24 protein-coding genes, 1 tRNA gene and 1 rRNA gene (1 of these 26 cut by a window edge) are annotated in these 57,173 nt (G+C 73.2%); 21 read left to right on the top strand and 5 right to left on the bottom strand.

Annotation, left to right across the window (positions count from 1 at the left end; genetic code table 11):
- The 8 genes from rrf to ACF1BH_RS13710 all read left to right on the top strand — a co-directional run.
- A 5S ribosomal RNA gene (rrf, locus tag ACF1BH_RS13745) occupies positions 1 to 95 on the top strand; the annotation flags it as partial.
- Between the two features lie 912 nt (positions 96 to 1,007).
- The gene (locus ACF1BH_RS13740) at positions 1,008 to 2,777 is read left to right on the top strand and encodes an ATP-binding protein (RefSeq protein WP_391642651.1); all 1,770 of its coding nucleotides are present in this window, start codon (positions 1,008 to 1,010) and stop codon (positions 2,775 to 2,777) included.
- Positions 2,767 to 3,240, top strand: a complete 474-nt coding sequence (locus tag ACF1BH_RS13735; RefSeq protein ID WP_391642650.1) for a roadblock/LC7 domain-containing protein — start codon at positions 2,767 to 2,769, stop codon at positions 3,238 to 3,240. The genes ACF1BH_RS13740 and ACF1BH_RS13735 overlap by 11 nt, the downstream gene beginning before the upstream one ends.
- A 2-nt stretch (positions 3,241 to 3,242) precedes the next feature.
- Positions 3,243 to 3,638: a DUF742 domain-containing protein gene (locus ACF1BH_RS13730; protein ID WP_391642649.1), complete on the top strand. Its 396-nt coding sequence runs from the start codon at positions 3,243 to 3,245 to the stop codon at positions 3,636 to 3,638.
- Positions 3,616 to 4,233 (top strand): ATP/GTP-binding protein, encoded by a 618-nt coding sequence (locus ACF1BH_RS13725; protein ID WP_391642648.1) that lies wholly within the window; start codon positions 3,616 to 3,618, stop codon positions 4,231 to 4,233. The genes ACF1BH_RS13730 and ACF1BH_RS13725 overlap by 23 nt, the downstream gene beginning before the upstream one ends.
- Complete coding sequence (locus ACF1BH_RS13720) at positions 4,230 to 4,811, top strand: GAF domain-containing protein (RefSeq protein ID WP_391642647.1); 582 nt, start codon at positions 4,230 to 4,232, stop codon at positions 4,809 to 4,811. The genes ACF1BH_RS13725 and ACF1BH_RS13720 overlap by 4 nt, the downstream gene beginning before the upstream one ends.
- Positions 4,812 to 4,983: 172 nt before the next feature.
- Positions 4,984 to 5,907, top strand: coding sequence for an alpha/beta fold hydrolase (locus ACF1BH_RS13715; RefSeq protein ID WP_391642646.1), 924 nt, complete (start codon positions 4,984 to 4,986; stop codon positions 5,905 to 5,907).
- Positions 5,908 to 6,027: 120 nt separating this feature from the next.
- Positions 6,028 to 6,101: transfer RNA gene (locus tag ACF1BH_RS13710), tRNA-Pro, on the top strand.
- A gap of 398 nt (positions 6,102 to 6,499) precedes the next feature.
- On the opposite strand, the gene ACF1BH_RS13705 is transcribed toward ACF1BH_RS13710, so the two are convergent.
- The 4 genes from ACF1BH_RS13705 to ACF1BH_RS13690 form a co-directional block, all read right to left on the bottom strand.
- Positions 6,500 to 9,457, bottom strand: coding sequence for an AAA family ATPase (locus ACF1BH_RS13705; RefSeq protein ID WP_391642645.1), 2,958 nt, complete (start codon positions 9,455 to 9,457; stop codon positions 6,500 to 6,502).
- Positions 9,458 to 9,551: 94 nt separating this feature from the next.
- Positions 9,552 to 10,430: a LuxR C-terminal-related transcriptional regulator gene (locus tag ACF1BH_RS13700; RefSeq protein WP_391642644.1), complete on the bottom strand. Its 879-nt coding sequence runs from the start codon at positions 10,428 to 10,430 to the stop codon at positions 9,552 to 9,554.
- The gene (cofD, locus tag ACF1BH_RS13695; protein WP_391642643.1) at positions 10,427 to 11,446 is read right to left on the bottom strand and encodes a 2-phospho-L-lactate transferase; all 1,020 of its coding nucleotides are present in this window, start codon (positions 11,444 to 11,446) and stop codon (positions 10,427 to 10,429) included. The genes ACF1BH_RS13700 and cofD overlap by 4 nt, the downstream gene beginning before the upstream one ends.
- A gap of 1 nt (position 11,447) precedes the next feature.
- Positions 11,448 to 12,692 (bottom strand): AMP-binding protein, encoded by a 1,245-nt coding sequence (locus ACF1BH_RS13690; protein ID WP_391642642.1) that lies wholly within the window; start codon positions 12,690 to 12,692, stop codon positions 11,448 to 11,450.
- 158 nt (positions 12,693 to 12,850) lie between these two features.
- On the opposite strand from ACF1BH_RS13690, the gene ACF1BH_RS13685 reads away from it, so the two are divergent.
- The 4 genes from ACF1BH_RS13685 to ACF1BH_RS13670 all read left to right on the top strand — a co-directional run bounded on the left by ACF1BH_RS13685 (position 12,851) and on the right by ACF1BH_RS13670 (position 20,566).
- Positions 12,851 to 13,582 carry a response regulator transcription factor gene (locus ACF1BH_RS13685; protein WP_391642641.1) on the top strand — a complete coding sequence of 244 codons (732 nt, stop codon included), beginning with the start codon at positions 12,851 to 12,853 and terminating at the stop codon, positions 13,580 to 13,582.
- Positions 13,583 to 13,599: 17 nt separating this feature from the next.
- The gene (locus ACF1BH_RS13680; protein WP_391642640.1) at positions 13,600 to 15,324 is read left to right on the top strand and encodes an ATP-binding protein; all 1,725 of its coding nucleotides are present in this window, start codon (positions 13,600 to 13,602) and stop codon (positions 15,322 to 15,324) included.
- A 387-nt stretch (positions 15,325 to 15,711) separates the two neighbouring features.
- Entirely contained in the window at positions 15,712 to 19,002 is a 3,291-nt protein-coding gene (locus tag ACF1BH_RS13675) for a right-handed parallel beta-helix repeat-containing protein (RefSeq protein ID WP_391642639.1), read from the top strand.
- Between the two features lie 214 nt (positions 19,003 to 19,216).
- Positions 19,217 to 20,566, top strand: coding sequence for a S8 family serine peptidase (locus ACF1BH_RS13670; protein WP_391642638.1), 1,350 nt, complete (start codon positions 19,217 to 19,219; stop codon positions 20,564 to 20,566).
- Between the two features lie 516 nt (positions 20,567 to 21,082).
- Here ACF1BH_RS13670 and eccCa read toward each other — a convergent pair.
- A complete protein-coding gene (eccCa, locus tag ACF1BH_RS13665; protein ID WP_391642637.1) occupies positions 21,083 to 25,051 on the bottom strand; it encodes a type VII secretion protein EccCa in 3,969 nt (1,322 codons plus the stop codon).
- Between the two features lie 274 nt (positions 25,052 to 25,325).
- On the opposite strand from eccCa, the gene eccD reads away from it, so the two are divergent.
- From eccD to ACF1BH_RS13620, 9 genes are all read left to right on the top strand, one after another.
- Positions 25,326 to 26,714 (top strand): type VII secretion integral membrane protein EccD, encoded by a 1,389-nt coding sequence (gene eccD, locus ACF1BH_RS13660; protein WP_391642636.1) that lies wholly within the window; start codon positions 25,326 to 25,328, stop codon positions 26,712 to 26,714.
- Positions 26,715 to 26,765: 51 nt separating this feature from the next.
- Entirely contained in the window at positions 26,766 to 28,238 is a 1,473-nt protein-coding gene (gene eccB / locus ACF1BH_RS13655; RefSeq protein ID WP_391642635.1) for a type VII secretion protein EccB, read from the top strand.
- Between the two features lie 334 nt (positions 28,239 to 28,572).
- On the top strand, positions 28,573 to 28,965 hold the full coding sequence (locus ACF1BH_RS13650; RefSeq protein WP_391642634.1) for a WXG100 family type VII secretion target: 393 nt from the start codon (positions 28,573 to 28,575) through the stop codon (positions 28,963 to 28,965).
- Between the two features lie 111 nt (positions 28,966 to 29,076).
- On the top strand, positions 29,077 to 29,355 hold the full coding sequence (locus ACF1BH_RS13645) for a hypothetical protein (RefSeq protein ID WP_391642633.1): 279 nt from the start codon (positions 29,077 to 29,079) through the stop codon (positions 29,353 to 29,355).
- Positions 29,345 to 29,794, top strand: a complete 450-nt coding sequence (locus ACF1BH_RS13640; RefSeq protein WP_391642632.1) for a hypothetical protein — start codon at positions 29,345 to 29,347, stop codon at positions 29,792 to 29,794. The genes ACF1BH_RS13645 and ACF1BH_RS13640 overlap by 11 nt, the downstream gene beginning before the upstream one ends.
- Before the next feature lie 173 nt (positions 29,795 to 29,967).
- Positions 29,968 to 32,055 (top strand): hypothetical protein, encoded by a 2,088-nt coding sequence (locus ACF1BH_RS13635; protein ID WP_391642631.1) that lies wholly within the window; start codon positions 29,968 to 29,970, stop codon positions 32,053 to 32,055.
- 37 nt (positions 32,056 to 32,092) lie between these two features.
- Positions 32,093 to 32,536 carry a YbaB/EbfC family nucleoid-associated protein gene (locus tag ACF1BH_RS13630; RefSeq protein ID WP_391642630.1) on the top strand — a complete coding sequence of 148 codons (444 nt, stop codon included), beginning with the start codon at positions 32,093 to 32,095 and terminating at the stop codon, positions 32,534 to 32,536.
- Positions 32,529 to 32,885, top strand: a complete 357-nt coding sequence (locus ACF1BH_RS13625; RefSeq protein ID WP_391642629.1) for a hypothetical protein — start codon at positions 32,529 to 32,531, stop codon at positions 32,883 to 32,885. Before ACF1BH_RS13630 ends, ACF1BH_RS13625 begins: the two co-directional genes overlap by 8 nt.
- A gap of 181 nt (positions 32,886 to 33,066) precedes the next feature.
- Positions 33,067 to 57,173: the 5' portion of a protein-glutamine glutaminase family protein gene (locus ACF1BH_RS13620; protein ID WP_391642667.1), read on the top strand. It continues 14,515 nt past the right edge of the window; 24,107 of the gene's 38,622 nt are visible here — the first part of the coding sequence; the start codon lies at positions 33,067 to 33,069; its stop codon lies beyond the right edge, outside the window.

Raw genomic sequence — 57,173 nt, 5'->3', positions numbered from 1 at the left:
AAACGCCCGGTTACATTCCGAACCCGGAAGCTAAGCCTTTCAGCGCCGATGGTACTGCAGAGGGGACTCTGTGGGAGAGTAGGACGCCGCCGAACGATTTTTCAGCTCCGGTCTCCGGGAACCAGTGAATGGTTTCCGGGGACCGGAGCTTTTTTTGCGTTTCGGGGTCCGGTTTTCGCTGGTCTGCGGGGCCTGGCACCGCGATGTGGCCGTCAGGCACCGACGGGTGCGCTGCCCGCAGCCGCCCCCCCCGCAGGCGAAGGCGCACCAGGCCGTGAGGAGGCCGTGGAGGCCCTCTGAGAGGCCTCGAACGACCTGAGGCCGGCTCGCCCGGCCAAGTCGCGTCCTCGCGTCCGCTTTGCGCCCCCGACATACCCCGTGGCTTTTCCCGTCGCCGGCGTCGGGGTGCTCGGGTCCGCGGGAGCGGGGTGAGTGCTGTATCAGGGCCCCGTTCGACGGGGGTTCGATCGGATGACGGCACTCGTAACTAAGCGTCACTTCACTCTTCCGGGTGGCATTTCGGGCCGCAGCCCGGTGGAGAAGTGACCATCCCGGGCCGTTGCCGCCCGTGGTCACGCTCTGCGTGCGGAGGGCTGATGTAAGCCCCGCAAGGGCTGTGAGCACCTTTTCGGGGCGGTCACCGTAAGGAATGTTTCCACTGCCCTTATGGGAACGGCGGTTCGTTCGGATTCGAGTGGACGTGCGGGGGACGCCCTCGTAAGGAGGTGGCGGGGGGTGGCGAAAGGGGCAAGGTGGTCCGGACCCCACCCGGAGAACAACTACCGTGCGTGCTTTGCGAACTGCTGACGGTCAATCCGGAGGGCACGATGCCTACCGCACTTCCCCAGGGGCACCCGACGTCCCAGGAAACGGGGTCCCAGGGACCCGAGCCTTCCCCGGGGACCGCCGCCGTACCCACCGGGGCGCGACGGCGGGACCGCGAGGGGGGCCGACACGGGCGGGCCGCCTTCCGGGGCTCGGCCGCCGATGCGGTGATACGGGCCAAGTTGGTCCGCATCGCCGTGGTGCCCTGCGCCGTTGCCACCGCGGTCTGCGCCGCGGCCGTCGTCTGCCTCGTCCAGACCGGCGGTGCCACGCTCTCCGGGCGCGCCTGGCCGGTGCTGGTCGCCGGTCTGGCGTTGATCTGCGGGGTCGCCGTCGCCGCTGGCGCCGCGGCCAGCGGCGAGGCGCGCGCCATCGCGGGCCGCTGCGCCGCGCTGCGCCGCCTCAGCGTCCGCGACCAGGCTGAGCTGCAGGCGCTCGTCGAGCGGGTGCGCCAGGGCGAACGCCTCGAACACCCGGGGCCCGAGCCGGAGTCCGCGGCGGACGGGGACGCCCTCGACCTGCTCGGCCACGAGATGGCGAGGGCCGGGCACGCCGCCGCGGTCGCCGTCGCCGAGGCCGTCGACCTCACCCGGAGCGCCGCTGCGGGCGAGCAGAAGGTCGAGGTCTTCGTGAACCTCGCCCGGCGCCTGCAGTCCCTGGTGCACCGCGAGATCGAGCTGCTGGACGACCTGGAGAACCACGTCGAGGACCCGGACCTGCTCAAGGGCCTCTTCCACGTCGACCACCTCGCCACCCGCACCCGGCGGCACGCGGAGAACCTCGCCGTGCTCGGCGGCGCGATCTCCCGCCGCCAGTGGAGCCGTCCGGTCGCCATGACGGAGGTGCTGCGGTCGGCCATCGCGGAGGTCGAGCAGTACCCGCGGATCAAGCTCGTCCCGCAGATCGAGGGGACGCTGCGCGGCCACGCCGTCGCCGACGTCATCCACCTCCTCGCCGAACTCGTCGAGAACGCCTCGGTCTACTCCGACCCGCAGACCCACGTCCTGCTGCGCGCCCAACTCGTCACCTCCGGGCTCGCGGTCGAGGTCGAGGACCGGGGCCTGGGCATGACATCGGACGAGCGGACCCGGATGAACGGGCTGCTCGCCGACCCCGAACACGTCGACATGGACGAGCTGCTGGCCGACGGCCGGATCGGGCTGTTCGTCGTCTCGTCGCTGGCCCGGCGGCACGGCATCGCGGTGCGGCTGGAAAGCAACATCTACGGCGGGGTGCAGGCCGTCCTGGTCCTGCCCCGGGAACTGCTCGGACCGGAGTGCCAGGACGCCGGGGCGATCGACGACGTGCCCGACGCCGGCGATGACGTCCCGCCCGGCGCGTCCGACGGGGAGCGCATGGCCCCGGCCGGGACCGGCGCGGAGCGTGGGTACGCCGCGGGCGGCCCGGAGCAGCCGTACCCGGCCGCGCCGGAGGCCCTGCCCGGACCGGCCGTCCCGGCGGCGCGCGGCCCGCTCTCCGCGCCGGGGGCGGCGCCCCGTACGGGACCGCCGCACCCGGCCGGACCGAGAGGTTCCGCGGTGCCGTCGCCGGGTGACGTCCCGTCCGTGGGGAACGCCGAGCCCACCGGAGCGGACCCGGACGCCGACGGCGCTGCCGCCGAGGAACGGGGCGGCGGGCCCCGGCCGCTGCTGCCGCGGCGGCGGCGCCAGGAACACCTCGTGCCCGAATTGCGCGGTGAACCGATCCTGCGGTACCCGGACGACCGCGCAGGGCCCGAACCGGAGCACGACCCGGGCCTGATGGCCGCGTTCCGGCGCGGAATCAGCCTCTCCGACGACGCCTTCGAAGCCGGGCACTCGGCCGGGGGCGACGCCTTCCGCCCCACCTTGAGCCCGGCCTTCGACGGGCCGGACACCACCGACCCCCGCCCCACCGACCCCGAGGCCCCGACGGCCCGCCCCCGAGGAGACGAGCCCCATCATGGTGAGTGATCTGCACACACCGACCCACGCACCCGCGCACCCGCCGGTGCACGCACCGCTGCACGCCGGTCCGCAGCCGGACCTCTCCTGGCTGCTGACCGGTCTCGTCCAGCGCGTCCCACACGCCCGCAGCGCCCTCCTGCTGTCCTCCGACGGTCTGGTCAAGGCCGCCCACGGCTTCGACCCGGACAGCGCCGACCACCTGGCGGCCCTCTCCTGCGGCCTCTACTCGCTGGCCCGCAGCGCCGGGGTCCGCTTCGGCGAGGGCGACGACGTCCTCCAGGTCGTCGTCGAGCTGGAGTCCACGTTCCTCTTCGTCTCCACCGCCGGATCGGGTACCTGCCTGGCCGTCATCGCCGGCCGCGAGGCCGATGTGGCGGTCCTCGGCTACGAGATGGGGATGCTGGTCAAGAGCGTCCGCCCGTACCTGATCACCCCCGCGCGGCGGCAGGCTCCGGCGGGTGGACGCTGACGATGGCGCTGTGCCACCGCAGCCGCGATGGCGGCCGGGAGCCCGCGTGGTACGACGACGCGGCGGGCCGTCTGGTCCGCCCGTACACCGTCAGCAACGGACGGACCCGGCCCACCGCCCCGTTCGATCTGCTGACGCTGGTCCGGGCGACCGGGCGGCGGGCCGATGCGCAGGGGCCGGAGCACGCCCGGGCGCTGGCGCTGTGCCGGGTGCCGGTCTCCGTCGCGGAGGTCGCCGGTCAGCTGCGGCTGCCCGTCGTGGTCACCAAGGTGCTCCTGGCCGACCTCGTCGACTGCGGTGCGCTCACCGCCCACGCCCCCGCGACCGCGGGGCCCGCACCCCGGACCGACCGAGCACTTCTGGAGGCGGTGCTGCATGGACTGCGCACCCGACTGTGAATCCCTGGCCCCGAGCGACGACGGGGCCGTCTTCCCGACCGCCGTGAAAGTCCTGGTTGCGGGCGGCTTCGGGGTCGGCAAGACCACCTTCGTCGGAGCGGTCAGCGAGATCGAACCGCTCAGCACCGAGGAACTGCTCACCCAGATCAGCGTCGGCCACGACGATCTGCTCGGCGTCGAGGACAAGGACACCACCACCGTCGCGATGGACTTCGGCCGGATCACCCTCGACCGGTCGCACATCCTCTACCTGTTCGGCACGCCCGGCCAGGAACGGTTCTGGTTCATGTGGGACGAGCTGTCGAACGGCGCGCTCGGCGCGGTGGTCCTCGCCGACACCCGGCGGCTGGACCACTGCTTCGCCGCCGTCGACTTCTTCGAACGCCGCGCCATCCCGTTCGTCGTCGCCGTCAACGAGTTCGAGGGCTCGCACCATTACGCCCCCGAGGAGGTGCGCACCGCCGTCGACCTCGGGCCGGACGTGCCCGTTGTGGTCTGCGACGCCCGGCGCTGCGACTCCGCCACGCATGTCCTCGTCGCCCTCGTCCAGCATCTGCTCACACCGGTGCCCGCCACGACCTGGGAGCTGCCGTGAGCCGGCCTGCCGCGTACGACCAGAACCGGCATCTGCTGCGGACCCCGGTGGACACCGAGGCGCCGCGGCGGGCGGCCCGGCTGCGGGAGTTGGGCCTCGGTGACGCCCCGGTGCCGGCCTTCGACACCTACGCCCACGAGGTGGCCCGCACGTTGAAGGCGCCGTACGGGGTGGTGAACCTCCTCGGCGAGGAGCGGCAGTACCTCGCCGGGCTGTACACCCCGCCCCGCGGCCGGGTGCCGGGCGCCCCGCGCGCCTGCGGCGGCGACCTGCGGGTGCTGGCCCGCGACCGCGGCTACTGCCCGCACGTCGTCGTCCGCCGCAGGGCGCTGGCCCTGGAGGACGTCCGCGACTTTCCGCGGTTCGCCGGGAACCCGGTCGTCGACGAGTCCGGTATCCGCGCCTATCTGGGCGCGCCGCTGATCGACCGTACGGGGCTGGCGCTGGGCACGGTCTGCGTCGTCGACCTCGAACCGCGGTCGTGGGGGCGGGAGGGACTGGCGGCGATCAAGAAGGCGGCGAATGTGCTGGCCGCCCGGATCCAGCGGCGGGAGGACGGGCTGAGCGCCGGCTTCTGACGCGGGGTGGTTCCGGCGCGCCCCGACGGCCCGGCCCTTGGCGGGGCGCCGCCCGGGAGGGGAGAGTGGCGACCGGTGGGGCTCCGGTCCGGTGGGCGCAGTCCGGTGCGGTGTCCCGCCGACGCGGCCGCCATCCGGGCGGCCCCCGCCCGCACTCAGGAGACGATGCCCCATGCAGGCCCCCCAGCCGGAGTTCCACGAGGCCCCCGACGGCGCCCGGATCGCCGCGTACACCTGGCTGCCGGAGACCGGGCAGCCCCGGGCCCTGGTCCAGATCGCGCACGGCGCGGCGGAACACGCCCGCCGCTACGACCGGTTCGCCCGCTTCCTGACCGCCCGCGGCTTCGGTGTCCTCGCCTCCGACCACCGCGGGCACGGCGCCACCGCCGCGTCCACCGGCGGCCTCGGGGTGGTGGGGGAGGACGCCTGGCGGGCGATCGTCGCCGACCTCAAGCGCCTCGGCGACCACGCCGCCGCCGAGCACCCCGGCATCCCGCTGGTGCTGTTCGGCCACAGCCTGGGCTCGATGCTCGCCCGCGACTACGCGCAGGAGTACGGCGCCGACCTCGCCGGGCTGATTCTCTCCGGTACGTTCCGGACCCTGCCCGGTATGGAACTCGGCTCCACGATCGATGAGTTGACGGCCGAGGTCGCCGAGAAGGGCCGGACCGCGCCGTCCGCCTTCCTCCCGCGCGCCTTCAGCTCCTTCAACGACGCCTTCACCCACCGCACCGGCTTCGAATGGCTCACCCGTGACGCCGCCGAGGTCGACCGGTACGCCGCCGACGAGGAGTGCGGCTTCCCGTTCTGCGCCGGGCTCGCCCTGGACTGGCTGCAGGCGGTCCGGAAGGTCAACGACCCGGCCCACCTCGCCCGGATGCCCCGCGGGCTGGCCGTTCACCTCGTGGTCGGCGCCGAGGACCCCTGCAATCAGCGCCTGACGCAGGTGAGCGAGATGCTGGAGGACTACCGCTACCACGGCGTCCAGGACCTGACCTGGCGCGCGTACCCGGGCGCCCGCCACGAGATCCTCAACGAGACCAACCGCGACGAGGTCCATCGCGACCTGCTGGCCTGGCTGGACGCCCGGGTCTGAGCGGCCGGAGTCCCGCGGTCCGCCGAGCGGTCGCCCCGTCCGGAATATGGCAACGCGCACCCTCTGACATGCGGTATTGTTCTCATGCGCGGTCAGCCGGGGAACCGGCCGGGCGAGCATCGGGACGTGGCGCAGCTTGGTAGCGCACTTGACTGGGGGTCAAGGGGTCGCAGGTTCAAATCCTGTCGTCCCGACAGTTGTCGGAGAGCCCGCCGATCCGGGGAGACCTGGATCGGCGGGCTCTCCGCGTGGAGAGCGTCGATGCCCGAAGAACGGAGTGGTCGGCGAACGGAGTGGTCGGCGCCGCGCCCGGTGATGCGCCGGGACGGCCTCGCCGGGACCTCGTCGTGTGAGGTCGACGACATGGGGGCGCCCAGTTCCCGCGCGGGTCACGCCGGCCGCCCGGGGCCGACCGCCACGAGGGTGCCGCAGCCCGCAGCCCGCAGCCCGCAGCCCGCAGCCCGCAGCCCGCAGCCTTCGTCGCCGGGGCCGGGCCGACCGAGGGCCCGGCGGCGAAGACCGCCGCCGGGGTGGTGGGGACCGGGACGGAGGCGGCGCGCCACCCCACCGCTTCCGTCAGGGCCCGCGGCGCTCACCGCGTGGCGGAGTCCTGACCCTGCGGTGCGTGGCCGTTCGCCGCGTGGGCGAGGGGTGCGGTGCGGGGGCGCAGCATCGCCGTGAGGTCGGTGCGGCGCTTGATGTGGAGCTTGCGGTAGACGCGGGTCAGATGCTGTTCGACGGTGCTGACGGTGATGTAGAGGCGGGCCGCTATCTGGCGGTTGCTGTAGCCACGGGCCGCGAGTTCGGCGACCCGGCGCTCCGCGTCGCTGAGGTTCGCCCGCAGCAGGGACTCGCCCTCCGGCCGGGCGGCGTGCGGGGTGCGGGCGGCCGGGACGAACGGCTGCTGCCGCGGGGCGCGGGGCGCGGCGGCGGCAGCGCGCGCGGGCGGTGCCGCCGTACGGCCGGGGCGGACACCGTTGCGCTGCGCGGGCTCCGTCGCGGACCGGCCGCGCGGTGCCGCCTCGGCCGTCCTCGACGCGACGTCCTGACGCTCCCTCATCGTGTGCCTCTCTCCCAACGTCCTCAGCCCTTTCCGCTGCTCGATTCCGTCCAGTTCCCGCAGTACGGCCGCCCGCTCCCGCCGCGCCCCGCAGGCGGCGAACGCCGCCGCGGCGTCCGCCAGCAGGGCGGCCCGCTCGTCCTTCGGGGCGCAGGCGGCGAGCGCCCGCAGCGCCTCGCCGCGTGCCCGCGTCTGGAGCTCGGTGCACCGCTCCAGCTGTGCCTGCGCGAGGGTGCGGGCGCGCTCCCGGTCACCGAGGGCGAGGCACGCCCAGGCGGCCTCGCTGCGCCAGGCCACCAGCGCCGGTACGTCCATCTCCCACTCCGCCATCAGCGTGCCGATGGCGGTGAACTCGTCCAGCGCGGCCTGCGGCTGCCCCGACGCCAGCAGGTACCGGCCCCGGGCGCACAGGTAGTGCAGCCCGATCGGCGTCTCCAGGAGCGTGTCCGGCACCGGGACCCGCAGCGCCCGCCGTGCGATCTCCAGCTGACCCGAGGCGATCCCCGCCTTGATCAGGGTGCCCAGCGGCATCCCGATGCCCACGCCCCAGCTGTCCTGCGACGTCGTCGACAGCGCGGTGTGCGCCAGCTGGATGGCGTCCGCCAACGCGCCGCGTCGCAGGGCGATTTCCGCTCGTGCGGCCGTGAACAGCGCCTGCCAGTTCTGCGCCGGGATCCGCTGCGCCTCGGCGGTCAGCCGGCGGCAGGCCGCGTCGGCGGGCTCCAGCCGGTCCGAGTAGAGCAGCGTGGTCAGCGCGGAGAGCAGTACCGCGAAGCTGCGTTCGTTGAGCCGGTACCGCCCCAGCAGCCGCTCCGCCTCGTCGGCGAGATCGGTGTCGGGGCCGGTGCCGCTGAGGCGGGTGAGCAGGACCGCTCCCTGGACCTCCGGGCTCAGCGGGTCGCTGAACGGGGTCGCGGGGGCCGGGCCCTCCGGTACGTCGACCGTCTCCCAGCGGCCCGTCGCCGTCGGGTAGCCCAGCCGCAGCCACTGGAGCGACGCCTGGACGTGGGCCGCCGCGCCCGGGGCGTACACCTCCGGTGCGGCGTTGATCCGCTGGAGCCCGGCGACGGCCGACTCCACGTCGTCCAGCCAGAGCGGGACGGTGGCCGATGCGCCCTCGCCCTTCCCCTCCGGGCTGTCGGGGGCGGGCGCCAGCGTCGGAAGGCCGCGGACGGCGGCGCACGGGTCGGTCCGCCACTCGATGTCGAACAGGGCGGCCGTGATCGCGGCCCGCAGCTTCTCGTCGGACGGTTCCAGCTCCCGGGCGCGTATCAGGCAGGCGTGCGCCAGGTCCGGTTCGCCGCCGCGCAGTGCCGTGCGGGCGGCCTCGTCGAGGATCTCCGCCGCCCAGTCGCCGTCCGGTACGGGTGAGGCGGCCAGCAACTGGCGGGCGATGGTGACGGGCGCGGCGCCGCCGCGGTACAGCACCTCGGCGACCCGGCCGCGCAGCGCGGCCCGCTTCGCGGGCGCCGTGTTGTCCAGCACCGCGGCGCGCGCCTTCGCGTGCCGGAAGCGGCTGCCGGACAACACCCCGGCGTTGTTGAGGGTGTTGACCGTGCGCATCAGCGCGGTGGTGTCGGCACCGGCCAGTTGTGTCAGGACCCGGGTGCTCGGCGGGTCGTCGAGGAGGGCGATGTACCGGGCCAGCTCCTGCGCCTCGTCGCCGCAGCGGTGCAGACACGACAGGACGGCCGCGGTGTACCCGGAATCGACGGCCGGGGTGCCGTCCGCCGGGTCCGCCCACCGGTTGTCGGCGATCAGACCGTGGATCTGGAGCGGGTTGCCCGCCGTGATGTCGTAACAGGCGTCGGAGAGCCGTTCGGCCGCCGCCGCGCCCAGGAGTTCGGTCAGCAGGTCGCGGACGGCCGGACGGGACAGCGGCCGCAGCTGCAGCCGGCGGGAGTGCGGTTCCAGGGGCAGTTCCGCCTGGAGCGCCGCCTGCGCCCACGGGCGGTCGGGCGCCTCGCCCAGGACGATCAGCACCGGCTTCGTCCCGAGCCGCCGGACCACCGCCGCCAGGCACTGCAGGGAGACCGCGTCGGCGTGCTGGAAGTCGTCGATGCCGAGGACGACCGGGCCGGGCAGCCGCTCGACGGCGTCCAGCAGCGGCAGGCAGAGGGAGTTGACGACCTGTGCCGACAGCGGGAGGGAACCGTCCGCGCCCGCCGCGGCGCACAGCTGCGCACCGTCCGGCAGCGCGGGCTCGGCGCCGCCGGGCAGCAGGGCGGCCGCGCCGCGGAAGAGCTGGGCCCACACACCGAACGGCACCAGGTGCTCGGTCCGCGACGCGGTCGCGCCGAGGTAGGTGCCGCCGCCGTGGGTGACCTGGCGGGCGAAGGTGCGCAGCAGCTCCGACTTGCCGCAGCCGGTCGGGCCCGAGAGGAAGGCGAACCGCGCCGGGCCCGGCCGGTCGTCCGTCAGCAGCTGGTGGAGCACCGCGAGATCGCCCGCGCGCTCGTGCAGGGAGGGGAAGACGGCCTGAGCGTTCATCGCTGCTCATTCGGTCGTTGCGGAAAGCCGAGGTATTCCTTCACGTTTCTTCCTGGACATCCTGGCAGCGGGCCGGTGCCGAGCGCGGCGGCGCTCACAGCGGGATTCCCAGCTCACGGGCGCGGGCGATGGCCTCGACGCGGTTGCGGGCGTTCAGCTTCTGCAGCACGTTCTGCAGATAGCTCTTGACGGTGTTGCGGGAGATGAACATCGCGGAGGCGATTTCCGGGTTGCTCTGGCCGAGCGCGACCCGGCGCAGCACCTCGTGCTCGCGCGGGGTGACGAAACCGTCCACGGCGGACGCGGCCGGTTGCCGGGCCGGAGCCTCGACGGGGCGGGGGACGGCGGCCGTTGCGGCCGTCACCCGTTCGACGGTGATGCCGTACCGCGCGACCGGCGCCGCCCAGTCCGGATGGCAGGTCAGCAGCGCGATCCGGGAGAGGCCGAGCGCGGTCAGCATCTCGGCGACGACCCGGCTGCCGTTCTCCCGCTCCGCCCGGTACTGCGCGCCCGCCACCGACGACTGGCGCCGGGCACAGCTGTCGAGGGCGCCGACGGCACCGAAGTCCCGGCCGGTCTGCCGCAGGTAGAGCAGGACGCCACCGGCGTCGTGGACGGTACGGATGGTCTGCTGGAGCCGGGCCGCGCAGTCGCAGTGCAGCGCGCCCAGCACCTGGCCGCTGAGGCATTCGCTGTGCACGCCCACCAGCGGCACCCGCCCGCCGCCCGCCGGGGCCGCACCGAAGCCGAGGGCCACGTGCTCACCGCCGTGCGACAGACCGCTGAAGGTGAACGAGGTGCCGACCGCGGTACCGCCGCCCTTCAGACCGACCTGGAGGTCACCGGCGGCCCGCACCCGCGGCCGGGGCGGCGTCGCGGACAGCGGCCGCTCCCGGTCCCGCTCCCCGTGTGGCCGAACGTCCGGCCGCTGCCGCTGGGCGGCCGCCGGGTTCTCCGGGCTGACGAGGGTCATCGCCGCACGCCCCCGATCGCAGCGCCGCGGAGCGGACGGCCGGTGTTCACCGTGTCGAGCACGGCGTCCGCCAGCGACCTCGGGACCCGGCCGCCGTGCGCCAGCGTCGGCGTGACCAGCACCTCCGGGCCCAACGCCCGGATCGCGTCGGCCTCCTGGGCGTCCGCGCCGTCCAGCACGAAGACGTCGCACAGATCGCGCAGCAGCTCGGCCGCGCCGGTGGCGGTGGCGGCCACGCCCCGCGACTCCATGAGGCGTTGCCTGCTGTCCGCCCGCCGTGCTTCGCCCGGATCCTCGAACGGCACCCGGCTGACGGTCGGGGTGACCGCCACCACCGGAGCGCGCACGTCCCGCAGCGCCTCCCGGATGCCCGGCACCGCCAGCACCGGGCCGAGACTCGCCACCGGGTTGCTCGGGCCCAGGACGACCAGGTCGGCGGCTTCCAGCGCGTCCAGCACCCCGGGCGCCGGGCGGGCGGCGGAGATCCCGGCGTACGTCACCTCGTGCACCCGGGGGGCGGCGGCGTCCCGCACCAGGAACTCCTGGTAGCTGCGGCGCTCGCCGTCGGTGCACAACAGCTGGGTGCCGACGGGCTGTTCGGTGGCGGGCAGCACCCGGCAGCGCAGTCCCATGCCCTCCGCGAGCCGCCGGGTCACCTCGGCCAGGCCCACGCCGTCCCGCAGCCAGGAGGTGCGCAGCAGATGGGTGGCCAGATCGGTGTCGCCGAGGTTGAACCACACCTCGTGGCCCAGCTCGCGCATGGTCTCCATGCACCGCCAGGTCTCGCCCTTGGTGCCCCAGCCGCGCTCCACGTCCTGGCGGCCGCCGAGCGCGTACAGCGTGGTGTCGAGGTCCGGGCAGACCCGCACGCCGTGCGCCCAGAGATCGTCCCCGGTGTTGACCACCAGGGTCAGGGGGGACGGCAGCCCCGGTGTCGCCTCGTCCAGTGCCTCGTTCAGGGTGAGCCACAGGCGCGATGCGCCGATGCCGCCGCCGATACCCACAACGTTGACCATGTCACTCCGCCTCAGCGCGCTCATTCACCGGCCGCCGGCAGCCGGCGACTCTCAGGGACGACAGCAGGTCGGCGCGGAATCCCGCCGACCGGAACTCACATGATCTTCCCGGTACTTCACCCGTCGCCGCAGAGCGGCCCACCACGTGGACGCGGGCCAACCGGGCACCGGGCCGGCGGACCCCGTCCGGGCCGCTCCGCCCGCCCGGCGCCCGCCGCGCGGGGGCGCCGCGCTCCCGCTTACGGCGCCGCGCCTGCGCGGACGCCAGCACCGGGGCGACGGTCTCCTGCATGCCGTACAGCTGGAGCAGGGAGACCTGGAACCGCTTCTCGAACGAGGTGGTCCGCTCCTCGGACACCTTCTGCGTGGCGATCACCGCCCGCAGCCCGTGCGCGGTGTCCCAGGCGCTCTCCTCCCGCGCCAGCAGCATGCACAGCGGCGCGGGCAGCAGCCCGGCCAGCGTCGCCTGCAGCGTGGTGGCCTGACCGGCCCAGCGCTCGGCGGTGAAGCCCGGAGTCAGCGCGATCGAACCGCCGCTGACCAGCGCCGACATCGACGCGTACTGCTGGGAGTTGCCACGGAACAGCGGCAGCACGATCAGCTGCCGGTCCTCGGGACACATCCGCAGCCGCCCGGCGATGTTCCGCCCGGCCCCCAGATACGCGGCATGGCTGAGCGGCACCTCCTCGGCGGGGCCCGGGCCCGATGCGGCGTGCAGCATCCCGAGGAGGTCGTGCGGGCCGGGGCCCGGACCGTCCCGCTCCGGGTCCCACGGCGCGTCGGACTGCGCATCGCGCGCGGCCTCGAACCCGTCGTGGCCGTCCCCGCCGATCACCAGCAGATGCCGGCAGTCCGGCGCCTGGACGCAGGCGCGGACGGTGGTGTCCCGCAACGGCGCCTGGGTGACGGTGGCATGGCAACGCGAGCGGGCGAGCAGATACCCCAGCTCGTCCGGGGTGTGCAGCGGATCACTCGGGACGAGTACGGCACCCATCCGGGCCGCGCCGAACCACAGGTCGTAGAACTCCGGGCAGTTGGCCGTGTGCACGTTGAGCCGGTCACCGATCCGCAGCCCGAGCGAGCGCAGCAGCCGCGCCGTCCGGGTCGCCCGTGCGTCCATCTCGGCCCAGCTGACCGACAGCCGGCCGCCCTCCGGGGTCTCGGCGACGAGGAAGGTCCTCGCGCCGTGGCGGGCGGCTCCCTGTGCCAGTGCGGCTGCGACAGTGTCCGCGGTTCTCGTACTCACGGCTCCGACTCTTCTGCGGCCACCTCACTTGATCCGCAACGGTTCATCAAATATTGCTTAACTGCTCGCTCAAGGTGATCGCGTGGTGACGCGAAGGGGTGAACAATGAGATCATCGACACCCCGCGCAGTGCGGTTCGATCGATGCGGGGAGGCGCTTTGCCGAGCAGTGGCACGCATGCTCACGTCCTGGTGGTGGACGACGACGAGGATGTCCGGACGTTGGCCAGATGGCAGCTGGAGTCCGAGGGCTTCGCGGTGGTGACGGCCGCCGACGGCCAGGCGGCGCTCGACGCCGTCGCGGAGAACCGCCCCGATGTCGTGCTGCTCGACCTCACCCTCCCGCTCGTCGCGGGCCTGGACGTCCTCACCCACATCCGGCGCCGCTCCGCCGACCTCCCCGTGATCGTCGTCTCCGGCAGGTCGGGCGAGACGGACCGCATCATCGGCCTCGACCTCGGCGCCGACGACTACGTGGTCAAGCCCTTCTCCCCGGCGGAACTGGCAGCCCGGGTCCGCTCGGTGCTGCGCCGCAGCCGCCGGGCGGAGCCCGCGCCCGCGCAGCCCGCGCCGGAGCCGGCGGCAGCGCCCGTGAGGTCCCGGGACGGCCTGGTCATCGACCGCGCGACGCGGACGGTCACGGTACGCGGCGACGCCGTGGAGCTGACCGCCCGCGAGTTCGACCTGCTGGCCTTCCTCGCCGCCTCGCCCCGCCACGTCTACACCCGCGACCAACTCCTCGAACAGGTCTGGCAGTCCTCCAGCGACTGGCAGGAGCCCGCCACCGTGACCCAGCACGTCCACCGGCTGCGACGCAAGCTGGAACGCGACCCCGACCGCCCGCACTGGCTGCGCACGGTCCGCGGTGTCGGCTACCGCTTCGAGCCCTGAAGAACCCAGAAGGTGTCATGTTGCGCGAATTCGACCGGCGTGCCTCTCTCGGTACGGGCCCGGACACCGAGGCCATCCCGCAGCTGCTCGTCCACCACGCCCAGGTGCTGGAGATGATGGCGGAGGGCGCACCGCTACGGCCCGTCCTGGACGCCGTCACCGGCGCGCTGGAGGATCTGCTGCCCGGTACGCGGTGTTCGGTGCTGCTCCTCGACGAACGCTCCGGGCGGCTGCACCACGGTGCGGCGCCCAGCATGCCGCAGGAGTACATCGAGGCGATCGACGGCATGGACACCGGCCCCTGCGCGGGCTCGTGCGGCACCGCCGCGTACACCGCGGTGCCCGTCGTGGTGCCCGACATCCACCGCAGCTCCCTGTGGGACGACTTCCGGCCGGCCGCCGCCATCGCCGGGGTCCGGGCCTGCTGGTCGACGCCCATACCCGGCAAGGACGGCCAGGTGCTGGGGACGTTCGCGGTCTACCACGACGACCCGCACACCCCCACCGAGTACGAACGCCACCTCGTCGAGCGCTTCACCCACCTCGCCGCCGTCGCCATCGACCACGACCGGCTCTTCGGCAGCCTGGCCCAGAGCGAGGAGCGCTTCCGCCGCGCCTTCGACGACAACGCCGCCGGAATGGCGCTGCTCGGCCTCGACGGAAGGGTGCTGCGGGTCAACCGCGCGCTGTGCGCACTGCTGGTACGGGAGGCGTCCGACCTGGTCGGACGGTGTTTCCAGGATCTGGTGCAGGCCGACGACCGCGCCTCGCTGCTGCACGGCGTCGCCGCCGAGACCGGCGAACGGCACCGCTTCGAACTCCGCTTCCACCGCCCCGACGCCGAGCCGATCGTCACCTCGACCACGTACTCCGGCGTCCGTGACGCCTACGGCAACATCGTCTCCTGGTGCGTCAATCTCGTCGACGAGACCGACCGCAAGGCCGCCGAGGAGGAGCGGCGGGCGCGTGCCGAGGCGGAGATCGCCCAACGCCACGCGGAGGAGAACAGCCGCACCAAGTCGCAGTTCCTGACCGCGCTGGGCCACGAGATCCGTACCCCGCTGCACGCCGTGGTCGGCTTCGGGGAGATGCTCCGCTCCGGCTCCCTGACCCCGGAGCGCAGCACGGAGGCGCTGGAGCGGATGAGCTCCGCCGCGGGCCATCTGGTCGATCTCGTCGACGACCTCAGCGACGTCGCCGCCATCGAGGCCCGGGCGCTGCGGCTGCGGGCCGAGCCGGTGCCCGTCGGCCCGCTCCTCGCCGATGTGCACGGGCTGCTGACCACTGCGGCGGACGAGGCGTCGGTGACCTTCGACGTCGAGCTGCCGGAGGGCGCACCGGCCGTCACCGGTGACGAACGGCGGCTGCGGCAGGTCCTGTTGAACCTCGCCACCAACGCCATCAAGTACAACCACCCCGGCGGCCGCGTCGTCCTGGGCACCGCGCCGGCCGACGGCGGCCGCCTCGCCCTGATCGTCACCGACGACGGGCCCGGCATCCCCCGCCACCTCCAGCACCGGCTGTTCGTCCCGTTCGACCGGCTGGGCGCCGAACGCGGCCGGAACCCGGGCTCGGGGCTCGGCCTGCACGTCACCAAGGGACTGGTCGACGGCATGGGCGGGGAACTCACCATCGAGAGCGGCGGACCGGCCCCCGGCACCGTCGCCCGCGTCACCCTGCCCGCCCCCGACGGTCCCGCCCCCCGGCCGCCCGGTGACCGTTCCGCACCCCGGGAGGCATGACCGTACGGAACGGGCCTTTCCCGGCGTACGGCGCTCAACGCCCGTTCCCCGTAATGGAATTGCGCGTACACTTCGCGGCGGCAGCGGCGCGGCGCACCCGGTGCGCCCGCTGCACGGGCCGCCGGGGCAGTACCCGGCGCGCCGGGGCCGGGCGGGCCCGCCACCGCAGTCCCCTCAGGAATCGACACCGGCCCACGGCCGCGCCCCCGGGGCGCGTGCCGGGGTGACGCCCGGGAGCCTTCCGCCGCCACCGGCCGCCGCACCGTCCGGCCCACCGGGCCACGGACGCGGGCGGCCCGAACACATCACACCGAATCAGGGAGCCGACCCGCTCCGGTGCACGACCGGTACGGTCGCCGACCCGATCCAGACGAAGGGGGAGCGGCGTTGGCCCGCCACCTGCTGATCGTGGACCCGGACGGGGTCGACGGACACCGCACCATCGCAGAAGCCATCCAGGCGGCCCGCAGCGGCGCCGTCATCAGTGTGCGGGCCGGGCGCTACGAGGAGAATCTCGTGGTGACCAAGATGGTCACGCTCGTCGCCCACGAGGCCGGGGCGGCCGTCGACATCGCGCCCCGCACCGGCAGCGCCGTCCAGGTGCTGGCCGAGGCCGTCAAACTCTCCGGGCTGCGACTGCGCAGCGACGACACGGAGCTGCCGGTCGTCGACGTACCGCGCGGACAGGCCGCCCTGGACGACTGCGAGATCACCGGCGCGTCCTGGACGGCGCTGCTCTCCCGCGAGGAGGGCTCCCTGGCGATGCGCAACTGCCACGTCGTCAACCAGGCGGGCGCCGGCATCGTCGACATCTCCCGTGCCCCCAGCATCATCGAGAACTGCCTCCTCGAACGCCTCGGCAGCTCCGGCGTGGTGATCGGCGAGGACGCCGACCCCGTCGTGCGCGGCTGCACCGTGCGCGACGCCCGCGGCAACGGCGTCCTCGCCAACGGCCGGGCCCGTGGCACCGTCGAGGACTGCACCGTGACCACCACCGGCAAACCGGCCGTCGCCCTGGAGGAGGACAGCGCCACCCGCCTCGCCCGCTGCCACTTGCGCGACACCGTCATCGGCCTGCATCTGTCCACCTCCTCCCAGGTCACCGTCGAGGAGTGCACGGTCAGCGCCACCTCCAGCCACGGCGTGACGCTCGGCGGCGACACCGATCCCGTCCTGCGCGGGCTGCGGGTCGAGCGCAGCGACGGCCACGGCATCGTCGTCTCCGGACACGCCCGCGGCACCTTCACCGACTGCACCGTCGAGGACGCGGCCGGCTCCGGCGTGGTGGCCGAGGAGTCCGCCGCACCGGCCCTGACCGGCCTCACGCTCCGCGGCTGCGCGGCGGAGAGCCTGTCGCTCGGCGGGGACGGCGCGTCCCGCGTGGACCGTGCCGAGATCATCGCCGCGAAGGGCACCGGCATCCTCATCGACGGCGAGGCCGCACCGGTGCTGCGCCGGGTCGGCGTCACCGACCCCGAGGGCCACGCCCTGGAGATCCGGTCCACCGGCCGCGCCCAGATCGAGGACGGCGAGCTGACCGGCGCCGGCCGGTGCGGCGTCGCCCTCGCCGAGGGCGCCCGGCCCACCCTCCAGGCCACGACGGTGCGCGGCGCCACGCGCGCCGGGGTCCTCGTCGGGCCGCGCGCCGCCGTCACCCTCCTCGACTGCGAGATCGACGCCGCCGGGGACGACGGCGTCACGCTGGAGGAGGGGGCCGAACTGACCGCCGTCCGCACCTGGGTGCACGGCGCCAAGGCCCACGGCGTACGCATCGGCCCGAAGGCCCGCGGAGCGCTCAACGGCTGCCGGCTCACCGACAACACCGGGGACGGCGTCCGCGCCGAGACCGGCAAGCGGGTCCGGGTGACCGGCTGCACCGCCACCGGCAACGGCGGCGCGGGCGTCCGCCAGACCGCCCCCGACGGCGAGACCAGCGTCGAGGACCTGACCAGCGGCGACAACGCCGACCCGGACATCTGGGGTGAGGCCGCGGCCGCCGCGGGCCCGGGCGGCGGCGACACCCACGGGCCGCTGGCCAAGCTCGACGCACTCGTCGGCCTGCAGGGTGTCAAGGAGCAGGTCACCATGCTCGTCAACCTCAACCGGCTGGCCCGCCGCCGCCGCGAGGCCGGACTCCCGGTGCCCCACAACTCCCGCCATGTGGTCTTCGCGGGCCCGCCCGGCACCGGCAAGACCACCGTCGCCCGGCTCTACGGCTCGATCCTCGCCGCGCTCGGCGTGCTGCGCTCCGGCCATCTGGTGGAGGTCTCCCGCGCCGACCTGGTCGCCAAGATCGTCGGCGGTACGGCGCTGAAGACCACCGAGGTCTTCGAGAAGGCCCTGGGCGGCGTCCTCTTCATCGACGAGGCGTACACCCTCACCGCCCAGGAGGGCGGCGGCGCCAACTTCGGTCAGGAGGCCGTCGACACCCTCGTCAAGCTGATGGAGGACCACCGCGACGAGGTGGTGGTCATCGCCGCCGGATACACCTCCCAGATGAGCAACTTCCTCGACTCCAACCCGGGCCTGGGCTCGCGGTTCAGCCGCACCATCGAGTTCGAGAACTACACCGTCCCCGAGCTGGTCACCATCGTCCGCAACCAGTGCGAGGCGCACCGCTACACCCTCGCCGAGGAGACCGGGAAGGCGCTCGCGGTGCACTTCGGGCGGATGCACAAGGACGAGTCGTTCGGCAACGCCCGCGCCGCCCGCAAGGTGTTCGAGGAGATGGTGGACCGGCAGGCGTTCCGGCTGGCGGAGATGGCCGAGGTGTCCCAGTCCGACCTGACCACCTTCGTCCCCTCCGACGTCGGCGAGCAGGCCGCCGCCGCGGTCGGCGCGGGCACCGCCGCGCAGGACAACGAGGCGCTGGACGAGGTGCTGGGCCGGCTGCGCGCCATGACCGGCCTGGAGGCGGTCAAGAACGAGGTCGAGGACCTGGTCAACCTCCTGGGGACGGCCCGCAGGCGGCAGGCGGCCGGACTGCCCGCCACCTCCGTCGGCCACCACCTGATCTTCGCCGGGCCGCCCGGCACCGGAAAGACCACCGTCGCCCGGCTCTACGGCGAACTCCTCGGCTCCCTCGGGGTGCTGCCGCGCGGCCAGCTCGTGGAGGTGGCCCGTGCCGACCTCGTCGGCCGGTACGTCGGCCACACCGCCCAGCTGACCCGCGACGTCTTCGCCCGGGCCCGCGGCGGCGTCCTCTTCATCGACGAGGCGTACACCCTCACCCCGTCCGGCGGCGCCTCCCACGACTTCGGTCAGGAGGCGGTGGACACCCTCGTCAAGCTGATGGAGGACCACCGCGGCGACGTCGCGGTGGTGGCCGCCGGATACTCCGGCGAGATGGAGCGCTTCCTCGCCTCCAACCCGGGCCTGGCCTCCCGCTTCTCCCGCACCGTCCACTTCGAGGACTACACCACCGACGAACTCCTCTCCATCATCCTCGGCACCTGCGAACGGGACGGCTACGAATGCGTCCCCGGGACGGTGGAGGGGCTGCGCCGCCACTTCGAGCAGGTCGAACGCGGCGAGGACTTCGGCAACGCCCGCTACGCCCGCAAGGTGATGGAGGCGATGGTCACCCGCCAGGCGAGCCGCCTGAGCCGGATGCCGGACGCGGGCCTGGACGAGCTGCGGAGGCTGCTGCCGGAGGACCTGGCGAGCGCGAATCTGTGACGGGCGACACCGGCTCCCTGTGGCCCAATTCCCTTCCGATACCCCCCACTTGTAGGTGACGGGGACCGGGCGAGGCTGGGTGAATGGGAGGGCGTGGCGGCTCCTGCCGCCGTGTGCCGGACCGGGCGCGGGGGTGCCCGGCCGGTACCGCCCCGGCCCCGGCGTCCCGGGAGCGCGGGGGAACGGGTGTCAACGGAAGTAGGGAACGCCGCCGGTGCACAACTGCCCTGAGAACGCCGCCCGGTTCACCGCCCGTGGCCGTGCCGGGGCCCGCCCGCCCGGCGCGCGGTCGGCCCTGGCGGCCGTCGCCGCTCTCGGGCTGCTGGCCGCGGGCACGGCACCGGCGGCCGCCGACCCGGGCGACGGTGCGCTCTCGCTGCCGCAGATTCCCCGGGTGCTGGACGGCAAGGGCTGCACCAAGCCGTCCACGAAGAAGACCCCGGCGCCGCCCTGGCAGCAGGAACTGCTCCGGCCCGAGCTGGCCTGGGACCTCACCGAGGGCGACGGCGCCACCGTCGCCGTGGTGGACACCGGCGTGGACGCGTCGGCGCCCGCCCTCGCCGGACGGGTCGAAGCGGGCCCCGACGTCGTCGCGGGCGGCTCGGCGGGGACGGACTGCGTCGGCCACGGCACCTTCGTCGCCGGGCTGATCGCGGCGGCGAAACCGGCGGATGTCGGCTTCGCGGGGGTGGCGCCCAGCACCCATGTCCTGGCCGTCCGCGCCTCGTCGCACGACGGCACCATCACCCCCGACCACCTCGCCTCCGGCATCGACGCGGCGGTGAAGGGCGGCGCGAAGGTGATCGACGTGCCGGTGGCGCTGGCGTCCGGCAGCGCGAAGCTGACGGCGGCGGTCCATGCGGCCCGGGCCGAGGACGTGCTGATCGTCGCTCCGGCCTACGGGGACCAGCAGCGGGACCGGGACACGCCGGCGCCCGCCGCGTACCCGGCGCAGCTGCCCGGAGTGGTGGCCGTAGCCGCTCTCGCCCCGCCCGACGGCCTCCCCGACCAGCAGCTGCCGCCGCGCACCGCACCGGCGCTCGCTGCCCCCGGCGACAACGTGCTGAGCATCGGGCCGCGCGGGCAGGGCCACTTCGTGGGCAGCGGCGCCGACTACGCCTCCGCCTTCGTGGCCGGTACGGCGGCGCTGGTCCGCTCCTACCGGCCCGATCTGACGGCCGAGCAGGTCCGCTCCCGGTTGCAGCGGACCTCCTACGACCAGGGCGCGGGCCCGCTGGCCGGTTCGGGGACGGTGGACCCGGGACCGGCGGTCAGCGCCAACCTGAGCGCCGCGCGGCACGGTGCGGACGACGACGCCATGGCGCTGCGGCTGCCCGCCGCGCCGTCGCGGACCGCCGTGCACCGCGCCTGGATCATCGCCGGGGTGTCGGCCGCCCTGCTGGCCCTGGTGGGCCTCGCCGCCGCCGTCGTTCCGCGTGGCAGGCGCCGCGGCTGGCGCCCCGGCCGGTTCACCGTCGGTGCCGCGGCCGGTTCCGTGCCCGGTTCCGTGCCCGGCGAGGACCCGCCCGGTACCGGCGCGGTGGCTCCCGGGGCCGGGGCCTGAGAACGGGGTGAGGACGCGCCCGGGGCGATACCGCCCCGGGCGCATGTGTGGTGCCTGCCGACGGGGGAGAGCCCGAGCGCACCGAACCGGCCCGAATCGGCCAACCGCGAGCCAAGTCGACCGGAATCCCGCGTCGTTGCGGTGCCCGGCGGGGGAGCGCGGCGCGGCGGCGCATGGCCGGTGCTCGCGCAATACGGGCGCCGGGGCGTGAACATCGCCCGGCGGGTGTGACCGTGCCGTGCAGAAAAGGGTCATTTCCGGGGGCCGCGTGCGCGTTCCCCGCCGCTTCATGCCTTTCCCTTTCCCCTTCCTTCGTTGCTGCCGGAGCCGTAAACCCTCCACCTGGGGGTGGCGTTTCCCGAATGTGTTCCGGCGGAATATCGAGACGGTCCGGAAAAGGGCGGCGGATTGTGCGACAAGGGCGCGGTACGGCCTGTTCGATGTGCATGAGCAAAGCCCCGCGCGGATGCCGGGAAGGGATCCGCGCGGGGCTGTGGCAGGCGCCGGGACCGTCGCTCAGGAGGCGTCGGGAGCCCGGAGCATCCCGGTCTGTACCTGGGTCGTGCCGCGGCGGGTGGTGTAGAGCCCGCGTCCGGTGGTCATGGTGCGCGGCTTCACACCGGGCAGGAACATCCCCTCCGACGGCGGGCAGGACAGCATCAGCGCCGGGGTGTTGGCCTCCAGCAGCTTCCGCAGCAGCGGGTCGCCCATACCGCGGGAGGCGCCGTTGGCGCTGCGCGCCACGACGAGGTGCAGGCCCAGTTCGTTGCCCTGCGGCAGGAACTCCATCAGCGGCGCGAACGGGCTCGGGCCGGAGACACCGCCGCCGCCGACCATCTCGAAGTCGTCGACCACCAGGAAGAGCTGCGGCCCGGTCCACCAGTCGCGGCGGCCCAGCCGCTCCGGGGTGATCTCGGGGCCGGGCACCCGGTCCCGCATCGCCCGCGCCACGCTCTCGACCATCTTCCGCAGCTTGTCGGTGGAGACGGCGTACCCGAGCCGCGACTCCTCGGGGACCGCGGGCGCCAGCGACCGCCGGAAGTCCACCAGCATGATCCGGCCCTCGTCCGGGGTGTACCGCCGGGTCACCGCGCGGCAGATCAGCGAGAGCAGGTTGGTCTTGCCGGTCTCCGCGTCGCCGATGACGATGAGGTGGGGGTTGGCCTCGAAGTCGTGGACCAGCGGCTCCAGCCGCTGGTCCTCCAGGCCGAGCGGGACCCGCAGATCGCCGTCGGGCGCCGGCAGCGTCGCCGCGTCCAGCTCCAGCGGCAGCATCCGTACCGCGGGCGCCGCCGGTCCGTCCCAGGCCGCCTTGACCCGGCTCACCATCGCCGTCACGCCCTCGGCGAGCGAGGCGACCCGCGGGTCGCCGTCCAACCGCGGCAGCGCGGTGAGGAAGTGCAGCCGCTCACCGGTCAGACCGCGCCCGGGGATCTTCGGGACGGTGTCCGCCGCCCGCATGTTGATCACCGAGTCGACCGGGTCGCCCATCCGCAGCTCGAAGCGGGTGCCGAGCTGGTCGCGGAGGGCGCTGCCGATCTCCGACCACCGCGACGACGCGATGACCAGGTGGACGCCGAAGCTCAGCCCCCGCGACGAGATGAGGTTGAAAGCCGGCACCAGATCCATGAAGTCCTGCCGCACCGTGCTCCAGCCGTCCACGACCAGGAACACATCGCCGTACCGCTCGTCGGCCAGGTCACCGGCGGCGCGGCGCCGCCGGAAGTCGTCCATCGACTCGATGCCCAGCTCCGCGAACCGCCGCTCGCGCCGCGCGATGACCGCCGTGACCTCGGCCACCGTCCGCACCACCCGCTCCGGATCGAGCCGCCCGGTGACGCCGCCGACGTGCGGCAGCCCGGACAGCCCGGACAGCGAACCGCCACCGAAGTCCAGGCAGTAGAACTGCACCTCGCGCGGGCTGTGGGTGAGCGCCAGCGCGCTGATCAGGGTACGGACCAGGTTGCTCTTGCCGCTCTGCGGCCCGCCCGCGATCGCGACATGGCCGCCGGCGCCCGACAGATCGGCCGTCAACGGGTCGCGCCGCTGGTCGAAGGGGCGGTCGACGACACCGACGGGCACGGTCAGCCGGGGGCCGTCCGCCGCCCCGGCCGGCACCAGGCCCCGCCCGGCGGTCCCGGTCAGCGGCGGCAGCAGCTCGTCCAGCGTCGGCGGGAGGTCCAGCGGCGGCAGCCACACCCGGTGCGCGGGGGCGGCGTCCGGCTCCCGCAGCCGCTCCACGGCGATGGAGAGCAGGCTCGGCGCCGACCCGTCGGTCTCCTCCGGCAGCTCCTCGGCGACCTGCGGCAACTGCCGCTGCGGTACCCACGAGGTGCTGAACGGCACCACCTGGCCCGCCACGACGGCCTGCCGCGCGGCCCGCCGGACCGGGTGGTAGGACCCGGACACATAGGCCGCCTTGAAGCGGGTCAGGGTGCCCACGTCGTTCTTGAGCAGACCGCTGCCCGGCTGGGACGGCAGGTTGTACGCGTCGGGCACCCCGAGCACCCCGCGGCTCTCCATCGCCGAGAACGTCCGCAGCCCCACGCGGTACGACAGATGCGACTCCAGCTGGTGCATCCGGCCCTCGTCCAGGCGCTGCGAGGCGAGCAGCAGATGGACGCCGAGACTGCGGCCGAGGCGGCCGATCATCACGAACAGCTCCATGAAGTCGCGGTGCGCGGCGAGCAGTTCGCTGAACTCGTCGACGACCACGAACAGCGTCGGCAGCGGCGCGAGGTCCGCGCCGCCCTCCCGGGCCCGCTCGTACTCCAGCGCGGAGGCGTAGTTGCCGGCCTTCCGCAGCAGCTCCTGGCGGCGGATCAGCTCGCCGTGCAGCGCGTCCTTCATCCGCTCGACCAGCGCGGTCTCGTCGGCGAGGTTGGTGATGACCGCGGAGGTGTGCGGCAGCTCGTCCAGACCGAGGAAGGTCGCGCCGCCCTTGAAGTCGACGAGGATGAAGTTGAGCGTCTCCGACGAGTGGGTCAGGGCCAGCGAGAGCACCAGGGTGCGCAGCAGCTCCGACTTGCCGGAGCCGGTCGCCCCGATCAGCATGCCGTGCGGGCCCATACCGCCCTGCGCGGACTCCTTGATGTCCAGCTCCACCGGCCCGCCGTCCGCCGACAGTCCGATCGGCACCCGCAGCCGCTCACCGCCGGAGCGCTGCCGCAGCCGGTCCAGCGCCGCCGTCCGGAGATCGGCGATGCCCAGCAGGCCCGCCAGGTCCATGTCCTCCTGGAGCGGCTGGTCGCTCTGGGCGCGCGCACCCGGCCGGTACGACGCGACGGTGGCGGCCAGCGCCCGCGCGGCGGCCGTGCCCAACTGCTCGGGGCGGCCGATCGCGGTCTCGGTCTCCTTGCCGTTGCGGTCGGTGCCGATCATGTGGAGTGTGCCGTCGCCGGTCCGCAGCCGCAGCACCTGCCGTGCGTGCTGCCGGTCCAGCACCCCGCGCACATCCAGCACCACGGTGTTGGCGTAGCCCGCGCCCGCCACCCGCGCGCCCTGCGGCACGTTCATGGTGTCCAGCACGATCACGGTGTACGGCTCGTCGCGGCTCGGCTCCCGCTCGGCGTCGAACTTCGGCCGCTGCGCGAACTCCTCGCCGAGCAGCGACTCCAGCTCCGAGACGGTGTCGATGACGAGCCGGGCCGCGCCCGCGCCGTCCGTCTCGGCCGGGTGGTGCACATGGGGCAGCCACTTCGCCCACTCCCACTCCGGGCGCGCCGCACCGTCCGCGACGATCACGATGTCCAGTTCCCGCGGCGCGTGCAACACCGCCAGCTGGGCCAGGAGCGCCCGCACCGCGCTGCGGGAGACCGCCTCGTCGCCGCGGAGCACGATCTGCGCGTAGGTCCGCAGCCGGACCGCGACCGGCTGGTCGGCGACCGTGCCGTACGCCCGGATGAAGCGCCGCAGGGCGTGCGCGCAGAGCGGTTCGAGGTCCTCGACGGGCTTGGTCGACAGCGGGGAGAGGGCGAGCGCCAGGGCCTGGGAGCCGCGGGCGATACGGACCTCGGCGAAGTCCTCATGGGTCAGCCGGCGCTCCCACAGCCGGCTGGTGCGGGCCAGCGACCACAGGGCGGGCGGCTCGGGGTGCTGCCAGGCCAGTGCCTGCCGCTGCTGGGTGATCACCTTGCGGACCCGGCGGCGGGTGGTGGAGAGGTAGCGCAGGTAGTCCCGGCGCTCGCCGCGCAGCTTGCGCTTGCGGTCCTGGGAGGTGCGCAGGAACTGCGTGACCAGCATCCCGACGGCGGAGAGCGCCATCATGCCGATCGCGACGTAGGTCAGCGCCCCGCCGCCACCGCCCGGCTTGAGGAAGATCAGCACCATGCCCATCGAGCTGAGCGCCATGGGCAGATACATGAGCATGCCGGACACGGCGCTCTGTGGCTCGGGCAGGGTCGGCGGTTCCTGAAGGCTCAGCTCACCCTGCGGGAGTTGGGGCCCCGGCCTTCGCGGGGGGCGGCGGAATGTGACGGTGCTCAAGACGGACCTTCCTTCGGGAGGGGGCCGTATCCCGCGCTGCCCGGCGCCCGGTGCGGATCACCGGGTGCGGAAGCGAGGACACTTCGCAGATGCGAGGGAGCAAATGATGGTTAAGGAAAGAGTGGTCGAGAGGCAGTGACCGAAGAGAACCGGATACCTCTTCCGCTCTCGGGAGTACCCTCTGTGATCGCATTACTGATAAGCAGTCACGATAGTGTTCTCCTCAATCCGCGTCGACCCGGAGGAATTTCCGGGACGAAGAGAGCGAGCCGCCGTGAGCGACACCACCGTCGGCCTGTGCCGACTCACCGTCCGATCTCCCGACAGGGCCTTCGACATCGGCGTGCCCGTCGACGTCCCCGTCGCCGACCTGCTGCCGGTCCTCGTCGACTACGCGGGCGACGACCTGCACGAAGCGGGCCTGGAACAGGGCGGCTGGGCGATCCAGCGTCTCGGCCGCCCCCCGCTCGATGACGAAGGCACCCCCCGCACCCTGGAGTTGCGCGACGGCGAGACCCTCTACCTCCGCCCCCGCAACGAGACGCTGCCCGAAGTCGCCTACGACGACCTCGTGGACGGGGTCGGCGACGCCCTGCGGGCGCGCCCCGACTCCTGGCGACCCGAACTCACCCGCCGCCTCCTCCTCGGCCTGGCCGCCACCGCCCTCACCGTCGCCCTCACCGTCCTCGCCCTGCCCGGCCCCACCGCGCTGCGCGCCGCGCTCGGCGCCGGGCTCGCGCTCCTGCTGATCGGCTGCTCCGGAGCCGCCTCCCGCGCCGTCGGTGACGCCTCGGGCGGCGCGGTCCTCGGCATCATGGCCGTGCCCGGCATGGCGCTCGCCGGAGCCCTGGTGCCCACCGGCGGGGAGCCCGAAGTCCTGCTGGGCGCACGGCTGCTGGCGGCGGGTGCCGCCGGGGCCGGTGCCTCCGTGCTCGCCCTCGCCGCGGTCGCCGCCTGCGCCCCGCTCTTCCTCGGCGCGCTGACCGCCGGCCTCTTCGTCGCCGTGGGCGGCGGCGCCGTCGTCGCCGGACTGCCCCTCGCGCACGCCGCGGGCGTCGTCGTCCTGCTGGTCCTCATCTGCGGCGGCCTCGTCCCCGGCCTCGGCTTCCGGCTCTCCGGACTGCGGCTGCCGGTGCTGCCGGCCAACGCCGACCAGCTCCAGGAGGGCATCGACCCGCACCCCGCCGAGCAGGTCAACTCCCGCGCCGTCCTCGCCGACAGCTACATGACCGGTCTCTACGCGGCCCTCGGCCTGGTCGCGGCCGGCTGCCTCACCGCGCTCCTCACCGCCCCCGCCGCGGACGGCTGGCCGCCCCTGGTGTGCGCCTGCGTGCTGAGCTTGCTCCTGCTGCTCCACTCACGCCACTTCGGCAGCCTCTGGCAGCGCCTGTCGATGGTGCTGCCCGGCGTCTACGGACTCGCCCTCGCCGCCACGGCGGGCGCGACGGGGCTGGGGCTCTCCGCCCGCCTGGGACTGATCGCGGCGCTGCTCGCCGCGGCCGCCGTCGCCGCCGTCGCCGCCTGGACGGTGCCCGGCCGCCGCCTCGTGCCGTACTGGGGCCGCATCGGCGACCTGCTGCACACCACGACCGCCGTCGTCCTCGTCCCGCTGGCGATCCTCGTCGCCGGCATCTACCAGCAACTGCGCGCCGTCAACGGCTGATCCGGCCCGCCGCACTGCCGCCGGCCGTCCGGCCGGGGAAGGGGAACTGACATGCAATCCAGGCGGGACCAGGTACAGGCCCACCTGTTCGTGATGAGCCGGCTGTCGGCAGGGATGCTCCGCGTGGAGCCGGACGCCGCCGACGCCCCCAGCGCCCGCACCAAACGCGGCCTGATCGGCGGCGCCGTCGTCGCGGTGCTCGTCGGCATCGGTGTGGCGCTCTACGGCGTCATCTCCCCGGGCGGCGCCACCTCCTGGCGCAAACCGGGCACCCTCGTCCTCGTCGACGACTCCACCACCCGCTACCTCTACGCCGACAACGCCCTGCACCCGGTGCTCAACGAGGCGTCGGCGAAGCTCGTCGCCGGGGCACAGCTGACCGTGCAGCACGTCAGCGCCGCCTCCCTCGGCGGCACCCCGCACGGCGCGCCCGTCGGCATCGTCGGCGCCCCCGACTCGGTGCCCGCGCCCGAGGCGCTGGACACCGGTGCCTGGCTCGCCTGCGCCGGACGCCTCACCAACGCCTACGGCAAGAAGCGTGAGGTGCTGAGCCTCGCCGTCGGCAGCACCGAGGTCGGCGACGCCCTCGACGACGCCTCCGGCACGCTGGTCACCTCGCCCTCCGGTGGCGTACAGCTGCTGTGGCACGGCACCCGGCACCGCGTCGACACCGAACACGGCGCGCACGCCGCCGTCGGCTGGGCCGGAGTCTCACCCCTCCAGGTCAAGGACGAATTCCTCAACACCCTGACCGCGGGCACCGACGTCGCCTCGCCGCCCGTCCCGGACCGCGGCGCCGACGGACCCGAACTCGCCGGTGCCCCCACCCGCGTCGGCCAGCTGTTCACCGGCTCCGACGGCCAGCGCTACGTCCTGCGCGGGGAAGGGCTCGTCCCGCTCACCCCGCTCCTCTTCGACCTGCTGCGCGGCGACCCCCGCACCCAGAAGGACGCGTACGACGGGGCGCCCGTCCAGCCCCGCGCCATCGGCCCGGCCGACCTGTCGGCGCACCAGGCCTCCTCCGGCCTGGGGAACTCCCTCGCCGAGGGCCTCCCGGCGACGGCACCGCGGCTGGTCACCGCGGACGCCACGCAGAGCGTGTGCACCAAGGTCACCCCGGGGCGCGGGGCCAAGGGCCCCACGACGGGCGTCGTCGTCCTCGACAGCAAGGACGTTCCGGCGGGTGCGCCCAACACCCAGCCCGGTATCCAGGCGGCCTGCTTGCCCTCCGACCGGGTCTGGGTCCGGCCGGGCAGCGGTGTGCTCGTGCGGTCGCTGTCCTCGGCGGGCGCCGGGGCCGCCGACTATCTCGTCACCGACGCCGGAGCGGCCTATCCGCTGCCCCCCGAAGCAGCCAAGCAATTCGGCTACGACAGGGTCGAACCGGCCGCCGTACCAGGACAGTTGGTGAAATTGCTACCGACCGGGCCACGCCTCGATCCGGCGCGGATCGCCAAGGGCGGCATCGTGCCCGCCGCCGCGTCCGCGGCCGCCGGGTGCGCGCCCTCCGGGGCCGGTTCATGAGCCGCGGCGAAGGGGCCGGGAAAACGGATTCCGAACATCAACCTTTGGTATGACTACTCCGCGTGCCGTTGCCATTACCCTGGATCCGATGTTGGTTCCCGAAGCTGATTCCCCCGTGAACTCGGCGTCGTGGCAGCCGGATTGCCGGCGTACCTCCTGCCGTCGCGCGGGTGCATCCGCCGGTAGCGTCGGTGACTCCCTGGCAGCGACACCGGGCCGAAGAGCCCGGAAGCGGCGCGCCCGGAGAACGTGAATTCCCCGCGAAGGGTTCCGCCCGCCTTTCGTCCGCGTTGTCCGGACCGCACGGTGGCGTCGATTCCGACGTCGTCGACGTATGTCCCCAACCCCCAGCTTTTTTCGGAGAGGACGACCCATGAGTGCCGGTGGCATTGAAAAGAAGGATGAGGACATTCGGCAGGCGCTTTCGCTGCTGAACGAACAGATGGGCAAGATGCGCACCGCCGGGCAGACGGTGGAGACCACCGTCCAGTCCGTCGGCCGGAACTTCGACTCCGGCGCCAGCCAGCAGTTCCAGACGAAGATGCAGGAATGGATCGAGACGTACAACCAGGTGTCGCAGAAGGTGAACACCCTGCACGACAATCTCGACGCCGCCAACCAGACGCTCAACACGGGCGACACGGACGCGCACGACCTCGCCGGCGGCTGGAACAGCGGTGGTGACCTCGACGAGATCCAGGGTGTGCTGGGCGGTTCCTCGTCCTGACGCCGCCGCCCACGGCACCACCGGGCACCACCGCCCCGACCGCGACCCGGCGTCCGGGGCGACCTTCCTACATCCCTTCCATGCCTCGCGAGGAGCGATATGTCATTCCGGATGGAAACCAAAGAGCTGGAAAACGACATCGAAGATCTGAACACGGCCAACCGGAGCATGGTCGATGCGCTGAACACCATGAAGCAGGACCTGGCGCCGCTGCTCACGGGAATGCGCGGTACCACGGGTGACGCGTGGAACGAGGTGCAGCGGAATCTGGACAGCCAGATCCACGCGCTGAACACGTCCCACGCACAGGGGGTACACGTCCTCGCCCAGATGAAGGAGACCATGATGCAGGCCGACATGCGCGGTGGGAACCAGGTCCATGGCGGATGAGGATCACGGTTCCGGCACCGGCCGGGTGAAGATCACCGAGGGATATCTCGAAAGCTTCGCCCAGCAACGGATCCAAGACTTCATCATGGGCCTGCGGGACAACGACGACTACCGCAACATCGAGGGTTTCGCCGGTGGTGCCGCCGGCCCGGGCGGCTATGCGAAGCTTCTCGCCGGTGGCAAGGATTTCCCCGCGGGCCAAGAACTCCAGCAGCGATACGCGGCGTTCTGCAAGGGCCTGAAACAGGAATTGGACAGGTTCGCGCAGTCCATGACCGACCTGTCGAAGGATCTGCTGTCGGTGCATCAAGTTCTCGACAAGGCGGAGGCGGACACCGAACTGTCCGCCTCGCAGATGATGCAGGACCTCCAGGACATCCTGAACGGTTTCGGAGGCAAGACCCCGCCGCCGCAGGGGAATTCCTCGGGGACCGCGTAGGAGAACGCCGGAGCTTCGGACCACGTCCGGCGAGCAACGATCGATGACACACCGGCCCCGCCCCGGGCGGCCCCTCGCGGTCCGTCCGGCGACGGGGACCGGCCGGAGAGGGACCACCAGGTGAACCGGTACGGGCCGAAGGGACGGACGCGCGCGTGAACTGGGGAGAGGCGATGAAAGCCTTCGCCGGCAGCGGGCAGAACGTGACGGACAGTTCGGCGATCGGGACCGACGGGACCCCGAGCTGGCTGTCGGGGTTCACCACCGGCACCTCACTCGCCGGTGGCGCGGACATGGCGCACGGCCAGGACGTGTGGTGGTCCTTCCGCTTCTCGGTGGGCTCCACTGACCTGGAGTACTTCCTCGGCGCCACCATGGACTGGGGCGCCCTGGACTCCGGTCCGTTCCATGACTTCGTGCAGCAGCCCGAGGCGATCCTCGGCCCGGTCGCCGGTTCCCTCAAGGGCAACGACGTCGCCAGCCTGGGAAGTTTCGACACCGCCGGCATCACCCTGCGCGGCCTGGAGCGGCGGCTCGAAGGAGCCCGGGGCATCCTCGACGCCTGGGCCCGCGAGGTCAACGAGGACGACTCCAACTGGCAGGGCAGCGCGGCGGGTGTCTTCCGGACGGTGCTGCACGGCATGGGCGAGGAACTCGACCGGCTGCGCGTCGAGATGACCACCCCGCGCGACATCGCCGCGGAGCTGGACCGCACCCGTACCCAGATGCACACCACACTCACCGAGCTGCTCGCCGCCCACCGGGACTGGCGGGCCGACCGGATGGCCTGGCCGGTCAACGCGGTGCACGACGCTCTGCAGGAAGCGATGCAGGGCGCCAGCGTGAGTTTCGGCTACCAGAGCATGGGCGACGGCAGCAATCCGGAGGCCAAGGTCACCTCCTCGTACGGGGACCCGAGCACCCAGGAGTTCTGGGACCGGGTCCAGTCGCGGGCGAAGGCGCTGTGGCTGGCGAACGTCAACACCCGGCTCGACCAGCCCGCCGGCCGGCAGATGCAGGCGCTGACCTCGACCGTCGGCTCGACCAGCACCGCGATTCCGCAGCAGATCACCCCGCTGCAGCTCAGGATGCCCGGCGGCGGTGCGGGCGGCGGCAACGCCTTCGGCACGAACACCAACCCGTTCGGCACGGGCACCGACCGCAAGGAACTGCCGCCGGAGATGCAGCAGTACCTCAAGAACAACGGGTACGGCACCGGGCCCGACGGCGCCGGTGGCCCGGACGGCTCCGGAACCGGTCCGGAGGGGGCCGGTGGTACGGACTCCTCGGTGGACGAGCACGGCAAGGGCGACGGCGTACAGCCGCCCGGTGGCGGCTCGGGCGAGGACGGTCCCGAGGGTGGGAAGACCCCGCCGGACGTCAAGCAGTTCGCGCAGCAGCTCGACCACGGAACGGGCGGCACCGCGGACGGGCACACGGGCGGCGACGGCGACAAGACCGGGCACCTTCCGCCGGGCGCGATCCCGCCCCCGCCGCCGAAGATCCAGCCGCCGATGACCGGCACCAGCGGCGGCACGTCCGGCCTGAAGACCTCCCCGTACGGCTCCGGCGGCGGCTCCGCGAAGCTGGTCGGACCGGACGGCAAGGCGCTCACCGACCGCAACGGGCACGCGGTCGACGTCCCCCGGGGCTCGAAGATCAACGCCGACGGGACCGTCACCCGCCCCGACGGCACCCTCGCCACCGACCGCAACGGCAATCAGATCACCGTGCCGCGCGGTACGAAGCTGCACTCCGCGGTGGACCCCCACGACGGTTCGGTGTGGCGCGAGCGGAAGATGCCCGACAACGCCCAGCTGCCCGGGGGCAAGGGCGGCTCGTCCGGCGGCCCCGCCCATCCGCCGGTGATGCCGCGCGGTCTGAGCACCATGAGCGGTCCGGGTGGCGGCGGAACCGGCGAGGGCGGCGGTGGCCGCGGTGTGTCGCCCGGTGAGGTGCAGCCCCCGCGCACGGGCCTGAGCCCGAAGGCGTTCAAGAACGGCGGTTCGCTGCCGCCCCCGCCGCCCGAGGAACTTCCCCAGGGGGGCCGCGGCGGCCGGGGCGGCGCGCTCCAGGAGGCCACCTCGATGGGACGGTCGACGTCGTCCGGCACCCCGATGGTTCCGCCGATGGGCGGCGGCGGGGCCGGCGCGGGCGGTGGCGGCCAGGGCGGCGACCGGGAGCGGGCGACCTGGGTCGACGAAGAGGAAGAGGTGTGGGGCACCGACGGAGGTGCCACACCGGGCGTGATCGGCCGATGACCGCACGGACAGTGGCAGACGAACGGAAGGGCAGGCGATGAGCCCCGGATTCCAGGACCAGGTCGACCAGATGATGGGACGGCTGGCCGAACACCGCGACCGGCTGCGGGAGACGCAGGAGCGGCTGGCGCAGGAGACCGTCAAGGTCACCTCCAAGAACCGCGCGGTCACCGTGGTGATGGGCACCCGCTCGGACGTCCGCGAGATCAAGTTCCACGGTGAGCAGTACCGCACCATGGCCCCCGCCGAACTGGGCCGGACCCTGGTGCAGTTGCTGGAGCAGGCCCGTTCCGAGGTGCACGCCAAGGTGCACAGCGCCGTCGCGCCGTTCACCGGGTTCGGCGACGAGATCCGCGAGTCCATGCTCGGCGGCACGGAACAGCTCAAGGCCATGCAGGACGCCCGGAAGATGTGGCCGCAGCAGGGCGCGGCCGGTGCCGTGCGGCGCGGCGGCGACGACGAGGACGAGACCGATGGCTGAGGAGATCAGGACCACCGACGATCTGAAGCGGCTGTTCGGTGAGTACCCGCACCTCGCCGAGACGGTCAGGGCGCTCAACGCGGACGTGGCGGAGATCAACCGCCTGAACAAGGACGGCGCCGGGCGGGACGACGAGGTCCACGAGCAGTACATGGGCAACGCCGGGCCCGGTACGCACGCCCTGGAGACGGTGGTCAAGCTGATGTCCGACCTCACGGACTCCACCGGCCAGGCCGGGGACAACATGATGAAGATCTTCGACGCGGCCAAGCAGGACAGCGAGGAGCTCGTCCAGGCGTGGAAGGCCATGGACACCCAGGGCGAGGAGAAGGGCACCGCAGAGCATTAGCGCCGGCGCCCGCGCGCCCCGCCCGCACCGGAGAGCCGGGGCGGGCGCGCGGGCGTCCCCGCCGCCCCGGCCTCCTCGTACGTCCCGTCCCACCGTTCTCCGTGTCCACCCGCACTCGCCGTGCGCTCCGTCATGCGGGCCCGCCGCCCGTGGTTTCAGAAAGGGGTCGGCCGTGGCCCTCATGCCCTCCCAGGAAGTCATCAACCTCCTCAACACGTTGGGCATGAAATGGCCGCAGGCCAACGAGGACCTGCTGCGGGAGGCGGACGCCGCGTATCTGCGGACCGCGGGCGATCTGCGGAAGGCGGAGGAGTACTTCGTCGACATCGCCCGGGGCGTCAGCCTGAACTTCAGCGGGGAGAGCGCCCAGAAGTTCGCGGACTGGGTGGACTACCTGTGCAGCGGGGACACGTCGATCCTGGACGCCTCGGCGAAACAGTGCGAGCAGCTCGCCAAGAACGCCCGGGACACGGCCACCGATGTGGAACACACGAAGTGGTCGATCATCGGGCAGGCCATCGCCCTGATCGCGATGCAGGCCGCCATGGTGTTCTTGAGCTTTTTCTTCGGCCCCGAGGTGATGCTCGGCCTGAGCTTCGAGTACACGCTGGTCCGGGAGTTCATCCGGAACCTGATCATGGCGCTGCTGCGGTCCATCGCGACGCAGGCGGCCATCGGTGCCGGGGTGGGCGCCGCCGTGGACGCCGCCGTCCAGGGCATCCAGATCGGGCAGGGCCACCGCGACGGCTTCGACCAGAAGCTGCTGACGCAGGCGGCGGTGGCCGGGGCGATCGGCGGCGCCATCGCCGCGCCGTTCGACCTCGTCGGCGTGGGCATCGGCAAGTGGCTCGGCAACAAGATCGGCACCGGGGTGTCGGGGGCGCTCGGCAAGGAGCTGGGAGACGTCTTCGAGCACGCCGCCGCCGGGGGCGCGGCCAAGGCCGGTGCGGGCGACCTCGGGAACGTGCTCGGCAAGGCCGAGAGCCAGGCGTTCGGCAAGGACTTCGGCAAGCTCATCAGCAACACCCAGGCGGAGCTGTCCAAGGGCTTCGGCAAGAGCCTGGAGGGCGGCAAGGGCACCATCGCCCATGCCTTCACCGAGAAGTCCGCCGACCTGTTCGCCAAGCATCTGGGCGGCGGCAAGGCGTTCGGCGGCGAGGCCAGGGGGCTGGCCGAGAGCGAGGCGCGGGAGATGGGCCGCGCCTGGGGCCGCGAGGTCGTCAAGCACTGGGGGACCGACGCGGAGCGCAGCGCCGTCAAGGACGCGCTGGGCACCACCTTGAAGCAGTACGAGAAGCAGCTCGGCGCGGACGGCGTGAAGGTGTTCACGCACGAGGTGCCCGACGCGATGAACGCCGCGCTCCGCGACCACCTCGAAGGCAACCTCCGCTACCGCCTCGCCGGGACCGCCGCGGGCACGCTCACGGACGGCGCCAACAACGCCCTGTCCGACGCGGTCGTCAACTACGTCTACAACGGCAAGTTCGAGACGACGGGCGGCGCGTTCCTCGGCGGGATGGCCATGGGCGCGGCCGGTCGTGGCCTGGGCGAGTACGCGATGCCTCCGGTGCAGAAGCACGTCATCCATCCGGCGCTGGGCGCGGTCGGCAGCGGCCTCAAGAACTTCAAGGACCACGTCTTCGGCCCGTCGACGTCGAACGCGGTCGCGCCGATGATGACCGACCCGCCCGCCGCCCCGCCGACCGTCCCCACCGTCAGCACCACGGACCAGAACTCCGCTTCCCCCACCCTCCACGACAGCGGGACGGACGAGGCGTCGCTCACCAGCTCCGACGGTGTGACGGGCCCGACGCATCCGACGGCGGATCCGACGGCGGGCACGTCCGCCGCGCACCACGTGGAGACGTCCTCCGTCACCGACAACGACGTGCACTCCCCGTCCGACCCGAAGACCGACTCCCAGACCGACGCTCAGGCCGACTCACCGACCGACGCGGGGGCCCCTCCCGTGACCCCTGTGACCCCGGTGGTGACCGACGGGCAATCCCCGGTGCCCGGTTCCGGCACACCGGGCACCGGGCAGGGCAGCGGCCCCGCGTCGCAGCAGCAGCACGCCGGCGCCACGCGGAACGAGACGCCGCAGGGCAGCAACCGTGCGTCCGGCGGGACGGGCAACACCGTCGCCCCGCCGCCGTCCCCGCGGACGATCGTCACCACCAGCCACCAGAAGTCCGCCCCGGCCGAGCCCCCGGTCGAGCACACGTCCACCACCTCGGCCTCCCACCCCGTCACCGCCTCCGGCGACACGCCGCCCGCCCCGCCCGTACCCCACCCGACGGCGAGCACCGACGCCACCGGCACCGGCGGGCTCTCGGACCCCACGACCACCCCCGGCACGCCGCATTCCGTGGTCACCGAGGGCGGCGGCCCGTCCGCGACGGCCCCGCACACGCCGGGGGAGGGCGGCGGCGCCCCGCTCCGCGAGGAGTCGGCGACCGAGCTGGTGGACCGCATGATCCGGGTCCGCAACGCCCGCCACGAGGCCACCGTCGACGGCGCTGGGACGTCCGCCCCGCACCTGCACGACTCCGGCGAACTGCGTCCGCTGACCGAGCGGGAGCGGCAGGAGTGGATCCAGGAACAGCTGCTCAGGAAGAAGGCCGACCAGCAGCAGGAGCTGCCGCAGCACGCCTCCACCGATGAGGAGCAGCAGACCGGGGGCCACGCCCCGGGCGCCGACGCGCCGGCCGATGAGCAGCGGCCGGCGGTCGAGCTGACGCCGGAGGAGAAGCAGCGGGCGGCCGAGGCCGCGTTCCGGGAGGAGCAGGAGGAGTTCCTCGCACAGCTCCACTCCGATCTGCTGACGGAATTCACCGCGAGCACCGAGGCACAGCAGCACTTCTCCGAGGCGCCGCAGTGGTCCACCCACGAGGACGCCGCGGCACGCGCCGCGCGGTGGCAGGCCGAACAGAAGCGGATGGCCGGCTGGTACGACGCCGAACTGTCCCAGGCCCACCAGGACGCCCTGCGGATGGCGTTCTTCGAGGACGTCTTCGAGCAGTGGGCCACGGACCGGCTGGGCGGCGCCCCGGTCCGCGCCGCCGACGAGGAGATGCGCTCCCGTGTCCTGACGCGCCTGTACGAGCGGGAGCGGGAGCGCGCCGCACAGCACTTCCGGGCGGGTGGCGACGAGACGCTCGCCACCACCGACGGGCTGCGCGCCCACCTCGACCGTGCCTGGGTGCGGGAACACGCGCTGGAACACCTCTCCCAGTGGGCCGAGGCCGCCTTCGAGAACTGGCGCGGCGGTCTCCCGCCCGAGACCCGGGCCCTGCTCGACGAGACCGACCCCGCCACCGTCTTCCCGAAGGGCTCCGAGACGGACGAGGTGCCCCCGCCGCACACCAGGGGCGAAACGGCCCTGGCAGAGGCGGAGTACGCGTTCGAGCAGCACGCCTCCGCCGTCGTGGAGCAGCTGATCGGCAACGGTGCGCTCCGCACCGATCCGCAGCGGCTGATCGCCACGCTCGACGCGCTGAGCGAGGGCGCGTTCAGCGCCGCGACGCTCCGGCAGCACCTGGGTGGGCAGGCCGGTGCCGTGGGCGAGGCGCTGGCCGGTGCGCTGCCGGAGCTGTACAAGGCGTTCGGCGACGCGGTGCAGGACGTGGTGCACCACCGTGCCGCGGAGGAGATCTTCGACGGGGCGGCGCGGTCCGCCGCGCTGCGTCCCATGACGCAGGCGACGGAGTCCGACGGCACCATGGCCACCGCGACGGCCTCGCAGCTCTCCGACGGCGGCCGCGAGCGGCTGCGCCGCCAGTGGCTGGACCGGTACCAGCAGGACCGCCTGGACCACTACGGCGCCGCGGGCAACGGGTCGCGTACCGGCTCCGGCCCGTCGGAGCAGAGCTGGGAGCGGCTCCGGGCGCCCCACGAGGCCGATCTGCACCTCCAGCTGGAGTTGCAGATCGCCAAGGAGACGGCCGCGAAGGACGCCGTCACGGCGGTTCAGGACGTGGCGGACTCCTGGGGCGAGGCGCTGGGCGGGCTGCCCGAGGACGTCCGGCAGAAGCTGAAGGACGGCTTCGCGCTGGACGGGACGGGGACCGCCTCCCCCGAAGCGCAGCGCACCGCCGCGCGCCGGCTCGGCGACGACCTGCACCGGCAGCTCGACATCTGGGCGGACAGGACGCCCCGGGACGCCGCCTATCCGCACATTCTCCTGTCGGAGTACACGAAGCCGGCGGTGGTGCGGCAGCGGCTCGCGCTCGCGGTGGCGCGGGCCGAGGTGGAGCGGGTGGCCCGCGCGGAGGCCGAGGCGCTGGCCACCGACGAGGCCGAGCACCTCGCCCACGACGCCCGGGAGCGGTTCGTCACCGAGCACGTCGAGCGGGTGACGGCCCAGTTCGACGCGGTCTTCACCCTCGACTCGGTCTTCGGCCGCCCGGCGGACGAGGGCTCCGCGACCACTCCGTCCGGCACCACCACCGCGCCCGCCGAGGCCACGGTGCCCGTGACTCCCGGGGAAGCGGACACGCCGTCGCAGCAGCACGCCCCGGCGGCCACCTCGCAGCCCGGCGCCGCCGAGCAGACCCAGCAGAACCCGGACACCGCCCCGCAGCAGGACGGCTCCGCAACGGACGGCGTCGCCCGGCCGACCGCGGGCCGGGTGCAGACGGACGAGGAGCCCACGGCCCCCCAGGCGTTCGCCACCTGGGCGGACGGCCGCCAGAGCCTCAGCGACGAGCTGCTGAGCCGACTGCACTTCGAGATCAGTGCCACCGGCGGCCTGGACTCCTGGGCCGACGGCTTCCACGGCACGGCCGGTGGCCGGGGCATCGCCCAGGAGGACCTGACCCGGATCGGCTCCCGCACCCGCGAGGACTGGTTCACCACCTTCCAGAAGACCTGGGGACCGGACGGCCTCGACACCGCACGCTGGCTCCAGCACGAGACCGAGCACGGCAATCGCTTCGGCACCACCGTCCCGGTACCGGAGGCCGATTCCCCGCTCGTCAGCCTCTCCGACACCGCGCCGCACCTGCTGGAGGACGGCCCCGGCAGCGTCACCGCCCCGCCGAAGTCCGGCTCGGACGACGCCCCGGTGTCGGGTACGGACGACGACCTGCCCCCCGGCACGCCTTCGCGCGAGGAGGTGACCGTGGCCGAGCTGCAGAGGCGGCTCGATGCGCTGCGGGGCAAGGAGCCTGCCGGTCCGGAGGGGGAGACGCCGGGCGCCGACACACCTCCCGTGCGGAAGGAGAGCGTCGAGGAGGAGATGGAGCGTCGGCTGGCGGCGCTGCGGCGGAACGCGCCCGCCGGTTCGGACGAGGAGACGCCCGGCACGGACACGGTGCACGAGGAGAGCGTCGAGGAGGAGCTGGACCGCCGGCTGCGGATGCTTCAGCGCCAGGACCCGCCCGGCCAGGGCACCTCGTACGAGCCCGAGGCCGCTCCGGTCCAGCAGCGGAAGGGGAGGGAGGCGGACCACGGCACGTCCTCGGACAGCTCCGGCGGCAGCTCCTCGGCCATCGACCACGACCGTGCCGCCCGGCGGATGCGGGACGACGGCGATCAGGACGTGGACCGGTTCCCCGGCCTCATGACCGACCCCGCGGCCGAACAGCAGGCACTCGCCTCCCAGGTCCTCGTCCCGCAGCCGCCGACGGAGCAGCCCCCGCAGCGCGAGGTGCGGGACCAGCACCTCGTTCAGCAGGCCCCGGCGGACGCCGCCCGGCAGGGGACCCGGTCCACCGAGAACCAGGAGAGCCGGAACCGGAGCCAGGAGAACCAGGAGCCGAACCAGCAGCGCACCCCGACTCCCCAGGACCGGCAGCTCCAGCAGACCCCGTCGGCACCGCCGACCACCCCGGCCGCGCCGGACACGGGGGACGACGACGCCGACCGGATCCGGCGCATCCAGCGGAAGATCCTGGCGCTGGAGGCCGAGCGTGCCCGGCTCTACCGGGAGCAGGGCCGCCCGGCGCCGGAACCGCTCGGCGGCACGTGGTACCCGGCCGCCCCCGCCGAGCAGCGGACCACGACGCCACCGCCCTCCGAGACCACGGCCGAGGACAAGACCACGGACAAGGGCAAGGGCAAGGCCGAGGACAAGCGCCCCGACGCGCTCACCGCCGACGAGCTGAAGGAGTGGCTGGCGCACGTCTCCTCGGAGAAGGAGCTCCAGAAGTACCTCCTGGAGCAGGAGTTGCTGCGCCACCCGGTCAGCGCCTCCGGGGCAGCCGAATGGCAGGCGCAGCAGATCAAGCACCACAAGGAGTTGCTGCACACCCTGCAGCGCGAAGCCGTGTTCGCGTCCCGTGACGAGGACGGCAAGCTGTCCGAGACGCCGGTCGAGGAGCTGATCCTCGACATCCACCACCGTGACAGCGACCGCCCGGTCTTCTTCGACCTGACGCCCACCGACGTCAAGGAGATCTACAAGAAGGGCGCCAGGACCACCTTCGAGGACGGCACGAGCCTGGAGGAGCACGCGTCGCTGGTCGGCGGCACCGAGATCGAGCTGCGAGAGGCCGGCAAGGTCGCCGACAAGCTCGCCAACAGCGTCACGGACGTGGCCGGGAAAGCCCGCGCGGAGCTGCGCGAGGACATCCTCAAGCTGCTGACCCACCGCCCGCACACCCTGCTGCCCCATCCGGAGCACGGCGCCGGGGAGATGCCCACCTCCCTGGGCAACGGCGCGTTCGTCCTGTACGAGACCGCCACCGGCGGGAGGGGGCTGTTCGCCCTCAGCGCCCTCAACCACGGTGCGTACTCGCGCTACGAGGACGCCGTCACCGTCAAGGTGAAGGGCGGCCAGCGCAGCAACCAGAAGGACGCCACCTCGCACGTCCAGGCGTCCAGCCACGCCATCGGCATCAACACCGGTGTGATGATGCCCAGCGTCGCCACCGGCCTGATCACCGTCGCCGCCACCGGCAACATCAACCAGGCGACGCACACCACCGCGCACTCGGTCACCTCGACCGACACCCGCACCGTGGGCTCGGACGGCCCGTCACACACCTACGTCAACCACGTGGTGTACGAGGGCCGCACGTACACCCTGGACGAGCGGGGCGTGCGGCGGCCGACCGGCTCCGCCCCCGTGCGGATCGCCGTCGACAGCGGCTTCTCCTGGCGGGTCCCGGACGCCCTGACGGCGAAGCCCCCGGTCGCCCCGACCGGCCTGCCCAAGTCCCTGACCCTGCCGCAGGGCGTCTTCCCCGACCTGGTCTCCGCCGACCACCTCGTCGTCTCCCCGGAGCTGCTGGACTGGGCACTCCAGGTCGCCACCGTGCACGGTCAGTTGACCCCCGACATGCCGGGGACGGGCGAGATCCTGCACCGGTTCGCCACCTTCACCCTGCACGAGAACCTGGTGCCCGCCATCCGCGGCGACATCCAGCAGATCAAGGTCGTCGACACACGGCAGAACACCCTCGGGGTGTTCACCTACAGCGTCGACATCGTCCGCTCCGCGGCCGCCACCCTCGTCAAGACGATCGCGGCCCAGGAGAGCGAGACCAAGGTCCAGAAGAACACCGCGGTCGGCGACGACCACAGCAACACGATCAGCAACAGCCTCACCGTCAACATCTCCGGCGGCCCGGCGTACAACGGCCCCGCCCGGGCCCAGGCCGTCCTGACCGGCCAGATCGGTGCCGGAACCAGCAGGACGATGACCTCCTCCGGCAAGGGGCAGGTGCAGCTCGGCCTCTCCGACAAGTCGGCCCAGGGGCTCTACGAACACCAGCTGAAGATCAACGTCAGGTTCCGGCCCGGCTACGAGCTGAGCCAGCTGAGCACGCCGCAGGAGCTGAGGTCCGGGAACCACCCGCCGCTCCAGAAGAGCTTCACGGCCCACACCGTCCTGCGCACCCCCATGGACTCCGCCCGCGAATGGGCGGACCTGGACCCCAACCGGGTGATCAAGCAGCGCGACCCGCTGGCCCTGCCCGGTCTGACCGGCAAGGACAGCCCCAACGCCCTGCACGTGCCGGACTTCGTACCGCCGCAGACGCCGCAGGAGCTGGCCGACCACCTCAAGCTGCTGCTCAGCTCGTACAACTACATCCGTCTCAACGCCCCCACCGTCGAGTCCCGGCCGCCGCAGCGCCCGGCGCCGCGGCCGCTGTCGCAGCGCGCCGCGTCGGTGCTGGCCTTCGGACACCGCCGCAACTCCGGTGGCGTCGGCCTGTACGGGAAGAGGCCGGACATACGGCGGAGCGCGTCCGTGCCCGTGGGCGGCTCCCCGTCGGCCGCACCGAAGCCCCTCCGCAAGCGGCGGCGCGACTCCCTGGCCGCCGACGCGGCGAACACCCCGGGCACGTCCGGCGTCCCCGGCACCCCGCCCGGCTCACCGGTCACGCCGCCCCGGCGGCCCCTGAGCTTCGTACCGGAAGAGGGGGAGCAGCCCCCGAGCCCGACGTCCGCCAGCTTCTCGGAACCGGAAACCCAGCTGTCGCAGACGTCGGACCTGCCGGTCACCGCGACGACGCCCAGCGACCCGCGTCCGCTCGCCCGCCAGCTGCGCGAAGCCGCCCGCAGGGCGCTGGTCAACAGCGACCAGCGGCACGTCAGGCACTTGCTTCCGGCGGACTCCGAATCGGGCAGCAGGAAGTTCCACCCGGGATTCGTCGCCAAGCACACCGTGCGTGCCTTCGCCAAGCGCCTGGGCATGACCACCGGCCCGACCGCGTACCCGAAGCCCAACTCCAGGCAGCGCCGCGCGCTCGCCAACGACCAGTCGTTCCTCCGCCACCACGGCGCGACGAGCGTCGAGACCCAGAGCGCCAAGCTCATCCGGCGCGCGCTCCAGCCCCTCGACGACCTGAGCGTCGAGACGTCCGGGCCGATGGTGGTGCTCCGCCGCTCCGGTCTCTTCCGCAACGAGGGCGTCTCCGTCGCGATGACCCTCACCCTCGACGAACTCTCCTACGCGGGGCTGTGGCGGGACGTCACCACCTCCGGCAGCACCTCCGGCGCCCGCAACCTCGCCCACTCCACCGAGGCGCAGACCAGCTGGCAGGTCGGCGCCGGCGCCGATGCCGGGGTCAAGCCGGTCGCCCTCACGAACCTCGTGATGGGCGGCTTCTCCGCCACCTACGGCGGCAGCACCAGCCGCAAGTCCGAGACCGGGCTGGAGACCGGCACGGAGTACTCCCTCAGCACCGGCAAGGGCTCCCACGCCTACGAGGCCGTCGGCGTGCTGAGGCTCGACGCCGAGCACCACGCGACGGCGCGGAAACTGCTGCGCACCCTGGCCGACGGACTGTTCGACATCGCCCCGCACCAGATCGAACTGGGCCGTGACAACGACGGCAAGCTCATCGGCAAGGTCCGCGTCCTGATCTTCCAGCCGGACTCGCTGATGCCGCACAACCTGCGCCAGCCGTACCGCGCACCGAGCCCGCTCCCGCAGCCCACCCCGCCCCCGCAGGAGACCACCCCGGCCACCCCGCACCGGCCCACCGCGCTGGAGATCGCCCGCAACACCCTGCACACCCCGGAGAACGGCGTCACCAAGTGGCCCGCCCCGCAGGCGAAAGCCCTGGTCGGCCACGCGCGCCCGTCCCGCTCACACGTCAACGCCTTCCACGCCCACGTCCGCAACGGCCACGGCCCGTACATCGCCGCAGTCGCCAAGGAGGTGCTCAGCGCCGTCTCGCCGCACCTCAAGGACCGGCTCGCCTACCGGGCTTCGCAGGAGTACGGCGACCTGATGGCCTTCGTCGACCAGATGGAGGCGCAGTTCGACTCCGCGGCGCACGGCGGCCGCACCCTCGACATGCTGCACTACCGCGGCCGCGCATTCCGCTTCGAGACGCGGCTGCAGCTCACGGCGTACCCGCTGAACCCGGTGGTCCGCGACATCGCCGACACCAACCTCTCCGCCAGCCACGCCATCCCGAGCGCCCTGAGCGTCGGCACCGGCAATTCGGTGACCCGCACCCTCAACATCCAGGGTCAGCTGTCGAGCGGTACCGCCTTCCATGTCGGCGAGCCGGGAGCGACCCAGGAGTCACAGAGCTGGGGCCTGGTGTGGACGCTCCACAACCACAGCAACACCACATCCACCTCGCACTCCCTCTCCGTCGGCATCACCTTCACCGAGGCCCGTACCGGCCGGATGGCGCTGGTCGGCTACGAGGCGATCACCTGGGCCGTCAGCGCGCGGCTGAAGTCCCTGAGGGTCGGCGGGAGCCGGACCGGCTTCGGCGCCGTCACGGTGGCGGGCGACCACACGTCCGTCTTCACCTGGGACGATGCCCGCAGCCTGGGCTGGGTCGCCAACGGCTTGGGCGAGCTGCCGCACAGCTCCTTGTGGGAGGCGCCGCAGCAGCTGCCCGCGTTCGTCTCCGTACGCGGCGCACTGGACACCGCGCCCGTGGTCGAGGCGTTCGTGAAGGCCCTGGAGGAGAAGGGGAAGGCGAATGCGGTGCTCCCGGCGGACAGCATGGGCCGCCGCGCCGCGCTGCGCACCGAGCTGAACACGCTGCTGACCCCCGACGCCCTCAACGGCGGTCTCCACTACCAGTTGGTCCGCGAGGGCATCCCGCTCGTCGGCGGCGTCTGGCTGCGGCTGATCCAGGACGACACCCCGGTCTACCGGGCGACCCACTACAACGCCTCGGTCGACGAGGACCGCGCGGTCTCCTACACCAGCTCGCAGGCGCTCTCCCGGTCCGAGGCGGTCAGCCTGGGACTGACCAGCACCCAGACCCCGGCCGTCCATCCCAACACCGCCGAGGGCAAGCGGGAGCCCGGCGCCGTGGGCGTCGGCCTCCCGGTCAGCGCGAACGTCACCGCCACCACCACCCGGTCGGTGACACGCACCGAGGCGGTCAGCAAGACCGCGACGCTGACCTTCCCCGGCCCCTACGTCGACTACGCCGTCGGCTACCGCATCGAGCTGACCCACATCGACGCGTCCGGCAAGGTCGTCCGGGCGACCGAGGACGCCGGCACGCTGATCCAGGCGCACCCGGAGACGCTGCTGAAGCCCGCCGCCACCGGCGACCGGCCGAAGCCGGCGGACCGGCCCCAGCAGCAGCTCACCCCGCAGAACGGGCAGCCGACGCAGCCGCCGAAGCCCCTGAACGAGCCGGTCCCGCCCGATGTCTGGCGGCAGCGGAACAGCGCCCTGACCGACGTCCTGGCGCACGAGCACACCGTCTTCCTCGACGCCCACGGTGCCAAGGAACTGCTCCGCCACGTCACCGCCGCGGTCGACGCCGCCGACGGGAAGACCACCACCCTGACCGCCCCCGAGAAGAAGCGGACCCCCAAGACCCCGCCCGGGGAGCGCCGCGCCGTCGGCGGCGGCAGCCTGACCCGGCCCGGCACCGGCGCGGCGCGCCAGCTCAACCTGCAGAACACCTCCCGGGCGCTGCGCGAGATGCTCTCCGAGGCGCTCCGTTCGGGATGGCAGCAGCCCGCCGTCGAGGACAGCTCGTGGTTCGGCTCCTCGCGCGCCACCGTCACCGTCCACGCCCGGGCGAAGAGCGACCGGCCGCGGATCCTCGGCGTCCTCGACGAGGCGACGGTCGCCAAGGAGCAGCGGGTCACCCAGACGTTCCAGCACGCCGAGGGATACACCGCCGCATCCAGCTTCAGCGCCGGCGTCGTCCCCTCGTACACCACGAACGACGCGGGCAACCTCTCCCACCGCGCCACCCCGCCGGCCTTCCAGGGCAGCGACGTCGCCACCTCGCAGAGCGCCTTCGCCAACTCCGCGAACTCCGCGGTGGCCCCCAAGGCGGAACGCCGCTTCCTCGTGGAGGTCCCGCTGGACTTCCTCGTCGGCGCCACCGTCACCCGGCACGGCCTCAAGTCCGGCAAGGACGCCTTCAAGGCCGCCATGGCGGCCTACCTGCCCGCATCGAGTGCCCTGCAGAACACCGTGGCCCGCCTCAAGCAGAAGCTGGTCACGGCCGAACCCGACGAGGAAGCCGCGCTGCTGCGCGACCACGTCGAGACCCTGGAGGGCTCCGCCGCCACCGCCTTCTCCTCCGACGACGGGGTCCTGGCGCTGGTGCCCGAGTGGGTGCTGCGCGAAGCCGGGCTCCTCGACGACACCACCTTCCCCGAAGCCGTCGGCACGGCCTACGACCACGTCAAGGACCTGCGGGAGAAGCTGGTCGAGACGGAGAAGACGTACAAGGAGGCCGAGACCCGGACCGAGAAGCGCTACGAGGAGCTGTACGAGGCGCTCCGTGAACGCGGGCAGCGCGGCGGCGGCGACACGGTCACCACGTCGCACTCCGACGACGCCACGGCCCGTGCCTACCGCTCGGCGCTGCGCCGCCTCGTCGATGACCAGATCGAACGTGCCGGTCTGCGAGCCGAGTTGGACCGCCTGCGCACCGAACTCCACAAGGCCCGCGTCAGCGCCGACGCACTGCGGGAGTGGCACGAGCGCAACGCCGGGAACCCGGACGCCGAGGGCAAGCCCGAGGCGTACACCTACGACAAGGAGGAGAAGACCACCCGCCGGCCGGTGGCGGCCGTCGGGGACGACGCCACGGCCACACCGCTCGATCCGCCCGTCGACGACCTGTTCACGGACCCCGCCGTCCATCAGCTGGTGGCGCAAGCCGAGTCCCAGGGTGGTATCTGGACCGGCGGCGCGGTGCCGCCCGCCCACGCCGAACTCCGCGAGAAGCTCCTGGCGCAGGGGCTCGACCTGGTGCAGCGCGAGAAGGCGGCCGAGCCGCACGCGTCCGCGGACGCGGTCGACCAGGAGTCCGCGCGCCGCCAGGACGTGCTGCGGAACGGCGAGAGCGCCTACCTCCACCAGGCCCGTGAGCGCGTGCTGACCGCCGCCCGGCGGATCCGGGAGGCGATCGACGCCGAACTGGCCACGATCCAGGAAGCCGTCGCCCGGGGGGACGAGGACGCCGCGCTGCTGACCGAGTACGCGGAGCAGCTGCGCACGGGCGGCCTGGTCCGCCTCACCGACCTCGCCGGTCACCTCGCGGTGCACCAGGCCCAGCTGACCGCCGCCCGCGACGCTCTGGAGAAGGCCGCGGCCGGTCCGCAGACCGAGGCGGCGACCACCCGCGTGCGGGAGCACCTGGCAGCCATCGAACGGCTGGAGCGCACCGCCCGGCAGGAGCAGCAGGCCCTGAAGCTCGCCCGGTCCCTGCCGACCTCGTCGTTCCCCGAGCCGCCGCTCGTCAAGAACCTCGGCGAGGACGAACGCCTCGCCGTCGAGGAGCTGGCGGCGCTCGACGCCCCCGCGCAGTTCACCGCCGGGGAGACGAAGGACAAGGACGACCACCCCACCACCTACGTCGACGACGACGGCACCGTCCACGACGTTCTCGATCCGCACGACACCGAGAACCCGGACAACACCCGGGGCGAGGGCCTGTTCCTCTCCCTGAACGCCGCACTGGCCGCGCTGGCGGCGACCGGCACACCGCTGACCGTGCCCCCGCGCACCGGTACCCCGCAGGAGGTCGCGCGGGCCGTCCGCGAGGCCCTGGCCGGCCGTCTGCTCCGGGACGGCGAGGACCACGGCTCCTGGCTCGGAGCCCCGGGCTCCACCGGCAACACCTGGCTCCAGATCGACCCGGGCCGCGACCGCTTCACCAAGGAAGAACTCGAAGCGGCCGGGATCCTGCTGAGCACCTCCGAGAAGAGGCTCCCCGAGGGCGGCATCCGGCTGGCCCCTCCGCACGAGAAGGAGTTCCTGCAGGACGGCACGTTGCACGGCAACGTGCCCCTCCCGCACGCCTCCCGCGTCAAACTCCTCGCCCTCCAGCTGATGCGCCCGGCCGGCAGCGAGTTGCGCCGCGCCGCCCCCGACGACAACGAGTTCGACGACTTCTTCCTGGCGCCGCAGCTCTTCGCGTTCGTCCACGGCGTCGAGGTCCATGTCGTACGCCCCGAGGTGGGCGTCGAGGTCTTCCACCCCGGCGGCCCCGAGGGGACGCGGAAGCTCGGTGTCCCGGCCGTCACCGTGGTGCTGGAGGAGGACACGGTCAAGGCCCTGATCCCGCGCCCGGGCACGGGGCAGCCGGTGCCCGGCCCCTCGACGCCGGTCTCCCCGCCGCACTCCCCGGACACCCCGCACTCCCCGGCCGCCGACCTGCCCCTGACGCCGGTGCCGCAGGCACCGTCCACCCCGCACGTCTCCGAGCCGCAGCCCCCGCACGTCCCGGAGCAGCCGGACACCCCGCCCCCGCCGGTCCTCGGCACCGAGCTGCCCGTTCCCAGGGACGGCTGGTGCCAGATCTCCGCGCTGCTGGTGGGCGCGCCCGGCCACGTCCGCGACCGGCTCGATCTCTCCCGCCACCCCGAGGTGTACCGGCTGCTCAGTGACACCGAGGCGGTGCGCGCCGCCGCGAAGCGCCGCAGCGGCACCCCCGAGCGCCAGCCCTTCGACACCGCGGTTGGCCTCGCCCACCAGCACGTCATGCGCTTCCTCGGCAATGACGTGACCGAGCTGCCGCGGTCCTTCGCGTCGCGGTCGCAGGTCCGTGTGCACCGGACGACGCCCGGTACGGTCCCGACCCGGGAAGAGCGCCTCCAAGAGGTGTACGAGCGCACCAGCGGCCCCGGCGAACTGCGCCTCCTGTTCGAGCAGTGGCGACCCGGCGGGACGCAGCCGGCGGAGACGGGCGGGCAGGGCGGCCTGACCGAGGCCCTGGACGCGCTCTCCTTCAACGAACTGCAGTCGTTCGCCGCGTACGTCTGGGAACAGGCGCCGGGCTGGACCGCCACGGAGTTCAACGGCCTGCGGGAGACCGCGGCCAACTGGTCGAACGACTACGCGACGACGCACTACGGCGAGCTGCTGCTGCCGCTGCTGGCCGAGGCGTTCGGCGTGGGTGTCCACGTCCACCGTCCCGTTTCCGGCATGGACGAGGCCCGGCTCGGCCCGCCCGGCGGTCCCACCCTCGTCTTCCGCTACGACGGCGACAACCACTTCGACGGCGACACCGGAGGCGCCGCGGCCATCCCGCCGCAGCCCGCACCGGCCACTCCCGTCACCCCGGTCACCGTCGTCCGGCACGACCCGCCCCAGGTCTCCCTCCTGGAGGAGGACGAGATCCTCTCGGCCCTCTCCGGCCGGGCACGCTCCGTTCGCGAGGCCCCCGTACAGAAGTCCGCCCCGCCGGAGCCGCCCGTCCAGGGACCCCCGGCCCAGGACCAGGATCAGGTCTCCGGGCCGGACGACGAGGAGCAGGGCGCCCGGGAAGCGTTCCACGACGAGGACCTGTCGCTGCCCACGATCGAGACGGACAAGCACCGGGCCGGGCAGATCCAGCTCAAGGACGTGCAGCACCAGGAGATCACGGACGTCAGCACCGGCCGGAAGGTCGGCCGCGCGTTCCTGAGCGCGCAGGCGCTGGAGGCGGGCGGTTCCCCGCACCTCCACATCGACCTGTCGAAGACCGCGTTCGCCCACTACGAGCTGAGCGCCGACGGCAAGAGCGGCAAGGTGCCCGCGGACGGCCTCTCCCCGGTCGTGTGGGACCCCACCCGCCCGCTGTACGTGGGCCTCTTCCACGGCGGCGCCGGCCGCGTCACCCTGATGTCCGGTCCGAAGGACACGCACGCCCTCCGTGGCGAGCACGCCGGGCAGGGGCTGAACCGCCGCGGCAGCTTCATCGAGATGCAGCAGAAGTACGGCTCGCAGGCGCAACTGCTGCTGCTCTCCTGCAACGCGGGGACCCTCGGCCCCTCGGGCCGCCTCGCGGCCCAGGAGATCGCCGACGCGACGGGCATGGAGACCATCGCGCCCACCACCCGCGTCACGGTGCTGCCGGGCGAGGAGTACTGCTTCGCCCTCGCCTACGAAAAGGGCGGCGAGCGCGGTGAGTTCCGTGTCTTCACCCCGCAGCGGACGGAGGCCCTTCAGCAGTCCGGCAGCGAGCCGGTCGTCACCCGGCAGCCGGCCACCCCGCGGACCGAGGCCCCGCACCCGGCCGCCGGAGCCGCGACCGCGCACCCGGAATTCGGTGCGGACCACGAGAAGTTCACCGAGCTGTCCCGGCTGCTGACCGGGCTGACGCCGGACAACGCCCCGAAGACCTGGCACGATGTCGTCGCCCACTGGTCGGACCTGCGGATGCAGCTGGCCGCCCAACTCAGTCACCCGGGTCTCGCGGAGAACGTCCGCGGCGGCGGGGCGGGCACTGCGGACACCCTGGCGGCGCCCGGCCACGATGCCCTGCTCCGCAGCCGCGACCTCGCGATCTGGGCCCGCGGCCGGCTCGACGCGCTCACCGCGCTGCTCGACGCCGTCCCGGAGGACCTCACCTCCCTGGACGTCTCACCGTCCGCCCTGCGCGGACAGCTCACCGAGCTGACGGGCCTGATCGACGCACAGGTCCCCGCCTGGAACGAGCTGCTGCCCGCGTCCGAGGACCACACCTCGCTGCATCTGCTGGAGGACCGGGACGAGGAGCTGCCCCCGACGGGACCGTCCGCGCAGGAGCCGGTCCAGGAGCCGGTCCAGGAACCGACGGAGGAACCGACGGAGGAACCGACGGAAGAACCGCCGTCGTACAAGGAGGTGCTGGCGGGACGGGACGTCGAACCCGCCACTGCCGGCGGCCAGTTGCTGCACCCGACGGCGGAGCCGGAGCTTCCGCCGTACGAGCCGCCGCGCGCCTACTCCGACGAGGAGATCCGCCGCTCGGCCCGGGCCGCCGGGCTGCCCCGGGAGCGCTTCAGGCAGCTCACCGCGTACTCCTGGTTCCGCCCGGAGCTGCTGGTCCCGCTCGCCCGTGAGCTGGGCGTACGGAACATGAGGCACCTCGCGGACCTCGCCGAAACCCTCGGCCGCATCCCGTCGGACATTCCGCAGCTCGCCCGTGACCTGGGCATGCCCGTCGTCAAGGACCTGTACCGCATCGCCCGCGACACCGGCATCGACCCCCGGCACCTGGTACAGCTCTTCCCGTATTCGCTGCGCGCCGTGAACTCCGGGAACGAACTCCGCACCCCCGGGGGGTTCATCGCCGGACTCCAGCGGCACCTGCGGCGCTTCGGCGCGTTCGTGGCGGGCCAGGGAGGCTCCGACGCCGCCTGGCTGCTCGCGCTCGCCGCCCGTGAGTCGATGCCGTGGCCCGACACCGACCCCGCGATCCACCACACCGACAGCCGCATCCAGCACGGGACGATGCGCTCTTTCCTGCGGTACGTCGCCGTCACGGACCGGCTCCCGTCCTCGGACCTGGCGGCACATCTGCGGGAGATGCACCCCAGCCGTCTCGACGAACTCCTCATCGAGTACCGCAACAGCGCCCTGCGGGACCCGCTGCCCGCATACGGCACCGAGAACGTCATCCCCCGGCCCCGGGCGCTGACCGCCTGGGAGATCCAGGACTGGGCCGCCCGCCTGGGGATGGCGCCGGGAGAGATCCGGCGCCTCCAGGAGAACGACTGGGCCGACATGGAGCGGCTCGACGGGCTCTCCACCGAGCTGGGCGTCCGCGACATCCGCCATCTGATCGCCCTCAGCCGTGCCATCGGGCGGATCCCGTCCGACATCCCCGAACTGGCCCGCAGCCTCGGCATGTCCGAAGCCAAGGACCTCTACCGCGCCGCGCGCGACCTCGAAGCGGACCCGCGCGATCTCGTGTACCTCTTCCCGGAGCGGCTGCGCGCCCTGCGCGACGGCCCCGCCCCGCTGTCCCGCTTCGTTCCGGCCCGGGCCCACCACGGCTTCGTCGACACCCTTCGCCGCGACTTCGCGGCCCTCGGGGCGGAATCTCCCGGGCAGCGGCGGGCGCTCCTCCGCGTGGCCCGCACGGAACAGCTCAGCTGGACGCCGGTCCCGCCCGGTTCCGAGCCGGCGTCCGGTTCCGTACAGAGCTTCGCCGACCACCTCATGCTCACGGGCGCGATGCGGCACTTCCCCACGGACGTGCCCGCCGCACAGCAGTCGGTGCTCGCCACCTGGCGCGCGCTCGGCGGCGACGACCGGTACCAGCCCTTCTTCCTCAGCGACGGCGCCTCCGAGACGGGCCTGCCCGGCGGGGACACACCGCCCGCGGGCGGGCGGCGCTCCCTGTCCGCGATCCCGGAGGAGGACGAGGAGGAGTACAGCGAGGGAGAGATGAGCCGCCCCGGCTCGACGGTCTCCGGAGACGGGAGCACACCGCCCGTGCCCGGCCGCACCGACGGTGGTGCACTCACGGTCCAGGAGGACTACTGGCGCCTCGTCGACGAGCTGGGCGTACGGACCGAGGTGGCCGACCTGATCGACGAATGGGACGATCTGCCGGACACGGTGGACGGCCGCGACCTGCTGCGCCTGGCCCACGATTACCGGATCACCACAGCCGAGGGCATGGCGGCGGTGCTCCGGGCCGCGACGGAGTACGGCCGGCTGCCCGGCGACATCGAGCTGCTGCCGCTCCGCCTCGGCCTGGCGCCCGAGCAGCTCCGGCGGGTGGCGCGACGACTGGGCATCGCCCCGGAACTGCTGCTGCCCGTCGCCGGACTGCTCTCCTGGGCCGGTGATCTGCGCACCGACGAGCGGGTCGTGATCCCCGAGTTCACCTTGGCCACTCGCCTGGCGATGGCCGGTTTCGAGCCCCGGGACCTCGTGTGGTTCCCGGGGCAGCGGGACCTCACCCTGTCCGACCTCGCGGGGTTCCGCCGGCATCTGGAGGACGCCGGAACCTCCGTCGCCGCCCTGCGCGACATGGGTATCGAGGTGGGCCGGGAGCACGTCATCGCGTGGCGGCAGGCCGAGACCGCCAGGACGGCGGAGGCCGACCACGCCTACGCCGCCCTGGCCGAACGGACCGCACAGGTCCGGCAGTCCGGGCAGCTGCCTCCGCCCGACGCCGACCCGCGGGCGGTCTTGCGCCACGAGCGGCGGGTGCGGCTGGCGCAGACCGTTCTGGCCCACGGCGGGCAGGTCGCCGATGGCCTGCCCGACACCGTGGCGCACGTCGCGGAGGCCCTCGGCATCGATGTCGTGGACCTCGTGCAGCTCTTCCGCCCGGACCTGGAGAGCCTGAACCACCAGCGGCGGGCATCGGGGACGGCCGGGAACTGGCGGCCGACCCAGACCGAACTCAGCGGCTTCCAGCACTGGCTGAGCGGCGCCGGACTCCACGGCCCCGCCGACCGCGCCGCGTTCGTCCACTTCCTCAACCGCCGGCAGGCGCTGTTCACCCACGGCGCCGCGGCGCCGACTCCGCTCCGGACCGACGAGACCGCCTGGCATCCCGGCACGTCCGTATACCGCGTGGCGGAGATCTTCCTCCGGACCTTCCGGCCCACGGACCGGCAGATCACGGGGGACGCCAGCTGGCGGCCCCCGCAGCTCTCGATCGCGACGCTGCGGCACACCACCTCTTGGGCCCGTCTCGCGGAGTCGGTCTTCGCGGGCCTCCACGAGCGCCCGGAACTGCGCACCTCGCCCCGGGCCCTCGCCGACCTCGCCGACCACCTCTTCCTGACGGCACGCGCCGGGATCCGTCCGGAGGACTGGGTGACCGGCCTGTGGCGCCCGCCGTACCGCGTGGGGCTCACGCGCGGCTGGCTCGGAGCCCAGCCCCTCGTCCACCTGGTGCGGCAGTGGGCCGCGGCATACCAGGGTCCGGACACCCCGCCGCCGCCGTACCGGGCATTCGAGCCGAACGACACCGTCCGGACCACGCATGTGCCCCCGGACTACGGCACCGGCCCCGCGGTACCGGCGTACACGGAGCCGTCCACGACCGAGCCGGTCCTCGACGTGGACGCTCCCGATCCGTCCGACCACTGGTCGCTCTGGTCCGGTTGGGAAGCCCCGGAGCGGGCGGACCGGTACGAGCAGCTGGCCAGGGCCGCCTTCCTGGAGCGGTTCGCCCTGCCCGACGATCCGAGCCTCCACCGCCTCCTGGAGGAGGCGGCCGCGACGGTCGGGGCCCGCACCGCCGGTGACCGCGCCTGGCTCTACCACTTCCTGGCCGACCCCGCCGTGGCCGGCTCTCCCCACGCGGCGGAGCAGTGGGACGGCCAGTGGTACGCACCACCCCAGACGCTCACGGCCCTGATCTGGGCCACCTCCCACCAGCGTGGCGAGAACCAGTGGTTCGGCAGCGCCGTCGAGACGCTGCGGTCCACCGACTTCGACGGGGCCCTCGAACGGTTCGACGACCTGCTCTCGGAGTACGGGCGCGGGGGCGCGGTCCTCCAGCAGCGCTATGAGGTGGAGGCGACACCCGCCGGAATCGCCGAGGGTCTCCGGCAGGCAGTCGCCTACGCGGAGCAGGTTGCGGAGTCGAGGGCGCACACGTACTTCATGCAGAGCTTCCAGCTCTGGGGAGCAGGCATCGACCGCCACCTCTGGGACGCGATGACCCTCGTCGGCGCCGCGGACGCGCGTTCCCGCACCGCGTTCTACCACCTTGCCGAGGCCGTCGGCTCGCTCGACGAGAACCGCCTTTCCGCGATCTCCCGCCGGGAGGGCCGGATCCTCCCCCGCGACGTGCTGACCCTGCTCCGCTGGGGTGCTGGGGCCGAGCCCGACGCTCTCACCGGCGGCAGCAGCCTGGCCAACCTGGCGGACATGGCCACGGAGACGGCCGCGGAGTTCCTGCACAGGACGGCGCAGGAGCACGAGCAGACAACGGGGGAGCCGATCCGCATCCCGCTGACGGCGGAGACCGAGGATGGGACGCCGCAGCAGCCGGACGAGCAGGACGTGACGCAGGGCATCGTCCGGTGGCTCCATGAGCAGCTGGGACTGACGGCGGAGACCTACGCCGTACTGGAGCGGCTGGGGGTGGGGATCCCGGGAGCCGTGGAGTACCTCCAGCAGCTCGACAACGGGGCGGGCAGCTACCACGCCGGTGTCCACGAGCTGCGGATCCTGCTGGAATTCCTCGGACAGTGGGAGAACTTCCCGCACCGGGATCTGCACCACCTCGCCACGGCGCTGCAGATCCCGCCGACGGCCGCCTTCGGACTGCTGCGGTTCGCCGTCGGCTACGGCCTCCAGCCGCAGGACTACGGGCTGCTGCGGCCGCTGCGCGACGCCTATCTGGAGGCACGCCGGAACGGCACGGAGTACTTCGACTGGCTTCAGAACGAGGTCCTACCGCAGTTCGCGGTGTACGGAATCGAGGTGGAGGCGCTGCAGCCGCCGGCGGAGGCGCCGTCCGATCCGCAGGTGCAGGAGGAGCTGAACCGCAGGTACAACGAGCAGCTCCACGCCATCCGGCAGATCCTGTGGGGCATGAGCGCGGCCGACGCGAGCCTGACCGAACTGGGGGCGCTGGGCACGTACCTGATCGGAGTGCCGCAAAGCCTGATCAGGGTCCCCTACCACACTCTCCTGCCCGAGCGGCAGCGTGAGCTGTGGAACCGGCTCCCCGAGGACCTGGCGGACGACTGGCGCGCCGCACAGCTGGGGCTCGACCGGCAGGCGTACGACGCATTGCGGGAACGGCACGGTCGGACGTGGTTCGACGCCGGCCACGTGATGGCGGTGGCCTACGGTCGCGACAGCACCGACCCCTACGAGGCCACTCCGCTGCCCCCGAACCTGGTGCTCGCACTCGCCGAGCAGATCCACGGGGTCCCGCGGAACCTCTGGTGGGTCGCCCAGCAGTTCCGGCAGGACCCGGTCGAGCTGCTGCAGGACCTCACCGGCCCGGAGCAGGCCGTCCGGCGGCGGGAGCTGGCGGGGTGGCTGCTGCGGACACACCGGCCCGGGACCCATGACGAGTTGGACGATGCGGCGCTGGACCGGATCGCGGGTGTCTTGCTGACCGAGGGGCTGACGCCCGCGGTCCTTTCGGCCGACAGTCTCCTCCGGCAGGCCCGCGAGGCGGCGTCGGCCCTCACGGAGCGTGCCCCCGTCCCGCCCGCCGACCCGGCCCCGCAGCCGGACCACACCACCCATGACGGGGAAGCACCGCAGCACGACGGCGGGGAGCCGGGCGACGAGCTGATCGAGGAGCAGCCCGGTCAGGTGGCCGAGGAGCGGGACGACGACCCGGCCGACGAGTTCAGTTCGTACTCCGAGAGCGACAGCGTCCACGGGGCGGGCTCCGGGGAGGCCACCCGGCTGGCCCTCCAGGTCGCGGAGTTGGCGAGCCTGCTGCGCGCGGCGGGTCAGGGGGAGCACCTGGCGGAGCTTTCCTTCTTCGACCACGACTCCGTCACCGGCCTGCTGGACACCCGAGGCGCGGCGGGGACCGCTGAGACCCTCACCGCCCATCTCCACGACCACGGCCTGACCTCCCTGCGGGACGTGGCCTGGCTCCGCGACCTCGCGGACCGGGTGAGCGGGGAGCAGTACGCGCCGCTCCACCGCTACGTGGAGTCCGTGCGGACCGTCCGGGACACCCCGGACCCGCAGCCTTCCGAGCACGGCAGGTTCGCCTGGCTGCTGGCCGGATGGCGCCGGGGTCTGGACCGGCATCCGGCGCTGCCGTCCGAGATCGACGCGGCCCAGGTGCTGGACCGCGCCCTGCACGGCACACCGGACGAGGACCGCGTCGCCGTACTCGTCCGCCGCGCCGTCGACAACGCGGGCCTGCCGCCGGTCCAGCTCCACCTCGTCCTCGACTGGGGCGTGCGCCCCGTGGACATCACCACGCTCGCCACCTTCCTCGGTGTCACCCCGGTCCATCTCGCGGTACTCGCCGATGAGTTGACCTGGCTGGGTGACGCCGAGCCGAACGACCGCGCCGACCTCGGCGAGCACCAGCTGCGCGCACGGCTCGACATGGTGGGTTTCCGCCCCGCCGACCTCCGCTGGTTCGCCGGCCGCGGCGTCCGGCTCACCGTGGCTGAGCTGCTGGACTTCCGGAGCCGCCTGGAGAGCGCCGGGACGTCCTTGGCCGCGTTCCGCCGGACGGACGCCGAGGCGATCGCACGGGCCGTGACGGACTGGCTGGCCCACCGTCCCGCACCGGGCGACGCCCAGCAGGCGCTCGCCGCGCATGTCCTCCCTGATGCGGGGATGCGCTCCACCGTGTACGGGGCCGCCCGCGCGCTCGGCGTCGACCCGCTGGACCTGCACCACCTCTTCGCCCAGGAATTGCGGCAGCTGCACTCCGCCACCAGCGGGGACACCGGGCACGGCGCCGCCGACTGGACGCCGCCGGGCTGGTGGGTCACCCTCATGCGCAGGCAGTTCGACCGCCTCGGGCTGCGCGGTCCGGCGGACCATGTGGCGCTGTCCCGCCTGGTGGAGCACAGCCCGTCGATGGCCGGGCGGGAAACGGGCGACGTGGGTAGCGCGGCAGGGGAGAACCTGCTCGGCACCATCCGCTATCTGCACATCAACCAGTTCCTGCGTGGACTCGGCACCTCGCTCGGCGACGTGATGCATACCGGGCCGGTCGCCATCGTCTACTTCGACGCGGTCCACCGCGCGCTGCGGCCCCGCCCGCAGCTGCGTACCGACGCCGAGGCCCTCGCCGACCTGGAGGCCCAGCTACGGAACGAGGCCCGCCGGACCGGTATGACGCCGGAGGGTGCGTACGAGGTGACCGCCGCGTGGCTGGAGACACGGGCGGCGCAGTCGGACACCACCGGTCAGCCGGACGACGCCAACCAGCCGGAAGCCACCACGCCCGCCCCGCCCCCGGCGCCCCGCCCCGAGGAGCAGACGCCCTCGTACGTCTCCGTGGACAGCGGAGACGAGGCACCCCTGTACGTGGACGAGACCCGCGTCCGGGCGGCCTGGGAGCGCCACGCCGCCCTGCTGGAGGGTTTCACCCCCGAGGAGATCGCCCGCCTCGACGACCTCCAACGGCGCCTGGGCGTACGGCGGATGGCGAACCTGGTGCGCCTCGCACGGGCCACCGGTGAGGTGCCGACCCACCATGCGCTGGCGGAGCGTGCCGACTGGCTGGGCGTCACGGCCCGGGACCTCTACCGCGTACTCAAGCGGTTCCCGGTCCGGCTGGACGTCCTCCCGCTGCTCGCCGACCACACGAGGCTGCGGGAGATCTTCGCGCCGCTCAACAACCGGCAGATCTGGCACGGCCGACAGGTCCGGGAGGTCGCCGCCGTACTGACCCGTACGGCCGCCGCCACGCAGGCAGAGCAACGCCACCTCCACTGGTCCCTCCAGCCGGGCCTGCGCTCCGACACGACGGCGGCGGCCGAGCACTTCCGGCGGGTGTTCGGGCTGCGGGAGCGGGACCATGTGGAGCTGGTCCTCGGGGACGCCGCCGACCTCCTGAGCGTGGCGCCGCAGCACCGCGCCTGGCTCTACCGGCTCCTCTCCGACCCGGCGCTCGTCGGCCCCGGAGACCTGTCCGCCCGGACCTGGGACGGCACCTGGCGGGCCCCGTCGCAGCTCCTGCGGCTCCTGGAGCTCTCCCAGGAGTGGCTGCGGAACGGCCT

The sequence above is a fragment of the Streptomyces sp. NPDC014733 genome, from assembly GCF_043083385.1.
Lineage (GTDB): Bacteria > Actinomycetota > Actinomycetes > Streptomycetales > Streptomycetaceae > Streptomyces.
This window is presented reverse-complemented; position numbering and strand designations above follow the sequence as displayed.

What these genes read in the sequence shown, in the direction of transcription:
- ACF1BH_RS13645 (WP_391642633.1), top strand. Translation starts at nt 29,077, where the DNA reads ATGGAAACCAAAGAGCTGGAAAACGACATCGAAGATCTGAACACGGCC.
- ACF1BH_RS13705 (WP_391642645.1), bottom strand. Translation starts at nt 9,457, where the DNA reads ATGAACGCTCAGGCCGTCTTCCCCTCCCTGCACGAGCGCGCGGGCGAT.
- ACF1BH_RS13715 (WP_391642646.1), top strand. Translation starts at nt 4,984, where the DNA reads ATGCAGGCCCCCCAGCCGGAGTTCCACGAGGCCCCCGACGGCGCCCGG.
- eccB (WP_391642635.1), top strand. Translation starts at nt 26,766, where the DNA reads ATGCAATCCAGGCGGGACCAGGTACAGGCCCACCTGTTCGTGATGAGC.
- ACF1BH_RS13650 (WP_391642634.1), top strand. Translation starts at nt 28,573, where the DNA reads ATGTCCCCAACCCCCAGCTTTTTTCGGAGAGGACGACCCATGAGTGCC.
- ACF1BH_RS13700 (WP_391642644.1), bottom strand. Translation starts at nt 10,430, where the DNA reads ATGACCCTCGTCAGCCCGGAGAACCCGGCGGCCGCCCAGCGGCAGCGG.
- ACF1BH_RS13625 (WP_391642629.1), top strand. Translation starts at nt 32,529, where the DNA reads ATGGCTGAGGAGATCAGGACCACCGACGATCTGAAGCGGCTGTTCGGT.
- ACF1BH_RS13725 (WP_391642648.1), top strand. Translation starts at nt 3,616, where the DNA reads ATGGACTGCGCACCCGACTGTGAATCCCTGGCCCCGAGCGACGACGGG.
- ACF1BH_RS13635 (WP_391642631.1), top strand. Translation starts at nt 29,968, where the DNA reads ATGAAAGCCTTCGCCGGCAGCGGGCAGAACGTGACGGACAGTTCGGCG.
- ACF1BH_RS13735 (WP_391642650.1), top strand. Translation starts at nt 2,767, where the DNA reads ATGGTGAGTGATCTGCACACACCGACCCACGCACCCGCGCACCCGCCG.
- ACF1BH_RS13640 (WP_391642632.1), top strand. Translation starts at nt 29,345, where the DNA reads ATGGCGGATGAGGATCACGGTTCCGGCACCGGCCGGGTGAAGATCACC.
- cofD (WP_391642643.1), bottom strand. Translation starts at nt 11,446, where the DNA reads ATGGTCAACGTTGTGGGTATCGGCGGCGGCATCGGCGCATCGCGCCTG.
- ACF1BH_RS13730 (WP_391642649.1), top strand. Translation starts at nt 3,243, where the DNA reads ATGGCGCTGTGCCACCGCAGCCGCGATGGCGGCCGGGAGCCCGCGTGG.
- ACF1BH_RS13630 (WP_391642630.1), top strand. Translation starts at nt 32,093, where the DNA reads ATGAGCCCCGGATTCCAGGACCAGGTCGACCAGATGATGGGACGGCTG.
- ACF1BH_RS13680 (WP_391642640.1), top strand. Translation starts at nt 13,600, where the DNA reads ATGTTGCGCGAATTCGACCGGCGTGCCTCTCTCGGTACGGGCCCGGAC.